The 57,671-nt window shown below is 74.1% G+C and carries 45 protein-coding genes and 3 tRNA genes (1 of these 48 running past the window's edge); 39 read left to right on the top strand and 9 right to left on the bottom strand.

What is annotated here, in order from left to right:
- Positions 1 to 1,185 carry the 3' portion of an ATP-dependent Clp protease ATP-binding subunit ClpX gene (gene clpX / locus ABT238_RS30925; RefSeq protein ID WP_350569305.1) on the top strand. 105 nt of this gene lie to the left of the window's left edge, so only the last 1,185 of its 1,290 coding nucleotides appear in the window; its start codon lies off the left edge, out of view; its stop codon occupies positions 1,183 to 1,185.
- Between the two features lie 79 nt (positions 1,186 to 1,264).
- On the opposite strand, the gene ABT238_RS30920 is transcribed toward clpX, so the two are convergent.
- The gene (locus tag ABT238_RS30920; protein WP_350569303.1) at positions 1,265 to 2,104 is read right to left on the bottom strand and encodes a hypothetical protein; all 840 of its coding nucleotides are present in this window, start codon (positions 2,102 to 2,104) and stop codon (positions 1,265 to 1,267) included.
- 196 nt (positions 2,105 to 2,300) lie between these two features.
- On the opposite strand from ABT238_RS30920, the gene ABT238_RS30915 reads away from it, so the two are divergent.
- Together ABT238_RS30915 and ABT238_RS30910 are read left to right on the top strand one after the other, a co-directional pair.
- Positions 2,301 to 4,940, top strand: a complete 2,640-nt coding sequence (locus ABT238_RS30915) for a valine--tRNA ligase (RefSeq protein ID WP_350801954.1) — start codon at positions 2,301 to 2,303, stop codon at positions 4,938 to 4,940.
- Positions 4,941 to 5,194: 254 nt separating this feature from the next.
- On the top strand, positions 5,195 to 5,728 hold the full coding sequence (locus tag ABT238_RS30910) for a hypothetical protein (protein ID WP_350569299.1): 534 nt from the start codon (positions 5,195 to 5,197) through the stop codon (positions 5,726 to 5,728).
- Between the two features lie 31 nt (positions 5,729 to 5,759).
- Here ABT238_RS30910 and ABT238_RS30905 read toward each other — a convergent pair whose 3' ends face one another.
- From ABT238_RS30905 to ABT238_RS30895, 3 genes are all read right to left on the bottom strand, one after another.
- Entirely contained in the window at positions 5,760 to 7,283 is a 1,524-nt protein-coding gene (locus ABT238_RS30905; RefSeq protein ID WP_350569298.1) for a chitinase, read from the bottom strand.
- Positions 7,284 to 7,474: 191 nt separating this feature from the next.
- On the bottom strand, positions 7,475 to 8,653 hold the full coding sequence (wecB, locus tag ABT238_RS30900) for a non-hydrolyzing UDP-N-acetylglucosamine 2-epimerase (RefSeq protein ID WP_350801946.1): 1,179 nt from the start codon (positions 8,651 to 8,653) through the stop codon (positions 7,475 to 7,477).
- A gap of 64 nt (positions 8,654 to 8,717) precedes the next feature.
- On the bottom strand, positions 8,718 to 10,151 hold the full coding sequence (locus ABT238_RS30895) for an XrtP-associated glycosyltransferase (protein WP_350801943.1): 1,434 nt from the start codon (positions 10,149 to 10,151) through the stop codon (positions 8,718 to 8,720).
- Positions 10,152 to 10,324: 173 nt separating this feature from the next.
- Between ABT238_RS30895 and folC the strand changes: the two genes are divergently transcribed.
- From folC to rodA, 8 genes are all read left to right on the top strand, one after another.
- Complete coding sequence (gene folC / locus ABT238_RS30890) at positions 10,325 to 11,716, top strand: bifunctional tetrahydrofolate synthase/dihydrofolate synthase (protein WP_350569293.1); 1,392 nt, start codon at positions 10,325 to 10,327, stop codon at positions 11,714 to 11,716.
- A 2-nt stretch (positions 11,717 to 11,718) separates the two neighbouring features.
- Positions 11,719 to 12,057 carry a DUF4233 domain-containing protein gene (locus tag ABT238_RS30885; protein WP_350569291.1) on the top strand — a complete coding sequence of 113 codons (339 nt, stop codon included), beginning with the start codon at positions 11,719 to 11,721 and terminating at the stop codon, positions 12,055 to 12,057.
- Between the two features lie 130 nt (positions 12,058 to 12,187).
- A complete protein-coding gene (ndk, locus tag ABT238_RS30880; protein WP_350569289.1) occupies positions 12,188 to 12,601 on the top strand; it encodes a nucleoside-diphosphate kinase in 414 nt (137 codons plus the stop codon).
- Between the two features lie 319 nt (positions 12,602 to 12,920).
- The gene (locus ABT238_RS30875; RefSeq protein WP_350569342.1) at positions 12,921 to 13,946 is read left to right on the top strand and encodes a rod shape-determining protein; all 1,026 of its coding nucleotides are present in this window, start codon (positions 12,921 to 12,923) and stop codon (positions 13,944 to 13,946) included.
- 92 nt (positions 13,947 to 14,038) lie between these two features.
- Positions 14,039 to 14,995: a rod shape-determining protein MreC gene (gene mreC / locus ABT238_RS30870; protein WP_350801938.1), complete on the top strand. Its 957-nt coding sequence runs from the start codon at positions 14,039 to 14,041 to the stop codon at positions 14,993 to 14,995.
- Positions 14,996 to 14,998: 3 nt separating this feature from the next.
- Complete coding sequence (gene mreD, locus ABT238_RS30865) at positions 14,999 to 15,637, top strand: rod shape-determining protein MreD (RefSeq protein ID WP_350569286.1); 639 nt, start codon at positions 14,999 to 15,001, stop codon at positions 15,635 to 15,637.
- A 64-nt stretch (positions 15,638 to 15,701) separates the two neighbouring features.
- Positions 15,702 to 17,966, top strand: a complete 2,265-nt coding sequence (mrdA, locus tag ABT238_RS30860) for a penicillin-binding protein 2 (protein ID WP_350569284.1) — start codon at positions 15,702 to 15,704, stop codon at positions 17,964 to 17,966.
- The gene (rodA, locus tag ABT238_RS30855) at positions 17,963 to 19,162 is read left to right on the top strand and encodes a rod shape-determining protein RodA (protein ID WP_350569282.1); all 1,200 of its coding nucleotides are present in this window, start codon (positions 17,963 to 17,965) and stop codon (positions 19,160 to 19,162) included. The genes mrdA and rodA overlap by 4 nt, the downstream gene beginning before the upstream one ends.
- Positions 19,163 to 19,228: 66 nt before the next feature.
- Here rodA and ABT238_RS30850 read toward each other — a convergent pair whose 3' ends face one another.
- Together ABT238_RS30850 and ABT238_RS30845 are read right to left on the bottom strand one after the other, a co-directional pair.
- Entirely contained in the window at positions 19,229 to 19,882 is a 654-nt protein-coding gene (locus ABT238_RS30850; protein WP_350569281.1) for a nitroreductase family protein, read from the bottom strand.
- A gap of 47 nt (positions 19,883 to 19,929) precedes the next feature.
- A complete protein-coding gene (locus ABT238_RS30845; RefSeq protein ID WP_350569280.1) occupies positions 19,930 to 20,436 on the bottom strand; it encodes a MarR family winged helix-turn-helix transcriptional regulator in 507 nt (168 codons plus the stop codon).
- Between the two features lie 141 nt (positions 20,437 to 20,577).
- Between ABT238_RS30845 and ABT238_RS30840 the strand changes: the two genes are divergently transcribed.
- Positions 20,578 to 21,597 carry an SGNH/GDSL hydrolase family protein gene (locus ABT238_RS30840; protein ID WP_350569278.1) on the top strand — a complete coding sequence of 340 codons (1,020 nt, stop codon included), beginning with the start codon at positions 20,578 to 20,580 and terminating at the stop codon, positions 21,595 to 21,597.
- A 17-nt stretch (positions 21,598 to 21,614) separates the two neighbouring features.
- Here the strand turns inward: ABT238_RS30840 and ABT238_RS30835 are convergent, their stop codons facing one another.
- Positions 21,615 to 22,922 carry a M14 family zinc carboxypeptidase gene (locus ABT238_RS30835; protein ID WP_350569276.1) on the bottom strand — a complete coding sequence of 436 codons (1,308 nt, stop codon included), beginning with the start codon at positions 22,920 to 22,922 and terminating at the stop codon, positions 21,615 to 21,617.
- Positions 22,923 to 23,329: 407 nt separating this feature from the next.
- On the opposite strand from ABT238_RS30835, the gene ABT238_RS30830 reads away from it, so the two are divergent.
- The 11 genes from ABT238_RS30830 to ABT238_RS30780 all read left to right on the top strand — a co-directional run bounded on the left by ABT238_RS30830 (position 23,330) and on the right by ABT238_RS30780 (position 38,096).
- Positions 23,330 to 25,258, top strand: coding sequence for a TIGR03960 family B12-binding radical SAM protein (locus ABT238_RS30830; protein WP_350569274.1), 1,929 nt, complete (start codon positions 23,330 to 23,332; stop codon positions 25,256 to 25,258).
- A 323-nt stretch (positions 25,259 to 25,581) separates the two neighbouring features.
- Positions 25,582 to 26,382, top strand: a complete 801-nt coding sequence (locus ABT238_RS30825) for a TIGR03936 family radical SAM-associated protein (RefSeq protein ID WP_350569340.1) — start codon at positions 25,582 to 25,584, stop codon at positions 26,380 to 26,382.
- A 396-nt stretch (positions 26,383 to 26,778) separates the two neighbouring features.
- Positions 26,779 to 30,405 carry an Rne/Rng family ribonuclease gene (locus ABT238_RS30820; RefSeq protein ID WP_350801917.1) on the top strand — a complete coding sequence of 1,209 codons (3,627 nt, stop codon included), beginning with the start codon at positions 26,779 to 26,781 and terminating at the stop codon, positions 30,403 to 30,405.
- A gap of 219 nt (positions 30,406 to 30,624) precedes the next feature.
- Complete coding sequence (gene rplU / locus ABT238_RS30815; protein ID WP_030309710.1) at positions 30,625 to 30,939, top strand: 50S ribosomal protein L21; 315 nt, start codon at positions 30,625 to 30,627, stop codon at positions 30,937 to 30,939.
- Positions 30,940 to 30,951: 12 nt separating this feature from the next.
- Positions 30,952 to 31,209: a 50S ribosomal protein L27 gene (gene rpmA / locus ABT238_RS30810; protein WP_030309712.1), complete on the top strand. Its 258-nt coding sequence runs from the start codon at positions 30,952 to 30,954 to the stop codon at positions 31,207 to 31,209.
- A gap of 101 nt (positions 31,210 to 31,310) precedes the next feature.
- Positions 31,311 to 32,786 (top strand): GTPase ObgE, encoded by a 1,476-nt coding sequence (gene obgE, locus ABT238_RS30805; RefSeq protein WP_350801911.1) that lies wholly within the window; start codon positions 31,311 to 31,313, stop codon positions 32,784 to 32,786.
- A gap of 222 nt (positions 32,787 to 33,008) precedes the next feature.
- A complete protein-coding gene (gene proB, locus ABT238_RS30800; protein WP_350801909.1) occupies positions 33,009 to 34,145 on the top strand; it encodes a glutamate 5-kinase in 1,137 nt (378 codons plus the stop codon).
- A gap of 141 nt (positions 34,146 to 34,286) precedes the next feature.
- Entirely contained in the window at positions 34,287 to 34,811 is a 525-nt protein-coding gene (locus tag ABT238_RS30795; RefSeq protein WP_350569267.1) for a DUF8830 family protein, read from the top strand.
- An 88-nt stretch (positions 34,812 to 34,899) separates the two neighbouring features.
- Positions 34,900 to 36,222 (top strand): glutamate-5-semialdehyde dehydrogenase, encoded by a 1,323-nt coding sequence (locus ABT238_RS30790; protein WP_350801900.1) that lies wholly within the window; start codon positions 34,900 to 34,902, stop codon positions 36,220 to 36,222.
- Positions 36,223 to 36,322: 100 nt separating this feature from the next.
- Positions 36,323 to 36,898 carry an SCO2584 family spore wall biosynthesis protein gene (locus ABT238_RS30785; protein WP_350569263.1) on the top strand — a complete coding sequence of 192 codons (576 nt, stop codon included), beginning with the start codon at positions 36,323 to 36,325 and terminating at the stop codon, positions 36,896 to 36,898.
- Positions 36,899 to 37,031: 133 nt separating this feature from the next.
- Positions 37,032 to 38,096 (top strand): SCO2583 family membrane protein, encoded by a 1,065-nt coding sequence (locus ABT238_RS30780; RefSeq protein WP_350569261.1) that lies wholly within the window; start codon positions 37,032 to 37,034, stop codon positions 38,094 to 38,096.
- Between the two features lie 97 nt (positions 38,097 to 38,193).
- On the opposite strand, the gene ABT238_RS30775 is transcribed toward ABT238_RS30780, so the two are convergent.
- Positions 38,194 to 39,279, bottom strand: coding sequence for a M48 family metallopeptidase (locus ABT238_RS30775; RefSeq protein ID WP_350801891.1), 1,086 nt, complete (start codon positions 39,277 to 39,279; stop codon positions 38,194 to 38,196).
- A gap of 266 nt (positions 39,280 to 39,545) precedes the next feature.
- Here ABT238_RS30775 and ABT238_RS30770 point away from each other — a divergent pair, with 266 nt between their 5' ends.
- From ABT238_RS30770 to ABT238_RS30735, 8 genes are all read left to right on the top strand, one after another.
- Positions 39,546 to 39,692 carry a hypothetical protein gene (locus ABT238_RS30770; protein WP_350569257.1) on the top strand — a complete coding sequence of 49 codons (147 nt, stop codon included), beginning with the start codon at positions 39,546 to 39,548 and terminating at the stop codon, positions 39,690 to 39,692.
- 163 nt (positions 39,693 to 39,855) lie between these two features.
- Positions 39,856 to 40,014, top strand: a complete 159-nt coding sequence (locus ABT238_RS30765; RefSeq protein WP_350569256.1) for a hypothetical protein — start codon at positions 39,856 to 39,858, stop codon at positions 40,012 to 40,014.
- A 97-nt stretch (positions 40,015 to 40,111) separates the two neighbouring features.
- Positions 40,112 to 40,741, top strand: a complete 630-nt coding sequence (nadD, locus tag ABT238_RS30760) for a nicotinate-nucleotide adenylyltransferase (RefSeq protein ID WP_350569255.1) — start codon at positions 40,112 to 40,114, stop codon at positions 40,739 to 40,741.
- Between the two features lie 22 nt (positions 40,742 to 40,763).
- Positions 40,764 to 42,608: a LytR C-terminal domain-containing protein gene (locus ABT238_RS30755; protein ID WP_350801883.1), complete on the top strand. Its 1,845-nt coding sequence runs from the start codon at positions 40,764 to 40,766 to the stop codon at positions 42,606 to 42,608.
- Positions 42,609 to 42,749: 141 nt separating this feature from the next.
- Positions 42,750 to 43,220, top strand: a complete 471-nt coding sequence (gene rsfS / locus ABT238_RS30750) for a ribosome silencing factor (RefSeq protein WP_350569252.1) — start codon at positions 42,750 to 42,752, stop codon at positions 43,218 to 43,220.
- Positions 43,217 to 43,864 (top strand): histidine phosphatase family protein, encoded by a 648-nt coding sequence (locus ABT238_RS30745; RefSeq protein ID WP_350801981.1) that lies wholly within the window; start codon positions 43,217 to 43,219, stop codon positions 43,862 to 43,864. The genes rsfS and ABT238_RS30745 overlap by 4 nt, the downstream gene beginning before the upstream one ends.
- A gap of 133 nt (positions 43,865 to 43,997) precedes the next feature.
- Positions 43,998 to 44,070, top strand: a tRNA-Ala gene (locus tag ABT238_RS30740).
- A gap of 37 nt (positions 44,071 to 44,107) precedes the next feature.
- Positions 44,108 to 44,180: transfer RNA gene (locus ABT238_RS30735), tRNA-Ala, on the top strand.
- Between the two features lie 71 nt (positions 44,181 to 44,251).
- Here ABT238_RS30735 and ABT238_RS30730 read toward each other — a convergent pair.
- On the bottom strand, positions 44,252 to 45,202 hold the full coding sequence (locus ABT238_RS30730; protein ID WP_350801876.1) for a helix-turn-helix transcriptional regulator: 951 nt from the start codon (positions 45,200 to 45,202) through the stop codon (positions 44,252 to 44,254).
- A 102-nt stretch (positions 45,203 to 45,304) separates the two neighbouring features.
- Between ABT238_RS30730 and ABT238_RS30725 the strand changes: the two genes are divergently transcribed.
- The 8 genes from ABT238_RS30725 to ABT238_RS30690 all read left to right on the top strand — a co-directional run bounded on the left by ABT238_RS30725 (position 45,305) and on the right by ABT238_RS30690 (position 57,671).
- Positions 45,305 to 46,858 carry an MFS transporter gene (locus tag ABT238_RS30725; protein WP_350801871.1) on the top strand — a complete coding sequence of 518 codons (1,554 nt, stop codon included), beginning with the start codon at positions 45,305 to 45,307 and terminating at the stop codon, positions 46,856 to 46,858.
- A 105-nt stretch (positions 46,859 to 46,963) separates the two neighbouring features.
- Positions 46,964 to 47,036: transfer RNA gene (locus ABT238_RS30720), tRNA-Ala, on the top strand.
- A gap of 105 nt (positions 47,037 to 47,141) precedes the next feature.
- A complete protein-coding gene (locus ABT238_RS30715; RefSeq protein WP_350569246.1) occupies positions 47,142 to 48,545 on the top strand; it encodes an NsdA family TPR-like regulatory protein in 1,404 nt (467 codons plus the stop codon).
- Between the two features lie 245 nt (positions 48,546 to 48,790).
- A complete protein-coding gene (gene leuS, locus ABT238_RS30710) occupies positions 48,791 to 51,691 on the top strand; it encodes a leucine--tRNA ligase (RefSeq protein WP_350801866.1) in 2,901 nt (966 codons plus the stop codon).
- A 332-nt stretch (positions 51,692 to 52,023) separates the two neighbouring features.
- Positions 52,024 to 52,821 (top strand): hypothetical protein, encoded by a 798-nt coding sequence (locus tag ABT238_RS30705; RefSeq protein ID WP_350569242.1) that lies wholly within the window; start codon positions 52,024 to 52,026, stop codon positions 52,819 to 52,821.
- A 52-nt stretch (positions 52,822 to 52,873) separates the two neighbouring features.
- On the top strand, positions 52,874 to 53,719 hold the full coding sequence (locus ABT238_RS30700; RefSeq protein WP_350569240.1) for a DegV family protein: 846 nt from the start codon (positions 52,874 to 52,876) through the stop codon (positions 53,717 to 53,719).
- Positions 53,720 to 53,908: 189 nt separating this feature from the next.
- A complete protein-coding gene (locus ABT238_RS30695) occupies positions 53,909 to 54,841 on the top strand; it encodes a ComEA family DNA-binding protein (RefSeq protein ID WP_350801862.1) in 933 nt (310 codons plus the stop codon).
- Between the two features lie 187 nt (positions 54,842 to 55,028).
- Positions 55,029 to 57,671, top strand: coding sequence for a ComEC/Rec2 family competence protein (locus ABT238_RS30690; RefSeq protein WP_350801857.1), 2,643 nt, complete (start codon positions 55,029 to 55,031; stop codon positions 57,669 to 57,671).

Below are 57,671 nucleotides of genomic sequence, written 5' to 3'. Positions count from 1 at the left end.
GACGAGTGCATCGACCTGTGCAACGAGATCATCGAGGAGGAGCTCGCCGAGACCTCCGAGGTGCGCTTCGAGGAGCTCCCGAAGCCCCGCGAGATCTACGAGTTCCTGGATCAGTACGTGGTCGGCCAGGACCTCGCCAAGAAGGCCCTGTCGGTGGCCGTCTACAACCACTACAAGCGGGTGCAGGCTGGTGAGGCCGGCCGCAGCGGCGGCAACGGCCGCGAGGACGCCATCGAGCTGGCGAAGTCCAACATCCTGCTGCTGGGCCCGACCGGCTCCGGCAAGACGCTGCTGGCGCAGACCCTGGCCCGGATGCTGAACGTGCCGTTCGCGATCGCCGACGCCACCGCGCTCACCGAGGCCGGCTACGTCGGCGAGGACGTCGAGAACATCCTGCTCAAGCTGATCCAGGCGGCGGACTACGACGTCAAGAAGGCCGAGACCGGGATCATCTACATCGACGAGATCGACAAGGTCGCGCGCAAGAGCGAGAACCCGTCGATCACCAGGGACGTCTCCGGCGAGGGCGTGCAGCAGGCGCTGCTGAAGATCCTGGAGGGCACCACCGCCTCGGTGCCGCCGCAGGGCGGGCGCAAGCACCCGCACCAGGAGTTCATCCAGATCGACACCACCAATGTGCTGTTCATCGTGGGCGGCGCGTTCGCGGGCCTGGAGCGGATCATCGAGGGCCGGGCGGGCGCCAAGGGCATCGGCTTCGGGGCGAACATCCGCTCCAAGCGGGAGCTGGACGCCAGCGACCACTTCCGTCAGGTGATGCCGGAGGACCTGGTCAAGTTCGGCATGATCCCGGAGTTCATCGGCCGCCTCCCGGTGATCACCAGCGTGCACAACCTGGACCGCGAGGCGCTCCTGCAGATCCTCACCGAGCCGAAGAACGCGCTGGTCAAGCAGTACCGCAAGCTCTTCGAACTGGACGGCGTGGAGCTGGAGTTCTCCCGGGACGCGCTGGAGGCGATCGCCGACCAGGCGATCCTGCGCGGCACCGGCGCGCGGGGCCTGCGGGCCATCATGGAGGAGGTGCTGATGTCCGTGATGTACGAGGTGCCCTCGCGCCAGGACGTCGCCCGCGTGGTGGTGACCGGGGACGTCGTCTCCAAGCACGCCATCCCGACCCTGGTGCCGCGCGACATGATCAAGCGGGAGCGGCGCGACAAGAGCGCCTGACGGCCGCGCCCGGCGACGGGACGACGAGGGCCCCGGTACCGCCTCCACGGGCGGCGCCGGGGCCCTCGGCCGTCGCCGCCTACTTCGGGATCTCGGCGACGGCGCGCAGCGCGCGGGTGTCCGAGGCCAGCTTGTCGAGGTCGGGGCGTCCGCCCGCCTCGGCCGGCGGGCTCATCACCATGACCAGGCTGCTGGAGTCGCTCCAGGCGCAGACGCCCAGGTCGGTGCCTTCCTGGGAGGCCGTGCCGCACTCCATGCTGCCGCCCTTGGGACCCGGGTCGACGGGGTGCCGGTCGCTGACCGTGGTGCCGTCGGACTGCAGACCCTTGAACATGGCGTTGAGCTCGGTCTTGGGGGCGAGCACCTTGCCGTAGGCGCCGAGCACCACGAGCTTGGGCTCCTCGGTGGCGTCCTGGTAGACGGCGCTGACGCCGGTCGGGTTCCAGCCGCCGTCGCCCTTGCCCAGCTGGGCGGTGATGGCGTCCTCCATCTGCCGGGCGACCTCGTTGTTCTCGTCCCTGCTGAGGCCGTTGAAGGTGGTGGGCAGGACGACCTTCTGGGTGCCGGCGTTGGAGGTGACGTCGAAGACGAAGTACGCGACCGCGCCACCGATCAGGGCCAGCACGAGCACGAACACGCCGATGAGGATGCCGAGGGTGCGCCGGGAGCGGCGCGGCGGCGGGGCGGCGGGGAAGGCGCCGTACGCGGGGTAGCCGGGCGCTCCCGGCGGGCCGGGCACGCCGGGCTGCGGCGGGACGGCGCCGTAGGGCTGGGGTGCCGGGGCACCGTAGGGCTGCGGCGCGGGGGCGCCGTAGGGCGGCGGGGCCTGCGGCGGCACGGGCGGGCCGCCGTAGGGCTGCCCGGGCTGGGGCTGTCCGGCGGGCGGTGGCGGCGCGCCGTAGGGGTTCTGCTCGGTCACGGAGGCCCTTCCTGGGACGGTGGTGCCGGGCTCGCTCGAAGGCTCGGACGAATGTCCGGCACGTTATCGCACCGGTCCGTCACCCGGACGGGGAACACCGTCGCGGCTCCCGCGCGGGCCCGTCGCGGCCGGTCGCGGTGTCCGGGGGGTGAAAGCGGTTCGTGAGCCGGTTCCCGGGTTACGTAAACTGTCCGTCGTGACCGACACCACGAACCAGCGCCCCGCGAGCACGCCCGCCGGGGACGAAGCAGCCACCCTCCCGACGACCTACGCTCCGGCGGACGTAGAGGGCGAGCTGTACGAGCGCTGGGTAGAGCGCGGTTACTTCACCGCCGACGCCGAGAGTGACAAGCCGCCGTACACCATCGTCATCCCGCCGCCGAACGTCACCGGCTCGCTCCACCTGGGCCACGCCTTCGAGCACACGCTGATCGACGCCCTCGTCCGCCGCAAGCGGATGCAGGGCTACGAGGCGCTCTGGCAGCCCGGCATGGACCACGCCGGCATCGCCACCCAGAACGTGGTCGAGCGCGAGCTGGCCAAGGAGGGCAAGTCCCGGCACGACCTGGGCCGCGAGGCGTTCGTCGAGCGGGTCTGGCAGTGGAAGGCGGAGTCCGGCGGCCAGATCTCCGGCCAGATGCGCCGGCTCGGCGACGGCGTCGACTGGTCGCGCGAGCGCTTCACGATGGACGAGGGGCTGTCACAGGCCGTCCAGACCATCTTCAAGAAGCTCTTCGACGACGAGCTGATCTACCGCGCCGAGCGCATCATCAACTGGTGCCCGCGCTGCCTGACCGCCATCTCGGACATCGAGGTGGAGTACCAGGACGACGACGGTGAGCTGGTCTCGATCCGCTACGGCGAGGGCGAGAACGCGATCGTCGTCGCCACCACCCGGGCCGAGACGATGCTCGGCGACACCGCCGTCGCCGTCCACCCCGAGGACGAGCGCTACAAGCACCTGGTCGGCACCGAGATCGAGCTGCCGCTGACCGGCCGCCGGATCCCGATCGTCGCCGACGAGCACGTCGACCCGGAGTTCGGCACCGGCGCCGTCAAGGTGACCCCGGCGCACGACCCCAACGACTTCGAGATCGGCCAGCGCCACGGCCTGCCGAACATCGCGGTGATGGACGAGCACGCGGTCATCACCGCGCACGGCCCGTTCCTCGGCCTGGACCGGCTGGAGGCCCGCTCGGCGATCGTCGCCGCGCTGCGCGCCGAGGGCCGGATCGTCGCCGAGAAGCGCCCCTACGTCCACTCAGTGGGCCACTGCTCGCGTTGCAAGACCACCATCGAGCCGCGGCTGTCCATGCAGTGGTGGGTCAAGGTCGGCCCGCTCGCCCAGGCGGCCGGTGACGCCGTCCGCGACGGCAAGGTCAAGATCCACCCGCAGGAGATGGAGAAGCGCTACTTCGACTGGGTGGACAACCTGCACGACTGGTGCATCTCGCGCCAGCTGTGGTGGGGCCACCGGATCCCGGTCTGGTACGGCCCGAACGGCGAGATCGTCTGCGTCGGCCCGGACGAGCAGCCGCCGAGCGGCGAGGGCTGGCACCAGGACACCGACGTCCTCGACACCTGGTTCTCCTCCGGACTGTGGCCCTTCTCGACCCTGGGCTGGCCGGAGCAGACTGAGAGTCTGGCGAAGTTCTACCCGAACTCCGTCCTGGTCACCGGCTACGACATCCTCTTCTTCTGGGTCGCCCGGATGATGATGTTCGGCCTCTACGCGATGGACGGCACCCCGCCGTTCCACACCATCGCGCTGCACGGCATGGTCCGGGACCAGAACGGCAAGAAGATGTCGAAGTCCTTCGGCAACGTCGTCAACCCGCTGGACTGGATGGACAAGTACGGCTCGGACGCGCTGCGCTTCACGCTCGCGCGCGGTGCCAACCCGGGCGTCGACGTCCCGATCGGCGAGGACTGGGTCCAGGCGGCGCGCAACTTCGCCAACAAGATCTGGAACGCGACCCGGTTCGCGCTGATGAACGGTGCCACCGTCGAGGGCCCGCTGCCCGCGCCGGAGGAGCTGACCTCGGCCGACCGCTGGATCCTCTCCCGGCTCAACAGCACGGTCGCCGAGGTGGACGCGCTGTACGACGACTACCAGTTCTCCAAGCTCTCCGAGGCGCTGTACCACTTCGCCTGGGACGAGGTCTTCGACTGGTACGTCGAGCTCTCCAAGACCACCCTGGCCAAGGGCGGCCCGCAGGCCGACGCCGCGCGCCGGGTGCTCGGCGAGGTCCTGGACGTCACGCTGCGGCTGCTGCACCCGATCGTCCCGTTCGTCACCGAGACGCTGTGGACCACGCTGACCGGCGCCGAGTCGGTCGTCATCGCCGACTGGCCGAAGGACAGCGGCTTCCGCGACGCCGCCGCCGAGGCGGAGATCGCCACGCTGCAGCAGGTGGTCACCGAGGTCCGCCGGTTCCGCACCGACCAGGGCCTCAAGCCGGGCCAGAAGGTCCCGGCGAAGCTGGAGCTCGACGGCACCGTGCTGGCCGTCCACGAGGACGCGATCCGCTCGCTGGTTCGCCTCACCGTGCCGGAGGAGGGCTTCGCGGCCACCGCCTCGCTGCCGGTCGCCGGCGCCACCGTGGCGCTGGACCTGTCCGGCACGATCGACGTCGCGGCGGAGCGCAAGCGCCTCGCCAAGGACCTCGTGGCGGCCGAGAAGGAGAAGGCCCAGTGCGGCGCCAAGCTCGGCAACGAGGCCTTCCTGGCCAAGGCGCCGGACAACGTGGTCGCCAAGATCCGGGGCCGCGAGGAGGCCGCCGAGGCCGACATCGCCCGGATCACCGCCCAGCTCGCGGCGCTGCCGCAGGGCTGACACGCCGACGGTTCCCCGGAGCCGCACCCCGCCGACGCGGGGTGCGGCTCCGCCGTTTTTCCGGAGGTCGGAAAATCGTGCGGCCCAATAGCCCAATCCGTTGCTCCCTTCCGGCGAATATTCATCCCGGACCGGGTGGGGCCGTATTCCGCCCGAATTCATTCGGGTCTTGCCCGCGCGCGCTCGCGGAAGTTTCCAGGTCGACTGTGTACGGTGTGCTTCGAGTTCCGGACAGCGAGGAGCGACGGGAGGGCATGGACGTGATGGTGACCGAGGAGCTGGCCGACGAACTGCCTGCCGAGGCGGTCGAGGAGGCCAAGGGACGGGCGGCGACGCTGCTGCTCGCCTTCCGGCACGGAAACCAGCTCGCGTTCGACCACGCGTTGGACCGGCTGTTCGAGGAGCACGTCGAGCGCGAGGTGACCACCCTGCTCACCTGGATCGCGGCCGAGGCGGTCCGCAAGGCCTACGCCCCCGAGGTCGGCGACCGGGTGCTGCGGGCGATGGCCCGGCGCGCCCCGGACGACACCGGCGCCGTCCACGTCGACGAGGAGAGCGTGGACGCCGCCCGGCTGATCGAGGCGGTCGCCGAGGGCTCGGTGGCCGAGGTCCGCGGCCTGGTCGCCACCACTCCCGACACCACCTTCCTGCTCGGCGGCCTGCTCCAGGGCGTGGCGATGATGCTGCCGCTGCTGCCGGAGGGCGAGCTCGCCGAGATCACCGCCGAGCTGCGCCGCCGGCACGGCGTCGCGCCCGCGGGTGTGCCGGAGGCCCGGGCCGGGGTCTGATCCCGGCCCGGGCCCCGCGGCCGCGTGCCGGTTACGGCATCGCGTGCAGGTGCGAGCCGACGGTGGAGGCGATGCCGCCGCCCGCCTTGGCGTCCCAGTTGGTCGACCAGGTCATCGCCCCGCCGATGCCGGGCCACTTGGTGTCGGGCTTGAAGCTGCCGCAGTTGGTGCCGGAGGCCAGGCAGTCCAGCGCGTTGTTGACCACGCTCGGGCTGACGTAGCCGCCGCCGGCGGCGCTGGTGGAGGCCGGGACGCCGAGGCCCACCTGGTCGGGCCGCAGCCCGCCCTTGAGCTGGATGCAGGCCAGCCCGGTGAGGAAGTTGACGGTGCCCTGGGAGTACACCTGGCCGTCGCAGCCGAGCATGGCGCCGGAGTTGTAGTACTGCGTGTTGACGATGGTGAGGATGTCCTTCACGTTCAGCGCCAGCTTGAAGTACTCCATGCCGGTGGACTGCATGTCGATGGTCTGCGGCGCCATGGTGAGCGTGAAGCCGGAGCCGGCCCTGGCGGCCAGCGAGTGCAGCGCCTGGCCCATGTAGGTGGAGTTGATGCCGTTCTCCAGGTCGATGTCCACGCCGTCGAAGCCGTAGGTCTGCATCAGGGACCAGGCGCTGTTGGCGAAGTTGGTGGCCGAGGTGGCGCTGCTGACGGAGACGGTGCCCTTCTCGCCGCCGACCGAGAGGATCACCTTCTTGCCGGCCGCCTTCTTGGCCGCGATGTCGGCCTTGAACTGGGCCTCGGTGTAGCCGCCGAGCCGGGAGGAGAGCGTCGGGTCCAGGGTGAAGCCCAGGCCGCCGGGCGTGCCGGTGGCCTCGGCGAAGGAGACCGCGATGATGTCGTAGGCGGCCGGGACGTCGCTGATCCGCTGCAGGGTGGCGCCGTTGTCGAAGTTCTGCCAGTAGCCGGTCAGCAGGTGCTTGGACGGCGGCCGCGGCGTGGTGGCGGTGGGGGAGGGCGTGGTGGTGTCGGTGGGCGACGGGCTGCCGGGGCCGGTCGGGCTGGTCGCGGTGGGGGAGGGCTTGGGGTCGCCCGGGCCGAGCAGTGACACGTCGTCGGCCAGGAAGGCCGGCTGCCCGTACCAGCCGTGCAGGTAGACGGTGACGCTGGTGGTGCTCGCCCCGGTGGTGAAGGTGGTGCTGAGCTTCGACCAGGCGCTGCCGCCGGGCGTCCAGGTGCTCGGGTCGGTGCCGCCGGTGCCGCGGGCGCCGAGGTAGACGTACGAGCCCTGGACCCAGCTGCTCAGGGTGTAGGTCGAGGACGGCTTGACCGCGACGGTCTGGGTGCACTCGCCGGTGCCACCGCCGCCCGGGGTGGAGCGCAGTGCGCCGGTGCCGGAGTGGACCGTGGTGGTCTCCGGGGCTCCGGCCGTACAGGTCCAGCCGTTGAGGCGGCTGGCGTCCTCGAAGCCGCCGTTGGTGATCAGTTCGACGTCGGCCGCGGCGTGCGCGCCGGTGCCGCCGGCGAGGACGAGGCCGCTCAGGCCGATGGCGACGGCACTGGCGCCGGCGAGCATCGAGTGGACGGCGCGCGGGCGCCGCTGTCGGGCAGGTGGCATGACTCCAGCTCCTGTGGGGGAGGCCGGCGGCTCCCGTGGGGGAGAGCCGTCCGGGTGTCGACGGGTATGCGTGCGGGAGCTACCGACAACTCAAGTCCCTGCCGGAGTAGGAGACTTGCCCTCACAAGGTGGAGTAGACCAATTCCGCTGTCAAGAGGGCCCCGGCGAGGGGCCCTCGGCGAAGGCCCGGCTCAGGCGGCCAGCGGCGGTGCGGCGGGCGCCCGGTCGGGCCGCCCGGCCAGCCGGGCGGTCAGGGCGGCGATCCGGGCGGAGGCCAGGCCGTCGCCGTACGGGCTGGGGGCGGACGCGAGCCGGGCGAGCCGCTCGGGGGTGTCGGCCAGCCAGGCCCGGGCGCGCTCGCCGAGCTCGGCGCCGGGCGCCACCAGCGCGGCGAAGCCGGCCTCGACGGCCTCGGGCCGCTCGGTGGAGCGGCGCACCACCAGCAGCGGGCGGCCGAGCACGGTGCACTCCTCCTGCACCCCGCCGGAGTCGGAGACCAGCAGCGCGGCGTGCCGGGCCAGGCCGAGGAAGTCCGCGTAGCCGACCGGCCCGGTCACCGCGAGCCGCTCCAGCAGGCCGTCCAGGGCGAACCGCTCGACGGCGGCCCGGGTGCGCGGGTGCATCGGGAACAGCACCGGGGTGCCGGCCCGGGCGATCCGGTCGAGTTCGGCGAGGACGGCGCCGAGCGCCTCGGCGGTGTCGGTGTTCTCCGGCCGGTGGACGGTGGCCAGCACGTAGCCGTCCGCGGCGAGACCGTGCCGGGCGAGCAGGGCCGCCCGGTCGCGGGGGTCGGGCAGCGAGCCGCGGACCACCTCGACGACGGTGTTGCCGGTGAGCGCGATCCGCTCCCCGGGCAGCGACTCGGCGCGCAGGTTGGCGGCGTTGCCGGGGGTGGCGGCGCACAGCAGGTCGGCGACGTGGTCGACCATCACCCGGTTGTGCTCCTCGGGCATCGCCCGGTCGAAGCTGCGCAGCCCGGCCTCGACGTGCACCAGCGGGATGTCCCGGGCGTTGGCGGCGAGCGCGCCGGCCAGGGTGGCGTTGGTGTCGCCCTGGACGACGACGGCGGCCGGGCGGTCCCCGGCGAAGGCGGCGTCGAGCTGGCCGAGCGACTGGGCGATCTGGCCGGCCCGCGGGCGGCCGCCGACGCCGGTGAGCAGCTCGGGGCGGGGCAGGCCGAGGTCGCGCAGGAAGCGGCCGGACATCGCCTCGTCCCAGTGCTGGCCGGTGTGGACCAGGCGGGTGGCGGGGCCGAGCTCGTGGATCAGCGGGGCGAGCTTGACCAGCTCGGGGCGGGTGCCGAGGACGACGGCGACGCTGCCGGGGGCGAGCGGGCGGTCGGCGGGCCTCGGGGACGGGTACGGGGTCATGGCGCGGCGGCTCCGTTCGGGTCCGGGGAGAGGGGAGGAGGGGGCGGGGAGAGGGAGGGGCGGCTCAGGATTCGAGCGCGGTGGGGGCGCCGAGGGTGACCTTCTCGGCGTTGCGCCGGGTCTTGGCCCAGCCGTTGCGGCCGAGCAGCAGGCGCACGGCGGCCCGGGTGGCGACCACGAACAGGTGGTAGGCGTAGAGCCAGAGCAGGACGCCCCAGAGCAGACCGGTGAGCCGGCGCCGGCCGGGGTGGACGAGCCGGCGGTAGGCGAGGCCCCAGAAGACCATCGGCAGGGTGGCGAGGCCGAAGACCAGGGCCATCCACGGGCCGTAGCGCAGCTGGAAGTCGGCGGTCTCCTCGGGGAAGAGGACGAGGCCGGCCCCGGTGATCGCGAGCGACAGCGGGGTGAGCGCCACCAGCAGCACGCAGACCACCGGCTGGAGGAAGGTGTAGAGCACCTCGGCCTTGCCGGCGGGCCGGTAGTGCGGCGAGCGCAGCACCCGGCCGGTGTAGCGCAGGCACTGCATGTTGCCCTGGGCCCAGCGGGTGCGCTGGGTGAGGAAGCGCCGCCAGGAGACCAGCGCCTCCTGGGAGACGCCGGCGTCGGTGACATGGGTGAGCCGCCAGCCGGCCAGCCGCAGGTCCAGGCCGGACTCGTAGTCCTCCAGCAGGGCGCGCTCGGGCCAGGGGCGGCCCTCGCGGCCCTCCTCGGCGGTCAGCGTGTCCAGGGCGGTGAGCCGGACGAACTGGCCGTTGCCGCCGAGGCCGACGCTGCCGGTGCGCCGGCGCAGCAGCTGCATGCCGGCGTTGTTCGCCCGGAACTCGATGTCCTGCATCCGGACCAGGGCGCGGGCCAGCGCGTTGGCGGCGCGGCCCCGGCCGGGCAGCGGGCGTTCGTCGTCGGCGTTGCGCATCCGTACGCCGATCTGCACGGCGCCGGTGTCGGAGCGGCCCATCGCGTGCTCGTTGCAGACCTGTTCGAGGGTGCCGGGGTCGAGCCGCCCGTCGGCGTCGACGACGCCGAGGACCACCCGGGAGCGGTCGGTGCCGGGCGGCAGCCAGGCGGAGATCTCCCGGTAGGCGGCGTTGAGGGCGGCGCCCTTGCCGATCCGGGCGTGCGGGCGGCGGCGCTGCACGAGGTGGACGCGCCCGTCGTGCTCGGCGGCGGCGAGCACCAGCGCGCGGGTGGCGTCCTCGCTGTCGTCGTCGATCACCCACAGGTGGGCGGCGGGGGCGACGGCCCGCAGGCCGGCGAGGGTCTGGGTGATCACCGTCTCCTCGTCCCGGCAGGGGATCATCAGGTGCCAGGCGAAGGCGGCGGGGTCACCGGGTTCGGCCGGGCGGCTGTGCCGGAAGGCGTGCCGGGAGCCGGCCCAGTAGAGCAGGAAACGGCCGAAGACCAGGAGCATGTAGGCCAGCAGGGCCAGCGAGACGACCCCGCCGATCCAGACGAAGGTGTCCCGACGCAGGTCGAAGAACTCGCGCAGGGCGTCGGGCATGGCGTGGCGCTCCTAAAGATCAAAGGTGATTTGTTCTCTTGGCATGCGAATCAATGCTTCGTTGCGGTCTGATGTCGCTAAATCGATAGTAAACGCGGGAAACGGTCAACCCGGGCAAAGTGGTGGTTCTCACCCCGTGGGGAGTGCCGCGCCCGGCTCCGTAGACTGTGGTCGTGAGCGACAAGGCCGACCCGAACCCGTACACCCTCCGCCCCGCCGACGGCGGCACCGGCGACGCCCTGCGCGACGTCGAGGTGGAACTCTCCGAGCGCTGGCCGGAGAACAAGCTGGAGCCCTCGCTCGACCGGATCGAGGCCCTGATGGACATCCTGGGCCAGCCCCAGCGGTCCTTCCCGTCCATCCACATCACCGGCACCAACGGCAAGACCTCCACCGCCCGGATGATCGAGCAGCTGCTGGGCGCCTTCGAGCTGCGCACCGGCCGCTACACCAGCCCGCACGTGGAGAGCGTCACCGAGCGGATCACCCTGGACGGCGCCCCGATCACCCCCGAGCGCTTCGTCGAGGTCTACCGCGACATCGAGCCCTACGTGCGGATGGTCGACGAGCGCGAGCCGGTCGCGATGTCGTTCTTCGAGGTGCTCACCGGCATGGCCTACGCGGCCTTCGCCGACGCCCCGGTGGACGTCGCCGTGGTCGAGGTCGGCATGGGCGGCTCCTGGGACGCCACCAACGTCATCGACGCCGCCGTCGCCGTGATCACCCCGATCGGCCTGGACCACACCGACAAGCTGGGGGAGACCACCGGCGAGATCGCCGTCGAGAAGTCCGGGATCATCAAGTCCGGCGCGGTCGCCGTCGTCGCCCAGCAGCAGCTCGACGCCGCCGAGACCATCCTGCGGCGGGCCGTCGAGGTCGACGCCACGGTCGCCCGCGAGGGCATGGAGTTCGGCGTCATCCACCGCGAACTCGCGGTCGGCGGCCAGCTGGTGACCCTGCGCGGGATCGGCGGCGAGGAGTACGAGGACGTCTTCCTGCCGCTGCACGGCGAGCACCAGGCGCACAACGCGGCCCTCGCGCTCGCCGCCGTCGAGGCGTTCTTCGGCGTCGGCGGCGCCCGCGGCGGGCAGCTCGACGCCGACAAGGTCCGCCAGGCGTTCTCCGGCGTCACCTCCCCGGGCCGCCTGGAGGTCGTCCGGCGCAGCCCCACCATCGTCCTGGACGCCGCCCACAACCCGCACGGCGCCCGGGCCACCGTCACCGCGCTCACCGAGTCCTTCGGCTTCACCCGGCTGGTCGGCGTCATCGGCACCAGCGGGGACAAGGACGTGGCCGGCCTCCTGGAGGCCTTCGAGCCGGTCCTCGCCGAGGTCGTCGTCACCCGCAACTCCACCCACCGCGCGATGGACGTGGACGAGCTGGCCGCGCTCGCGGTCGAGATCTACGGCGAGGAGCGCGTCCAGGTCGAGCCCCGGCTCGACGACGCCATCGCCGCCGCCGTCACCCTGGCCGAGGAGGAGGGCGACCTCGGCGGCGCCGGGGTGCTGGTCACCGGTTCGGTCATCACGGTGGGCGAGGCCCGCCTGCTGCTCGGGAGGAAGTGACGATGAGGACGCTCTGCTCCTCGACGCTGATCGGCGAGGCCTTCGTGGTGCTCTTCGCGGCGCTGGTCGCGATGCAGCTCTCCGACGTGTCCACCGGAGCGCTGTGGATCGTCAGCGGTGTGGCCATGGCGCTGTGCCTGCTGCTCTGCGGCATGATCACCCGCCCCGGCGCGGTGGCCGTCGGCTGGGCCCTGCAGCTCGCGCTGATCGCCAGCGGCTTCGTCGTGCCGACCATGTTCGGGCTCGGCGCGGTCTTCGCCGGCCTGTGGTGGTGCTCGGTGCACTACGGCCGCAAGATCGACGAGATCAAGGCCGCCAGGGCCGCCGCCGCACCCGCCTGAGGCCCCCGCGGACCGGGTCCGGCGCGTTCGCTCACGCAAGGTAGCCTCTGCGTAGTCGCACGGCGCACGCGGATCCGCGCGTGCGCGCAGAACCGCGTGCGCGCCGAACCCGATCCCCAGGAGACGCCCCGTGTCCCAGCGCACTCTCGTCCTGCTCAAGCCCGACGCCGTCAAGCGCGGCCTGGCCGGCGAGATCATCAGCCGCATCGAGCGCAAGGCCGGCTGGCGGCTGACCGCCGTCGAGCTGCGCACCTTCGACCGGGCGACGCTGGAGCAGCACTACGCGGAGCACGTCGGCCGCCCGTTCTACGAGCCGCTGCTGGAGTTCATGACCTCCGGCCCGTCCATCGCCCTGATCGTCGAGGGCGAGGAGGTCATCGCCGGCATCCGCATGCTGGCCGGCGCCACCAACCCGCTGGAGGCCGGGGCCGGCACCATCCGCGGCGACTACGCGACGATCACCCGCGAGAACCTGATCCACGCCTCCGACTCGGTCGAGTCGGCCGAGCGCGAGATCAAGATCTTCTTCCCCGCCCACGCCTGATCCGACCGGGCGCGGGAGCATCAGGGACCTTCGGAAGGCCCCGGTCGGGACCATTGGCCCGGCCGGGGCATTCTTATCGGGAAATAGGGAACCAGGCCCTCCGACACGGCGTCCCAATGCCCGGAGAAGCGATCACGCCCCGGACAATGGACGGTATGCCCCACGTCGACGTCCGTGCCGACCGGCGTGACTACGATGGACGCGACTCAAGGGCCCGGTAAGGCAGCTCAGCTGGTCGCCGCCCACACGTGGGCGCGCACACCGTCCACCCCACAAGACTCCGAGCCCGGGAAAGGCACCCCACCCCATGGCGAGCAACCTGTCGTTCATCGGCCGCGACTTGGCGATCGACCTCGGAACTGCCAACACGCTGGTGTACGTCAGGGGCAAGGGCATCGTCCTCAACGAGCCGTCCGTGGTCGCGGTGAACACCAACACCGGGGGCATCCTCGCCGTCGGCGCCGAGGCCAAGAAGATGATCGGCCGCACTCCCGGCAACATCGTCGCCATCCGCCCGCTCAAGGACGGCGTGATCGCCGACTTCGAGATCACCGAGCGGATGCTGCGCTACTTCATCCTCAAGGTGCACCGCCGCCGCTTCCTCGCCCGCCCCCGGGTCGTCGTCTGCGTCCCCTCCGGCATCACCGGCGTCGAGCGCCGCGCCGTCATCGAGGCCTCCCTGCAGGCCGGCTGCCGCCAGGTGCACATCATCGAGGAGCCGATGGCCGCCGCCATCGGCGCCGGGCTGCCCGTCCACGAGCCCACCGGCAACATGGTCGTCGACATCGGCGGCGGCACCACCGAGGTCGCCGTCATCTCGCTCGGCGGCATCGTCACCGCGCAGTCCATCCGGGTCGCCGGCGACGAGCTGGACAACGCCATCGTCCAGCACATCAAGAAGGAGTACTCGCTGCTCCTCGGCGAGCGCAGCGCCGAACAGATCAAGATGAGCATCGGCTCCGCCTTCGGCCTGGAGGGCGAGAAGGACGAGCACGCCGAGATCCGCGGCCGCGACCTGGTCAGCGGCCTGCCCAAGACCGTCGTCATCTCCGCCGCCGAGGTCCGCGAGGCCATCGACGAACCGGTCAACTCGATCATCGACGCGGTGAAGACCACCCTCGACCAGTGCCCGCCCGAGCTGGCCGGCGACGTCATGGACCGGGGCATCGTGCTCACCGGCGGCGGCGCCCTGCTGCGCGGCCTGGACGAGCGGCTGCGCCGGGAGACCGGCATGCCGATCCACATCGCGGAGAACCCGCTGGACTCCGTCGCCCTCGGCTCCGGCAAGTGCGTCGAGGAGTTCGAGGCTCTCCAGCAGGTACTCGACGCCGCACCGCGCCGTTAGCACAACCGACACACCAGCCGAACTGACGGGCCCCCGCCCGGGTCCACAGCCCGGGACGGCGGCCAGGGGTACGAAGGGGCAGTACCAGCACCGTGAGGGACACACGAGAGAGCCGGCTGCTGCTCATCCTGCTGGTGGCGGTCGCCTTCGCACTGATCACCGTGGACATCAAGGGCGGTGAGAGCTCCCCGCTCGGCGGCGCCCGGCGCGCGGCCGCCGCCGTCCTCGGCCCGGTCGAACGCGGCGCCGCCACCGCCGTCGACCCGGTCGCCGACACCGTCCGCGCCTTCCGCGACGCCGCCTCGCACAGCGGGCGCACCGACCAGCTCGCCCGCGAGAACACCGAACTGCGGCAGAAGCTCGCCTCCTCCGACATGGCCGGCGGGCGCACCAAGCAGCTCGACGACCTGCTGCGCACCGCAGGCGCCGGCGGCTACACCGTCAAGGCCGCCCAGACCATCGCGATCGGCCCGGCCCAGGGCTTCTCCTGGACCATCACCATCGACGCCGGCAGCGACGACGGCCTCACCCGCGACATGACCGTCATCAACGGCCAGGGCCTGGTCGGCCGGATCACCACCGTCGCCCCGACCACCTCCACCGTGCTGCTCGCCTCCGACCCCGGCTTCACCGCCGGCACCCGGCTGGAGGGCAGCGGCGAGATCGGCTTCGCGGCCGGCGGCGGCACCAGCGCCATGAAGGTCTCGCTGCTCAACGGCAAGGCCCAGGTGAAGGAGGGCGACCGGCTGGTCACCTTCGGCTCGCAGAGCGGCCGCCCGTTCGTCCCCGGTGTGCCGGTCGGCAAGGTCGTCCAGGTCGAGGCCACTCCCGGGCAGCTCACCAAGACCGTCCTGGTCGAGCCCTTCGTCCAGTTCACCCGGCTCGACCTGGTCGGCGTGGTCGTCGTCCCGCCGCGCACCGACCCGCGCGACGCCGTGCTGCCGCCCGCCCCCGCACCGGCCGCCCAGGGCCAGGCCGCCCCGGCCGCGCCCGCCGCGCCGGCGGCCCCCCCCGCCGCCCCGCCCGCCAAGCCCACTGGGGGGAACTGAGCCATGCGCCTCGCCCGCGTCCCCGTCTCCGCCGTGCTGATCCTGCTCGGCCTGCTGCTCCAGGTCAGCGTCTTCGGCCGGCTGCAACTGCCCGGGGCCACCCCCGACATACTGCTGCTCGTGGTCGTCGGCCTCGCCCTGGTCTACGGACCGACCGGCGGCTGCCTGGTCGGCTTCGCGGCCGGCCTGCTGGCCGACCTCGCCCCGCCCTCCGACCACGCCATCGGCCGCTACGCGCTGGTGCTCTGCCTGATGGGCTACGCCGCCGGACTGCTGCGCCCCGAGCACGGCCGGCAGCGCTCGGTCTCCAGCGCGCTGCTGGTGGTGGCCGGCGCCGCGATCGCCTCCACCCTGCTGTACGCCATGGTCGGCGCGCTGGTCGGCGACACCGCCGCCCGGCACGTCGGGCTCGGCCAGCTGGTCCTCACCGCCCTGCTCTACGACCTGCTGCTCGCCCCCTTCGTGGTGCCCGCCGTGATGCTGGTCGCCCGCCGCTTCGGCAAGGACCCGCTGGCCGTCGCCGAGGACGACGAGGGCGGCCCGGGCCTGGGCACCCTGGCCCGCTACCGCACCACCCGGGACGCCGCGACCGGCCCGTCCTACAAGAGAAAGCGCCTGCTCGGCGCGGGGAAGCGCCCGTAGCCACCGGCCCGCCCCGGACCGACCAGCCCGCCCGCCCCTTGTTCTGTTTTGGAGCGCACGAGACGTGAGCAACATCCCCGAGACCGGCCGTACCCGGCGGGTGACGATCCGTCTGGTGGTGCTGCAGATCCTGGTGCTCTCGCTGCTCGCCACCCTCGGCGGACGGCTGTGGTACCTGCAGATCCGCAACGCCAGCGTCTACACCGCCAAGGCGACCGGCAACCACATCCGCGAGGTCGTCGAACCGGCCGTGCGCGGCGAGATCCTGGACGCCTCCGGGCGCATCCTGGCCGGCAACGAGACCAAGCTGGTCGTCTCGGTCAGCCGCACCTCGCTGCTCCAGCAGAAGGACGGCGGCAAGGCGGTGCTGAGCCGGCTCGCCGAGGTGCTCGGGATGCCCGCCAAGGACGTCCAGGAGAAGGTCCGGCTCTGCGACGCCAAGACCCCGCAGCCCTGCTGGAACGGCTCGCCCTACCAGCCGATCCCGGTCACCAAGGAGGCGACCACCCAGCAGGCGATGCAGATAATGGAGCGCCGCGAGGACTTCCCCGGGGTCACCGCCCAGCCCACCGCGGTGCGCCACTACACCGGCGCCGAGGGCGCCAACCTCGCCCAGGTGCTCGGCTACCTCTCGCCGGTCACCGACGAGGAGGTCTCCAAGACCGCGGACAAGGCCGGCCTGGAGCGCTACCTTCCGGCCGACCAGATCGGCCGCGCCGGGCTGGAGTCCGTCTACGACCGCGACCTGCGCGGCACCGCCGGCATCACCAAGCTGGAGGTGGACAACCTCGGGCGGGTCATCGGCACCGCCGACCAGGCCGCCCCGCAGACCGGCAACAACCTGGTCACCAGCATCGACGCCCGGGTGCAGAAGGTCGTCGAGGACAACCTGGCGCAGGCGATGGCCGACGCCCGCAAGACCTTCGACAAGAACACCAACCGCAACTACGAGGCGGACTCCGGCGCCGCCGTCGTGATGGACGTGCACACCGGGCGGATCGTGGCGATGGCCAGCGCCCCGACCTACGATCCCAACCTGTGGCAGGGCGGCATCTCCGGCAAGGACTACCAGGCACTGACCAGCAAGGACTCCAACTTCCCACTGCTGAACCGGGCCATACAGGGCCAGTCCGCCCCCGGTTCCACCTTCAAGGTGGTCTCCACCGCCGCCGCCGCGCAGGCCGGCTACGCGCTCAACGGCAACTACCCCTGCCCGAGCAGCCTGACCATCGGCGGCCGCGAGTTCAAGAACTTCGAGAGCCAGGGCCACGGCTCGATCACCCTGGCCCGGGCCCTGGAGGTATCCTGCGACACCGTCTTCTACGGCCTCGCCTACGACCAGTGGATGGCCGACGGCGGCATCAAGCCGAAGAAGGAGACCGGCGACTGGTTCTACAAGACCGCCCACCAGTTCGGCCTCGGCGCCAAGACCGGCATCGACCTGCCGTCCGAGGCCACCGGCCGGGTGCCGGACCGCCAGTGGAAGCAGTCCTTCTACGACGCCAACAAGGACGCCTGGTGCAAGCAGGCCGAGAAGGGCGGCAAGGAGTACGCCGACCTGATCGCCAAGGAGAACTGCGTCGACGGCTACGTGCTGCGCGCCGGTGACGCCGTCAACTACGCGATCGGCCAGGGCGACACCCTGGTCACCCCGCTGCAGATGGCGCGGATCTACGCGGCGCTCGCCAACGGGGGAACGCTCTGGCGGCCGACCGTCGCCAAGGCGGTGATAAGCCCGAGCGGCGAGCTGGTCCGCGAGATCGCCCCGCACGAGGACGGCAAGCTGCCGACCGACGCCAGGACCCTGCAGTACATCGACGAGGCGACCAAGGGCGTCGTCTCCACCGGTACCGCCGCGTGGAAGTTCACCGGCGCGGGCTGGCCGCAGGACAAGATCGAGCTGCACGCCAAGACCGGCACCGCCGAGGTCGAGGGCAAGCAGACCACCTCGTACCTGACCACCTACAGCCGCGACTACGCGGTCGTGATGACGATAAGCCAGGGCGGCACCGGCTCCGGCGGCTCCGGCGACGCGATCCGGCGGATCTACCAGTCGCTGTACGGCGTCGACGACAAGGGCAACATCGACCAGGGCAAGGCGCTGCTGCCCAAGCCGCAGGCCGAGCTGCCGACGTTCAACCCGGACGGCACCGCGGTCGTCAAGCCGGCCTCGTTCGCCGGCGGCGACCCGGCCGGCGACCCCGGGGTGAGCGGCGACTCGCCGCGGGTCTTCCTGGACCCGGCGCAGCCCGGCGGCACCGCACCGGTGCTCGTCGCGGCCGTGGCCGCCGTCGAACCCACCCGTTCCACCGGAAGGGGCCGGGCATGACCTCCTACGGCTCGTACCGCCAGCTGCGGCTCGCGCCGCAGCGCGGCGGGGTGCCCAAGGCCCTGGCCAAGGACTCCCCGCTGTGGCGGATCGACTGGATACTGCTGCTGGCCGCGGCGGTCCTCTCGCTGGGCAGCTCGCTGCTGGTCTGGTCGGCGACCCGGGGGCGCGACACGCTCACCCACGGCGACCCGCAGTACTTCCTGTTCCGGCACCTGACCAACGTCCTGATCGGGGCGGTGCTGTGCGCGGTGGTGATAGCGATAGGGAGCCGGCGCTTCCGCACCGTCGTGCCGTTCCTGTACGCCGGGGTGATCCTGCTGCTGCTGGCCACGCTGAGCCCGCTCGGCTCGACCATCAACGGCCAGCACTCCTGGATCCAGCTGGGCGGCGGCTTCTCGGTGCAGCCGGCCGAGTTCGCCAAGGTGGCGATCGTGCTGTCGATGGCGGTCGTGCTGTCCGACCAGGTGGACGCGGGGGAGCGGGAGTACCCGGCGAACAAGGCGGTGTTCCGCGCGCTGGTCTGGGCGACCCTGCCGATGGCCATAGTGATGCTGATGCCGGACGCCGGCTCGGTGATGGTGATGGCCGTCATCGTGCTGGGCATCCTGCTGGCCTCCGGCGCGGCCAACCGCTGGGTGTTCGGGCTCATCCTGGCCGGTGTCGGCGGCTGCGTGGCGATCTGGAAGCTCGGGGTGCTGAGCAAGTACCAGATCGACCGCTTCGCGGCCTTCGCCAACCCGGCGCTCGACCCCTCGGGCGTCGGCTACAACACCGCGCAGGCCCGGATCGCGATCGGCTCCGGCGGGCTGACCGGCAAGGGACTGTTCCACGGGACGCAGACCACCGGGCAGTTCGTGCCGGAGCAGCAGACCGACTTCGTGTTCACGGTGGCCGGCGAGGAGCTGGGCTTCCTCGGGGCGATGGCGATCATCGTGCTGCTCGGCGTGGTGCTGTGGCGGGCCTGCCGGATCGCCCGCCAGGCCACCGACCTGTACGGCACCATCGTGGCGGCCGGGGTGGTCGCCTGGTTCGCCTTCCAGGGCTTCGAGAACATAGGGATGTGCCTGGGCATCATGCCGGTGGCCGGCATCCCGCTGCCGTTCGTCTCCTACGGAGGCTCGTCGATGTTCTCGACCTGGGTGGCGATCGGGCTGCTGCAGGCGGTGCAGAGCCAGCGGCCGATAGCGGCCTGAGCGGGTCCGCCGGCGCCGGGCCGGTCCGGGGTGGTGCCCCGGGCCGGCCCTTCGCGCGTCCGGCGCCTACCAGCTGTCCCAGTGGGTGATCCGCGCCGTGTCCACGCGCGGGCCGGGGCGGAAGTCGGTGCCCAGGGTGTGGGCGAGCGGGACGAGCGCGGCCTGGGCGACCGTCTCGTAGGGGATGCCGAGCAGCTCGGCGGCCTCGCGCTCGTAGTGCAGGTGCGGGGTGGTCCAGGCGGTGCCGAGGCCGCGGGAGCGGGCGGCGAGCATGAACTGCCAGACGGCCGGGAGGATCGAGCCCCAGGTGTTGGCCTGGCCGACGTGGCCGGCCAGTTCGTGCCGGCCCTCGATCCGCACGCAGGGCACCACCAGGACGGGGACCTCGTGCAGGTGGTCGAAGAGGTGCTGGGCGCTCACGGCCAGCCGCAGCCGGCGGGCGGTGTCCTCGGCGGTGCGGTCCAGGCCGGTGCGGGCGACGGGGTCGCGGGGGCGGGTCAGGCCGAGCCGGTAGAGGCCGGCGAGGGCCGCGCGCCGCCCGGGGTCGGTGACCACCACGAAGTCCCAGCGCTGGCGGTTGCGGCCGGTGGGGGCCTGGGTGGCGAGGGCCAGGCACTCCTCGACCAGCGCCCGGTCGACCGGGCGGGTGAGGTCGAGGCGCCGGCGTACGGCCCGGGTGGTGGTGAGGAGCTGGTCGGCGGTCAGATCGAGCTGCGGCACGGCCGGTGGCCTCCGGGGTCGGTGGGCCGGCCGCGGGGCGGGGCGCCTCAGTCGGCCGGCGGGACGTCGAGGAGCTTGCGGGTGAGACGGGCCAGCGTCGCGCGCTCCTGCGGGGTGAGGGCGGCGAAGGCGTGGTCCAGGACCGGGGCCATGGCGCGTTCGGCCTCGGCGAGGGCGGCGGTGCCCTCCGCGGTGAGGGTGACGGCGTAGGCACGGCGGTCGCGGGGGTGGCGTTCGCGGCGGACCAGACCGGCGCCCTCCAGGGTGTCGACGCAGCCGACCATGACGCTGCGGTCGATCCGCAGCTGTTCGCTGAGCTCCTGCTGGGAGCAGCTGCCGACGGCGGCGAGCATCTTGAGCACCAGGTGCTGGGGCACCGTGAGGGGGCCGCCGGAGAGCCGCTCCTCGATGGAGCGGGCGACCGCGGTGGTGGCCCGGCACAGGGCGACGTCCGGGCGCTCCAGGGTGAGCGCGGCGAAGTAGCGCCGCCGCTCGCCGCTGTCGTCCGCCCGGCTGGGGGAGGCGAGGCGGGCGGGCCTGGGGGCGGTGGCCATCGGGGCTCCTTCGGTGGTGGACGGCCAGCATAACGCTCCCCAGAGATTGTTTGACGGTAGATGATTTTGTCTTCTACGTTTTGGTGAGCATACGTGATGGAGGATCAGATTGTTGACCGACAGACGGATTCGGGGTGGGCGATGACCGGGACCGGGCAGGCGGGGGAGCAGTGGTTCGACCCGGCGGACGAACGCCTCGGCTGGGACGGTGTCTGCGGTTTCGAACGGACCGGCGGGACCGTGCTGCCGCTGCGGATGCCACGGGAACGGATCGCCACCGCGCTCAGCGACGACCTCGACCGGCTCGCCGCGATGCCGGCCGGCGCCCGCTTCGCGGTGCGCACCGACGCGGACCGGCTGCTGCTGGACCTCGATGCGCAGGCGGGCGGCGCGCCCCTGGACGTCCTCGCCGACGGCGTGCTCGTCGACCGGCGGCGCCCGGAACCCGGCCGCGCGCGGCTCACCGTCGCCCTGCCCGGCGTCCCGGCCGACATCGAGGTCTGGCTTCCGCACCTGTCCCCCACCCGCCTCGCGGCCGTCGGGCTGCGCGGTCACCGGCTGCTGGAGCCGGTCGCGCGCACCGGCCCGCGCTGGAGCGCCTACGGCAGCTCACTGACGCACGCGATGTTCCCGCACGGGCCCTCGGAGAGCTGGACCGCGCTGCTCGCGCGCCGGCACGGCTGGCGGCTGCGCAACCTCGGCTTCGCCGGGCAGGCCTATCTGGACCCGGTGGTCGCCCGGGTCGTCCGGGACACCCCCGCCGAGCTGATCACCCTGGAGATCGGCACCAACGCCTACATCAGGTCGGCCTTCACCGCCCGCACCTGGGGCTCGGCGGTGTGCGGCTTCGTCGAGACCGTCCGCGACGGGCACCCGGACACGCCGATCGCGGTGATCGCCGCCCTGCCGTCGGTGGAGCGGGAACACGCGGTCAACGCCGCCGGGCTGACCCTGGCCGGGGTCCGCGAGCTGACCGGCGCGGCCGTGCGGGTGCTCCAGCGGCTCGGCGACCGGCGGCTGCACCTGGTCGACGGACGTGACGTCCTGCCGCTCGCCGAGGCGGACGGGGTGTACGCCGACGGCCTGCACCCGACGGCGGCCGGCGAGCACCGGCTGGCCTGCCTGGTCGAGCCGTTCCTGCTGCCGCTGCCCGCCGCCTGAACGGCGACCGGACGGCGCTACCCCGGGGGCAGCAGGAGGTCGGCGGCGGCGAACACCGCCCGGGTCTGGTGGGCGACCTGGGTCTCCACCGGCACCCAGCGGGCGCCCAGCCGGTGCAGGCCCTCCAGGCTCGCCGCGACGACGCCCCGGGCGCGCGCCCGGGCCGCGTCCGCCGCGGGGCCCCCGCAGTCCGCGAGCAGCCGCAGCAGCATCGAGGCGATCCGCAGCGGCGCCCGCTCGGCGGCGATCCGCGCCGCCGTCACCCGGGACACCGTCAGCGGCGCCGAGGACCAGGTGGCGAGCCAGTCCTCCACCACCGGCAGACAGACCGCCAGGTTGAACTCGACGGCGCGCAGCAGCGGCCCGTACGCCACCCCGGCGTGCGGCGGCACCTGCGGCAGCAGGGCGGCCAGCTCCGCGACCCGGCCGCCCAGCCGGTCGGCGCAGGCCCCGACGGCGGCGCGCACGTCCGGCGCCGGGCGGGCGTCGCCGACCGCGTCGACCGCCCACATCGGCACCTCCAGCACCGCCGTGGTGCCGCCGTAGCGCCCCGCGTACGACCAGGTGGACAGCTCCGGTCGGTCCGGCAGCGGCTGCCGGCGCCGGCCCGGTGCCGGCATCACGTACGTCCCCGGGGCCGGGCTGTCCCAGCCGACCGCGTCGTAGGAGTCGACGTCCAGCGGGATGCCGCCGCGCGCCACCGAGCGGGCGAAGCGGTCGGCCAGGGCCGGCAGCGGCCGGGTGAGCTGCACGAACGCGCCGCCGAAGTCCACGCCGTGCAGCGAGCACTGGAGGACCGGGCGCAGCTCGTCGATCAGCCCGGTGAGCACCCGGCTCTCCGGCATCGGGGCCAGCGGGCCGTCCGGGTGCGGCAGCAGTTCCGGCTGTTCGTGGAAGGCCGGGCGGAAGAAGTGCTCGTAGTGCCGGGCCGCGGTGAGCGGGCCGTGCAGCCAGCCCTCGTTGAGCGCGGCGCCGTCCGGGTCCAGGCAGAGCAGCACGTGCCAGCCGACCCCCGGACGGGGCGGCAGCTCCAGCACCCGCTCGGCCAGCCCGACGGCGGCGGCCAGGCCGACCGGCTCGTTGGGGTGCGGCCCGCCGACGGCCAGCACCGTGTGCTCGCCCTCGTCCACCGAGAGCAGCACCAGCGGGCGCCCCGCCCGGGAACGGCCCACCTCGCGGACCCGGCAGCGCCCGGGGTGGCGGCGGGCCAGCCGGCGGGCCGCGGCGACCGCGCGCGCCACCGTCGGATAGCTCGCGGTGCCTGAGGTCCCGGTGGCGTGGCGGGGGGCTTCGACCCGGCGCGTCCGCCGGCCCGTGTCGGTCATGGCTCTCCTGTCCTCGGGGGCGGGCGGGGCGACGCGGTCGGGGGCCTCGGCCGGGAGCACGGGCGCGGGCTCGCGCCGGGCCCTCCCGGCACGGCCGGTGCGCGCGCGGCCAACTCCCTCGTTCCGGGGGCGCACAGGACCTTCCGGTGGAGCCTTGCCAGTACCGCACGCGCGCTCCGAGCGTGTCAACAGTCGTCGGGCACCCGCGGTGGGGCCGCGGTGGGCTCGCGGTGGAGCGCCGGTGGGGCCGCGTTCACGTGCCGGGATCCCCGCCCCGGGCCGCGGATCCCGCCCTCGGCCGCGCCGGGGGCCGCGACGGTTCGGCTACCCTTGAGGGTCACCCCTCCCAGCCGTCGCCCCCGCCAAGCGCGCGGCGGTCCCGAACGTCGTAAGGGTTCCTAGTACTCATGACTGTCGAATCGGTCTTCCCACGCCTGGAGGCCCTCCTCCCGCACGTCCAGAAGCCGATCCAGTACGTCGGCGGCGAGCTCAACTCGACCGTCAAGGACTGGGACGCCTGCGACGTCCGCTGGGCGCTGATGTACCCCGACGCCTACGAGGTGGGCCTGCCCAACCAGGGCGTCATGATCCTCTACGAGGTGCTCAACGAGCAGGAGGGCGTCCTGGCCGAGCGCACCTACAGCGTCTGGCCGGACCTCGAGGCGCTGATGCGCGAGCACGGCGTCCCCCAGTTCACCGTGGACGCCCACCGGCCGGTGCGCGCCTTCGACGTGTTCGGGCTCTCCTTCTCCACCGAGCTGGGCTACACCAACATGCTGGCCGCGCTCGAACTGGCCGGCATCCCGTTGGAGGCCCGCGACCGGACCGACGAGGACCCGGTCGTGCTGGCCGGCGGCCACGCCGCGTTCAACCCCGAGCCGATCGCGGACTTCATCGACTGCGCGGTGATCGGCGACGGCGAGCAGGCCGTGCTGGACATCACGCGGATCGTCCGGGAGTGGAAGGCCGAGGGACGCCCCGGCGGGCGCGACGAACTGCTGCTGCGCCTGGCGCGCACCGGCGGCGTGTACGTCCCGAAGTTCTACGACGTCGAGTACCTGGCCGACGGCCGGATCGGGCGCGTCGTCCCCAACGCCCCCGGTGTGCCGTGGCGGGTCTCCAAGCACACCGTGATGGACCTCGACGAGTGGCCCTACCCGAAGCAGCCGCTCGTCCCGCTCGCGGAGACCGTGCACGAGCGGATGTCCGTGGAGATCTTCCGCGGCTGCACCCGCGGCTGCCGTTTCTGCCAGGCCGGCATGATCACGCGCCCCGTGCGGGAGCGAAGCATCACCGGCATCGGCGAGATGGTCGAGCGCGGGCTCAAGGCCACCGGCTTCGAGGAGGTCGGCCTGCTGTCGCTGTCCTCCGCGGACCACACGGAGATCGGCGACGTCGCCAAGGGTCTGGCCGACCGCTACGCGGACGACAAGATCGGCCTGTCGCTGCCGTCCACCCGCGTGGACGCCTTCAACATCGACCTCGCCAACGAGCTCAGCCGCAACGGCCGCCGCTCCGGCCTCACCTTCGCCCCCGAGGGCGGCAGCGAGCGCATGCGCAAGGTGATCAACAAGATGGTGTCGGAGGAGGACCTCATCCGCACCGTCGCCACCGCCTACGGCAACGGCTGGCGCCAGGTGAAGCTGTACTTCATGTGCGGCCTGCCCACCGAGACCGACGAGGACGTGCTCCAGATCGGCGAGATGGCGAAGAACGTCATCCAGAAGGGCCGCGAGGTCACCGGCCAGAACGACATCCGCTGCACCGTCTCCATCGGCGGGTTCGTGCCCAAGCCGCACACCCCGTTCCAGTGGGCCCCGCAGCTGTCCGCCGAGGCCACCGACGCCCGCCTGGCCAAGCTGCGCGACTCGATCCGCGGCGACCGCAAGTACGGCAAGAACATCGGCTACCGCTACCACGACGGCAAGCCCGGCATCGTCGAGGGCCTGCTCTCCCGCGGTGACCGCCGGGTCGGCGCGATCATCCGCGCGGTCTACGAGGACGGCGGCCGCTTCGACGGCTGGCGCGAGCACTTCTCCTACGACCGCTGGATGGCGTCCGCCGGGAAGGGCCTGGCCGGCACCGGCGTCGACGTCGACTGGTACACCACCCGCGAGCGCGGCTACGAGGAGGTCCTGCCCTGGGACCACCTGGACAGCGGCCTCGACAAGGACTGGCTCTGGGAGGACTGGCAGGACGCCCTGGAGGAGGTCGAGGTCGACGACTGCCGCTGGACCCCGTGCTTCGACTGCGGCGTGTGTCCCCAGATGGACACCCACATCCAGATCGGCCCCACCGGCAAGAAGCTCCTGCCGCTCACCGTGGTGAACAAGTAGTTCGTACATCCGGAGCGCCCCGTCGGACCTGTCCGAGGGGGCGCTCCGTCGACCGAGGCGGAACGCTCTGCCCGGCCCGATCGAAAGCGCACGACTGGCGTCCCGGGCTCAGGACCCGGTGGCTCGCGGAGCCCGGGGCGCCGGCCTGAGAGCCGGGCGTCGGCCGGGGGCGGGGCGAGGGGTGGGTCGGGGCGCGTACCCTTTGAGGTGACAGCGTCCGGACGGTGGCGGGAGAACCCCGCCGCTGCGGACGGGGAAAAACTGACGAAGGACTGAGCGACCTGGCACGCCGCACGCCCGACGGTCCGCCGCCCGCGCCGACGGTGCAGCGGATCCGTCTCCGCTACACCAAGCGCGGCCGGCTCCGCTTCACCAGCCACCGCGACTTCCAGCGCGCCTTCGAGCGCGCCCTGCGCCGGTCGGCGGTGCCGATGGCCTACTCGGCCGGCTTCACCCCGCACCCCAAGGTGTCCTACGCCAACGCCGCGCCGACCGGTGTGGCCAGCGAGGCGGAGTACCTGGAGATCGGGCTCGCCGCCCCCCGCGACCCCGAGGAGCTGCGCGTCCAACTGGACGAGTCGCTGCCCGGGGGCCTCGACGTGATCGACGCGGTCGAGGTGCGCACGCCCAACTTCGTGGAGCGCCTGGAGGCCTCCGAGTGGCGGGTGCGGCTCGACGGGGTCGAGCCGCAGGAGGCGGGCCGCGCGGTCGCGGCGTTCCTCGCCGAGGAGCGGGTCGAGGTCGAACGCCTCACCAAGAACGGCGTCCGGGTCTTCGACGCGCGCGGCGCGGTGGCGGCTCTCGAAGTCCTCCCCGCGCAGGTCGACGGCGGTGCGGACACGGCGGGCGAAGAGGCCCGCGATGTTCGGACCGGGCGTCCCTGTGCGATACTGCGCCTGGTAGTACGACACGCCACACCCGCCGTACGACCCGACGACGTGTTGTCCGGTCTCCGTGCGACGGCCGACCTGGCGCCGCCGGTCCCCGCAGAGGTGACCAGGCTGGCGCAGGGGCCGCTCGACGAGGGGACCGGCACGGTGACCGACCCGCTGGCGCTCGACCGCGCCGCGGCCCCGGCCGGCCCTGTGGCGGCCGGCGAGCCGCGCGCAACCGCGTCCGCCTAGCGGGCGGAGGCCGGGTCCAGTTCCCCACTGGGCCCGCTGGTCCTCCAGGCCCCCGCGGCTCCCCAGGGGAGCGAGCGTCGTCGAAGCACAGGCCGGCCTCTTGCGGCCCGCCGACCCCGAGGGTCGGTGGGCCCGAGGACCCCGTCCGGGAGCCACCCGGGGTTGGGGAACGGCGCAGCTTGGGAAAACCTCAGAAGACTGGTCAGACCAGAAGACTTTCGACACCCCGCCGAGCGCGGGGCGCCGAGCGAGACTACGAGCCCCTGTGCGGCCTCGCGTCCGCACGGCGGCACCGTGAGAGGGTCCGGCCCGAGCATCGTCGTGATGCCGGCCGGCCACCGGTGCCGTGCCGTGCCCGGATGCGGAGCCCGGGGGCCTGACGGGAGATCCACCCGCATGCTCGAGAACACCGATCCGCAGCAGTCTGCGGCAACGGAACCGAACGACACCGCCGCGACCGGTGGCGAGGGCGCGTCCGCCGCGCCGCCGCGCCGGCGCCGCCGCGCGGTGTCCCGCCCGGCCGGAGCGCCCCAGGGCGCGGCCGCCGAGGGCGCCGAGACGGTCATCGCGGCCGAGACCGAGGTGAAGCCGGCCGAGACGCCGGCCGCCGCCGAGACGCCCGCCGCCGAGCCGGCCGCGGAGAAGCCGGTGCGGGCCCGCCGCACCCGCAAGCGTGCCGAGGCGCCCGCCGGTGCGCCCGAGGCCACCGCCATCGTGGTCACCGCGCCGGACGCCGGCGAGACGGTGGTCGCGGCCGGCGCCGGCAAGGCGAGGAAGACGGCGAAGGCCAAGGCGGCCGAGAAGGTCGAGACGGCCGAGGCGCCCGAGACGGCGGAGAAGGCGGAGAAGCCCGTGCGGGCCCGCCGGACCCGCAAGAAGGCCGAGGCCGCGCCGGTCGAGGAGCCGGTGCAGGCCGTCGCCGAGCCCGGGCCGGCCGCCGCGCCGGTCGTCGAGCCGGCGGCCGTCGAGGCGCCCGCCGAGGAGGCCCCGGCCGCCCCGGCGCGCCGGGCCCGCCGCCGCCGCGTGGTCGAGGCCGCCCCGGTGGTCGAGGCCGCCCCCGCCGTCGAGGAGCCGGTGGCCGAGGAGCCCGCCGTCGAGGAGCCCGAGGCCGAGGAGACCCCGGCCGAGGCCCCCGCCGCCGAGCAGCCCGCCCCGGCGCCCGCCGCCGAGGCCGAGCCGCCGCACCGGGTGCGCCGCCGCGCGGTCCGCCCGTCCACCGCGATCTTCCAGGCGCCGGTCTTCCAGGAGCCCGCCCCCTACGTCGCCCCGTCCGCGTCGGCCGCCCCGCAGTCGGCGGCCCCGCAGCCGGCCGCCGCCGAGGCGCCCGCCGCGCCGGCGGAGCGCGAGCCGGAGGACGAGTTCGAGTACAGCGGCGTCGGCCGCCGCCGCCGCGTCCGCACCTCGGTGCGGGTGCAGACCCCGGCCCGCCAGAAGCCCGCCGCGGAGAAGCCCGCCGCCGAGAAGCCGGCGGCGGCCAAGCCCGTCGCCGAGAAGCCCGTCGCGGCCAGGCCCGTCGCCGAGGAGCCGCCCGCCGAGGCGCCCGCCGCCGTCGAGGCCCCCGCCACCGGCCCCGAGGCCGAGGACGAGTGGGAGGACGGCCGCCCGTCGCGCCGCCGCCGCCGGGGTGGCCGCCGCCGCCGTCGCGGTGAGGCGGAGGAGGGCGAGGCCGAGGCGCCCGAGACCGAGCAGTCCGCCGTCGAGGAGCCGGCCGACGAGGAGGACGAGGACGACGACCTCGCCGCCGGCCTGTCCTCGTCGCGCCGCCGTCGCCGCCGTCGCCGCCGCAGTGGTGAGGCCGGCGCCGTCGAAACCGCCGAGACCACCGAGGACGGCGTCCGCACGGTGGTGAAGGTGCGCGAGCCGCGCCGCCGCTCCACCGAGCCCTCCTTCGACCCGGACGAGGTGCAGTCCATCAAGGGCTCCACCCGCCTGGAGGCCAAGAAGCAGCGCCGCCGCGAGGGCCGCGAGCTGGGCCGCCGCCGGGTGCCGATCATCACCGAGGCCGAGTTCCTGGCCCGCCGCGAGTCGGTCGAGCGCGTCATGGTGGTGCGCCAGAACGGCCAGCGGACCCAGATCGGCGTCCTCGAGGACGGCGTGCTCGTCGAGCACTACGTCAACAAGGAGCAGGCCACCTCGTACGTCGGCAACGTCTACCTGGGCAAGGTCCAGAACGTGCTGCCGTCCATGGAGGCCGCCTTCGTCGACATCGGCAAGGGCCGCAACGCGGTGCTGTACGCCGGCGAGGTCAACTTCGGCGCGCTCGGCGGTCACGGCGGCCCGCGCCGGATCGAGTCGGTGCTGAAGTCCGGCCAGTCCGTGCTGGTGCAGGTCTCCAAGGACCCGATCGGCCACAAGGGCGCCCGGCTGACCAGCCAGATCTCGCTGCCCGGCCGCTACCTGGTCTACGTGCCCGAGGGCTCGATGACCGGCATCTCCCGCAAGCTGCCGGAGAACGAGCGCGCCCGCCTGAAGCAGATCCTCAAGAAGATCGTCCCGGACGACGCGGGCGTGATCGTGCGCACCGCCGCCGAGGGCGCCTCCGAGGAGGAGCTGACCCGCGACGTCCAGCGACTGCAGCAGCAGTGGGAGGACATCCAGAAGAAGGCCGCGACCGGCAACGCCCCCGCGCTGCTGTACGGCGAGCCGGACATGACCGTCCGGGTCGTCCGCGACATCTTCAACGAGGACTTCACCAAGGTCATCGTCTCCGGCGACGAGGCGTGGAGCACCATCCACGACTACGTCTCCAACGTGGCGCCGGACCTCGCCGGGCGGCTCCAGCGGTGGACCTCCGAGGTGGACGTGTTCGCCACCTACCGGATCGACGAGCAGCTGATGAAGGCGCTGGACCGCAAGGTCTGGCTGCCCAGCGGCGGCTCGCTGGTGATCGACCGCACCGAGGCGATGGTCGTCATCGACGTCAACACCGGGAAGTTCGTCGGCCAGGGCGGCAACCTGGAGGAGACGGTCACCCGGAACAACATCGAGGCGGCCGAGGAGATCGTGCGCCAGCTGCGGCTGCGCGACCTCGGCGGCATCATCGTGATCGACTTCATCGACATGGTCCTGGAGTCCAACCGCGACCTGGTGCTGCGCCGCCTGCTGGAGTGCCTGGGCCGGGACCGGACCAAGCACCAGGTGGCCGAGGTCACCTCGCTGGGCCTGGTGCAGATGACCCGCAAGCGGGTCGGCCAGGGGCTGCTGGAGTCCTTCTCCGAGCCCTGCGTGCACTGCAACGGCCGCGGTGTGATTGTCCACATGGAGCAGCCGAGCACCCACGTGCACGGCGGTGGCGGCACGGCCGCCGCCGAGGCGGGCCCGGGCGGCGGCAAGCGCCGGCGCCGTGGCAAGGGCGGCGCGGCGCACGAGGAGCCGCAGGCCGTCGTCGAGGCCGTCGAGCCGGTGGAGGCCGTCGAGGCCGCCGTCGAGGCGCCGGTCCGCGAGGAGATCGAGGGCCAGCTGGCGATCGAGGTGCCGGGTGCCGAGGAGGCGCCGGCCGAGGCCGTCGCCGAGCCGGTCGTGGCCGAGGCCGAGGTCGTCGAGGCCCCGGTCGAGCCGGCCCCCGTCACCACGCCCACCGGGCGGCCCCGCCGCCGGGCGGTGCGCAAGGCCACGGCTCCGGCCGGCGCGCCGGGCGAGGCGGAGATCGTGGTGCTCCAGGCCAAGGCCGAGGCGGCGCTGGAGTCGGCCCTCGCGGCCGTCAGCCCGGCCGCGCAGGCTCCGGCCGACGAGCAGCCGGTCGAGCCGGCCGAGGCGGTCGTGGCGGAGGCCCCGGTCGAGCCGGTCGCCGAGACCGCCGCCGAGGCCGTCGCCGCCGAGCCGGCCGCGGCCGAGGAGCCCGCCGAGGAGGCGCCGGCGCCGAAGAAGCGGGCGGCCCGCAAGACCGCCGCCAAGAAGACCACCGCCGCCAAGAAGACGACGACGGCGGCGAAGAAGACCACCGCCCGCAAGACCGCCACCAAGCGGACGAGCGCGGCGGCCAAGAAGGCGGCGGCCGCCGAGGGTGATACGGCGGCCGAGTAGTGCCCGGCCCGGGGCGGACCCCGTCCGCCCCGGGCCCGTACGGGCCGGTTTGCCCCCGCGGCGGCCGGTCCGTATTCTTGACCACTGGCGTGTCTACGCCTTGCTCCCGAGCACATCACCTCCCGGGTCTCGCAAGAGTCCAGCGGGAGAGGTCCCCTGTGTCCGTACCCAGGTGGCTGGCATCAGGAGTTCCGACCGAGTTGGGAAAGTAGGTACCGCATGTACGCGATCGTTCGCGCAGGCGGCCGCCAGCACAAGGTCGCCGTCGGCGACGTGCTGGAGATCGACCGTATCGAGGCCAAGCCGGGTGACTCGGTGGAGCTCTCCACCATCCTGGTGGTCGACGGCGAGGCCGTCACCTCCGACCCGTGGGTGCTGGCCGGCGTGAAGGCCCACGCCGAGGTCGTCGACCAGACCAAGGGTGACAAGATCGTCATCCTGCGCTACAAGAACAAGACGGGCTACCGCCGTCGCCAGGGTCACCGCCAGCAGCACACCGCGGTGCGCATCACCAGCATCGACTCGGTCAAGTAAGGGGATAGCCAGATGGCACACAAGAAGGGCGCAAGCTCTACCCGCAACGGCCGTGACTCGAACGCCCAGCGCCTCGGCGTGAAGCGCTTCGGTGGCCAGGTCGTCTCCGCCGGCGAGATCCTCGTCCGCCAGCGCGGCACCCACTTCCACCCGGGTGCCGGTGTCGGCCGCGGTGGCGACGACACCCTGTTCGCGCTGACCGCCGGTGCCGTGCAGTTCGGCACCCGCCGCGGCCGCAAGGTCGTCAACATCGTGGCCGTCGAGGCCTGAGTCACACCTGACTCACACTGAAGGGTGGGCCGGAATGTTCCGGTCCACCCTTCGCGCTTTACCGCAGGCAGCATCATCTTCTTCGTATCGGAGGCACACCCATGACCACCTTCGTGGACCGCGTCGAGCTCCACGTCGCCGCGGGCAGCGGGGGCCACGGCTGCGCCTCCGTGCACCGCGAGAAGTTCAAGCCGCTCGGCGGCCCGGACGGCGGCAACGGCGGTGAGGGCGGCAGCGTCATCCTCGTCGTCGACGCGCAGGTCACCACCCTGCTCGAGTACCACCACTCGCCCAAGCGCAAGGCCACCAACGGCAAGCCCGGCGCGGGCGGCCACCGCACCGGCGCCGACGGCCAGGACCTCGTCCTCGCCGTGCCGGACGGCACCGTGGTCCTCGACAAGCAGGGCAACGTGCTCGCCGACCTCGTCGGCCACGGCACCAGCTTCGTCGCCGCCCAGGGCGGCCGCGGGGGCCTCGGCAACGCCGCCCTCGCCTCGGCCCGCCGCAAGGCCCCCGGCTTCGCGCTGCTCGGCGAGCCCGGCGAGGCCCGCGACATCGTCATGGAGCTCAAGTCCGTCGCCGACGTCGCCCTCGTCGGCTACCCGAGCGCCGGCAAGTCCTCGCTGATCTCGGTGCTCTCCGCCGCCAAGCCGAAGATCGCCGACTACCCGTTCACCACCCTGATCCCCAACCTCGGCGTGGTCACCGCGGGCGACACCGTCTACACCATCGCCGACGTCCCCGGTCTCATCCCCGGCGCCAGCCAGGGCAAGGGCCTGGGCCTGGAGTTCCTGCGGCACGTCGAGCGCTGCTCGGTGCTCGTGCACGTCCTGGACTGCGCGACCCTGGAGCCCGGCCGCGACCCGCTGAGCGACCTGGAGACCATCGAGGACGAGCTCGCCCAGTACGGCGGTCTCGACGACCGGCCGCGCCTGGTCGCCCTCAACAAGGTCGACGTGCCGGACGGCCAGGACATCGCCGACCTCACCCGCGCCTCCCTGGAGGAGCGCGGCTACCGCGTCTTCGAGGTCTCCGCCGCCTCCCGCAAGGGCCTGCGCGAACTCAGCTTCGCCCTGGCGCAGATCGTCGCCGAGGCCCGCGCCGCCAAGCCGGTCGAGGAGTCCACCCGGATCGTGCTGCGGCCCGTCGCCGTGGACGACGCCGGCTTCACCATCACCGAGGAGGACGGCACCTACCACATCCGCGGCAGCAAGCCCGAGCGCTGGGTGCGGCAGACCGACTTCTCGAACGACGAGGCCGTCGGCTACCTCGCCGACCGGCTCGCCCGCCTGGGCGTCGAGCAGGAGCTGTGGAAGGTCGGCGCCCAGGAGGGCGACACCGTCGTCATCGGCCCCGACGAGAACGCCGTCGTCTTCGACTGGGAGCCGACCATGGCCGCCGGCGCCGAGATGCTCGGCCGCCGCGGCGAGGACCACCGCTTCGAGACCCAGCGCCCGGCCGTCGACCGCCGCCGTGACAAGCAGAAGGGCCGGGACGCCGCCGAGGCCGAGTACCTCGCCTTCGAGGCGCTCTCCAGCGGCCGCCAGGCCGCCATCGAGGGCGACGACGAGGACTGAGTCCGGTCCGGTCCGTGAAACCGGTGAAGCCCCCGCCGCCCTTCCAACGGGCGCCGGGGGCTTCGCCGTTGACGCGGCGTCGGGCGTCCGGCGGCCCTCGCGGGCGCTGTCCGGCCGCTGGAACGGGGTGCGGACCGGGCGTGCCGATCGCGTAGATTGCGGGGGATACGACCGGGCCAGGGCCCGCCGCCAGCGCACCACACCGGAAGGGCGAAACCCCAGATGAGCGAGGACGAACTGCGGGCGGAGGTGCTGACCGCGCGGCGCATCGTCGTCAAGGTCGGCTCCTCCTCACTCACCACGGCCGCCGGCGGCATCGACGCCGACCGGGTCGACGCCCTCGTCGACGCCCTCGCCAAGGTCCGCACCCGCCCCGGCGCCCCCGAGATCGTGCTCGTCTCCTCCGGCGCCATCGCCGCCGGCCTCTCCCCGCTCGGCCTGGAGCGCCGCCCCAAGGACCTCGCCCGCCAGCAGGCCGCCGCCAGCGTCGGCCAGGGCCTGCTGATCGCCCGCTACACCGCCTCCTTCGCCCGCTACGGCCTGCGCGTCGGCCAGGTCCTGCTCACCGCCGAGGACGCCAGCCGGCGCGCCCACTACCGCAACGCCTACCGCACCCTCGACCAGCTGCTCGCGATGGGCGCCATGCCGGTCGTCAACGAGAACGACACCGTCGCCACCGCCGAAATCAAGTTCGGCGACAACGACCGGCTGGCCGCCCTCGTCGCCCACCTGGTCCGCGCCGACCTGCTCGTGCTGCTCTCCGACGTCGACGGCCTCTACGACGGCGACCCGTCCCGCCCCGGCACCAGCCGGATCGCCGAGGTCTCCGGACCGCACGACCTCGACGGCATCGAGATCGGCAGCGCCGGCAAGGCCGGGGTCGGCACCGGCGGCATGGTCACCAAGGTCGAGGCCGCCCGGATCGCCACCGGCGCCGGCATCCCCGTCGTCCTCACCGCCGCCAGCCACGCCGCCGACGCGCTCGCCGGCCGCCCCACCGGCACCCTGTTCCTGCGCACCGGCAGCCGCTCCTCGGACCGGATGCTCTGGCTCGCCCACGCCAGCAGCCCCCGCGGCACCCTGCACCTGGACGACGGCGCCGTCGAGGCCGTCGTCTCCGGCGGTGCCTCGCTGCTGCCCGCCGGGGTCACCAAGGTCGACGGCGAGTTCGCCGCGGGTGATCCGGTGGACCTTCTTGCCGAAAACGGCCACATCGTGGCGCGCGGACTGGTCAACTTTGATGCGAGGGAGTTGCCCCGCCTGCTCGGCCGGTCCACCCGGGACCTGGCCCAGGAGTTCGGCGCCGCCTACGAGCGGGAGGTCGTCCACCGCGACGACCTGGTCGTCCTGCGCGGCTGACCCGCCGCCGGACCCGCCGGAACGCGGGCGGCTCCGCGCGGGGAGCACGCCCGGCCACGGGCGAGGTGGGGCGCGGTCGTACGCGCGCCGGCCGGGGCCGGCGGGTACGACGACACGACATCGCCGAACAGGAGGCCGCCGGTGGAACGCAGGCGCGAGGCAGCGCTGACCGGAGGGACCGCGGGCCGGCGGCTGACCAGCCTCGACGGCGGCGGGGACGCCGGCGCCGCCGGGCCGGCCGGTCCGCCGCCCCAGGGATCCGGCACGGTGCACCGGCTCCGCCCGGAGCGGCGCCCCGCCGCCGAACCGCCCGGCGGCCCGGAGCAGGCCCGGCTCTGGCACGTGGTGCTCAGCGTGGCCGGGCCGGTCACCCCGCTGTCGGAGCTGCGCGCCGGGCTGGAGCGGCTGGCGCACGACCACTCGTTCTTCCTGACCGCCCGCTACGCCGCCGACCACGCCGAGATCCGCTACTGGGAGCAGGCCCGCGACCTGCACGACGCGGCGGCGATCGCGCTGCGGCTGTGGGGTGAGCACAAGGCGACGGCCAAGCTGCCGCCGTGGGAGATCGTCGGCCTGGAGGTGGTGGACCGGGCGACCTACCACAAGCGGGTCGCCGAGGGCTTCGCCGGCCCGCCCCCGCAACTGGGCGGGGTCTACCCCTACTGACTCCCCCTGCTGACGTGCCGCGGGGCGGGCCGTCTCACCGGGCGGAAAGGGGCGGGGGAGGGCCCGGGCCCTCCACTACCCTGGGCGCATGACCAGCGACCTCGCCACCGCAGACAGCCCCGTCCTCGCCGTAGCGCGCCGAGCCCGGGAGGCCGCCGCCGCGCTCGCCCCGCTGCCGCGCGGCGTGAAGGACGCCGCGCTGCGGGCGGTCGCCGACGCCCTGGTCGCCCGGGCCGCCGAGATCACCGCCGCCAACGCCGAGGACGTCGAGCGCGCCCGCGCGGCCGGCACCGCCGAGTCGGTGATCGACCGGCTCACCCTCACCGAGGAGCGGATCGCCGCCATCGCCGCCGACGTCCGGGACGTGGCGGGCCTGCCCGACCCGGTCGGCGAGGTCGTGCGCGGCTACACCCTGCCCAACGGCCTGGACGTGCGGCAGGTCCGGGTCCCGCTCGGCGTCGTCGGCATCATCTACGAGGCCCGCCCCAACGTCACGGTCGACGCCGCCGCGCTCTGCCTGAAGTCCGGCAACGCCGTGCTGCTGCGCGGCTCCGCCTCGGCCTACCGCTCCAACACCGCGCTGGTCGCCGTGGTGCGCGACGCGGTCGCCGCCGCCGGGCTGCCGGCCGACGCGGTCCAGCTCGTCCCGGGCGAGAGCCGGGACTCCGTGCAGGAGCTGATGCGCGCCCGCGGCCTGGTCGACGTGCTCATCCCGCGCGGCGGCGCCTCGCTGATCCGCGCCGTCGTCGAGGGCTCCACCGTCCCGGTCATCGAGACCGGCACCGGCAACTGCCACGTCTACGTCGACGCCGGGGCGGACCTCGCGATGGCCGTCGGCATCCTGCTCAACTCCAAGGCCCAGCGGGTCAGCGTCTGCAACGCGGCCGAGACCCTGCTCGTCCACCAGGACATCGCCGAGGCCTTCCTGCCGCTCGCGCTCGCCGCGCTCGCCGAGGCCGGGGTCACCGTGCACGGCGACGACGCGGTGCTGAAGGCCGCCGAGGGCTCCGCCGCCACCGTGCTGCCCGCCACCGACGAGGACTGGGAGGCCGAGTACCTGTCGTACGACATCGCGGCCGCCGTCGTCCCCTCGCTGGATGCCGCCGTCGCGCACATCCGCCGCTGGACCTCCGGCCACACCGAGGCCATCGTCACCACCTCGCAGGCCGCCGCCCGCCGCTTCACGCAGCTCGTCGACTCGACCACGGTGGCCGTCAACGCCTCGACCCGGTTCACCGACGGCGGTGAGTTCGGCTTCGGCGCCGAGATCGGCATCTCCACCCAGAAGCTGCACGCCCGCGGCCCGATGGGCCTGCCCGAGCTGACCAGCACCAAGTACATCGTCACTGGTGACGGCCACGTCCGGGGCGCGGCGACGCCGACCGTGGGCGGCGCCGCCGACGCCGGCTGAGCCCGCCCGGCCCGGCCGCCGCCGGCCCGCCTTCACACGAGTGACGGACCAACTGTCCCGAGCCCCAGACAAATCGCCCGCCCGGTAATACGCTGAATCCGTGGCTGACGATGTGGGGGGCTTGCCGTACCCCGACGGTGCCGACCACGGTGGTGCGGACGACGAGTTCGCCACCGTGGTCTTCGACGAGGCCTTCGTGCGGTCCGCCGCCGTGCACGAGCCGACGGCCAAGGAGCGGCAGCTCGCCGCCGCCGAGGCCCGCTTCGAGCCGGACGCGACCGGGCCGGGCTGGGGCTACGACGCCCCGGCCGGGGACGGGTTGCCGCTGGAGCTGCGCCCGTACCCGAGCCGGCTCGACGACGACCACCGCTTCCCCGATCCGTGGACCGGCCCCGGCCGGCGCTCGCGGCGCTGGCGACCGGGCGGCTTCGACCCGATCGGTGCCGGCCGCGGCCGGTACGTCGCCCAGCAGCGCTGGCACCGCCCGGTGGCCTGGGTGCTCGCCGTGATCATGGGCGTGAGCCTGGTCGCGGTGGCGGTCGCGGCGATCTACCAGGGCGTGGGCGGGGCCGGCGGTGCGCCGCGGCGTCCCGAGTCCGGCAGCAGCAGCCCCGGGGCCGACCCGGCGCCGTCGCCGGCCGAGCCGTCGCTCGTGGTCACCGCGCCGACGGGCTGAACGACGGGGCGGCGCGGGCGGTCGAAGGGGCGCCCCGGTGTGCCCCGGGCGGCCGCGAGCGGTCACGGAGGGTACCCGGTGAACTGCGGCAGGACCCTCGTGGAGGGGCGATCCCGCGCCTTACCCTGGTGTCATGGGTGACCCGCGCGAACCCCCGGAGGGTGCGCCCGAGGGTGGTTCCGGAAACGATGACGAGTACCGGTCCGTCGTCTTCGACGAATCGTTCGTCCGGGCTGCCCGGATCCAGGAACTGTCGGCCCGCGAGCGGCTGTCCGGCGCGTTCGGCCGGCCCACCCGGCCGAAGGTCAGGCTGGGGCCGCTGGGCACCGTGCCCCGGCAGGCGCTGGCGCTGCTGCTGGTGATCCTGCTGGCGTTCGGTGCCGCGGTGTACTTCGGCGTCAGCTCGCCGGTGCGGCCCACCGCCCGCCCGCAGGGCAGCCAGCTGACCGTCAGCCTGGTGGCGCTGAGCCCGGCCTCGGCGGTCCATCCGGCCGCCGATCCGGCCAGCCCGTTCGCCGGTCTGCCGCCGGGCTACAGCGACGGCGCGGTCGGGCTGGGGACGCCGACCGGGGCGGCCACCGGGCACTTCTCCCGGGTGGAGGTGACCAAGGCGCTCGACACCGTGCAGCGCTACCTGGTGGCGTCCTCGCTGTCGCCCGCCGTGCTGGTGCAGGGGTCGACCGCGGAGGTGCGGGCCTTCGTCACCCCCGGTGAGCAGGCCCAGTTCGACGCGAGCGTGGCCCAGCCGGTCGACGACCGGCACCACGCGCTGACCGGCTGGCTGGTCCGCTTCGACCCGACGCAGGTCGCGCTGGCCGCGGACACCGTGAAGGTGGCGGGCGCGATGCGGATCGACGAGACGGACAGCAGCACGCTGCGGATCACCACCGACCACACCTTCGTCTACGCGCTGAAGGCGGCCGGGGCGCCGAGCGGGGCGCCGGTGACCCTGGAGACCGTACGGCGCCAGCTGACCTTCGAGTTCGACCGGGTCGACCTGGCGGCGGCGCAGCTGCGGCTGGTGGACTCGGTGCTGCAGGCCGGGCCCGCGCCGTGCGACGGCTCGCTGGCCGGGGTGGTGCAGCCGGTGCTCGCGGGCACGGACACCACCGCGCCGCCGGCCGGGCCGCAGGCGGTGGATCCGGGCAACCACGCGCGGCCGGCCTGGCAGGTGTGCGGGGTGCTGGCGGGCAGCTGAGACGGGCGGCCGACGCGGGCGGCGGTGCGTCGGCGGCGGTGCGTCGGCGGCCCCCGGCCGGGTGGTGGGGGCCGCCGAAACGTTCCTGCGGGCTGCCTCAGCCGTTGTCGCCGGAGCCGCCGTCCTTGCCGCCGCCGTTGCTGCTGCCGTTTCCGTTGCCGCGCGCGGCGCCGGTGAAGGTGTCCCGGAGCTTGCCGCCGACCGAGGCCGCACCGCCCGCGACGTCGCGGATCAGGCCCATCAGCGGGTCCTTGCTCTCCTTCACCGAGGTCGTGTAGTGCTCGGCGGCGGCCCGCCACTGCTCGCCGACCGAGGCGTCCGGGTCGTCGGTGCGGCGCGGGTAGGCGCCGGCCAGGATGGAGCGGTACTCCTCGCTCTCGGCCCACTTCTTCAGCTGGGCGACCCGGACCACCGCGAACGGGTGGCTCTGCGGCAGTACCTGCAGCAGCTTGAGCACGCCGTCGCGCAGGTCGCCGGCCTTCTCGTACTCGGCGGCCTGCTCCAGGAAGGCGTCCACGTTCATCTCGGCCACGTCGTGGCCGCCGGCCAGCTTCATCAGCGCCCGCATCGAGGCCTGGAGGTCCTGCCCGGCCAGCAGGCCGGCCCGGTCGCTGGAGATCTCCGCCTTGCGGAACCACTCCTTGAGCGCGGTGACGATCGCCATGATCGCCAGGTTGCCGAGCGGCACCCAGGCGATCCGGGTGGCGATGTTGGTGAGGATCATCAGCATCGTCCGGTACACGGCGTGCCCGGACATCGCGTGGCCGACCTCGTGGCCGATCACCGAGCGGAGCTCCTCCTCGTCCAGCAGCTCCACCAGGCCGCTGGTCACCACGATCACCGGCGAGTCGATACCGATGCAGTAGGCGTTGACCGCCGGATCCTGGGTGACGTAGAGGTCCGGCACCTTGTCGAGGTCGAGCACGTAGGCGGCGTCGCGGACCATGTTGTGCAGCTCGGGGAACTGCCGCTCGGAGGTCTTCACGGCGGTGGCCAGGAACATCAGCCGGATCGAGCGCTCGGACACGAGGCCGGCGAGCCGCTTCAGCACGTCGTCGAAGCCGGTCAGCTTGCGCAGCGCGACGAGCGCCGAGCGGTCCGCCGGGTGCTCCCAGGCCCGGGTGGAGATCTCCGGGAAGCGCTGGCGGCGCCGGCTCGGGGTCTTCGTGGTCGTGTCGGTCATGGTGTGATGCCTCCCTGTCGACGGCGGCCCCGGCCCCCGGCCGGCCCCCGCGGTTCTTCGCCTGCAACGACTGTCCGGACAACGTCCGTGGTTGCGCACTCGTCCCCGCCGGCGCGCCCGGGGTGGCGGGGACGCCGTCCGGGGCGGCGCGGACGGCGCCCGCGGGGGCGGTGGGCGGCCGCGGTGTGAGGGCGGTTTACCCTGATTGCCCGGGAGAGCCGGGCCACCTCAGGCCACGGCACCGAGCAGTCCGAGGAGCCCCGCAGATGTCCACCGCCGCCCTTGCCAGCCTGGCCGCTCCGATCTCCGCGGAGGACGGCCCCGGGCTCTTCCTGCGGATCATCGTGATCGCCTCGTTCGTCGGCGTGGGCCTGCTGGCCTGGATCCTGCTGCGGGCCGGCCGCAACAACTGACCGGCCCCGGCGCCCACCGGCCGCGGGCCCCGGCTCACGGCGGTTCAGACGCGGTGGGCCGCCGAGCGGTTGCCGTGTAACCCCCCGTACGATGACGGGTGGGCCCTCACCGGCCCGTACGACACCCCTGCCCGCCATCCGAGCCGAGAAGGTCCCGCCGACCATGAGCACTGCCGCCGCACTCCCCGTCCTGAACCTCCTCGCGAACGAGGGCGAGGGGGGCAACCACGACAGCCTCAACCCGTACCTGACGGGTGGCGCCGCGCTGTTCGTCCTTCTGCTGCTGCTCTTCGTGACGACCCGCTTCAACCGGGACCGCTGACCCGGCCGACGGTGGCCCGGGGAGCGGTACCGCCCCCGGGACGCCCGTCACCCGGCCGTTCCCGCACGGCAACGGGCGTCGCGTAAGGTGTGGCGCCATGGGAGAGCAGACCGGGAATCCCGGCGTACCGGTGCCGAAGCGCCGTCTGGGCGTGATGGGTGGCACCTTCGACCCGATCCACCACGGGCACCTGGTCGCCGCCAGTGAGGTCGCCAGCGCGTTCCACCTGGACGAAGTGATCTTCGTCCCGACCGGACAGCCGTGGCAGAAGAGCGACCGCCAGGTCAGCCCGGCCGAGGACCGCTACCTGATGACGGTCATCGCCACCGCGGAGAACCCGCAGTTCTCGGTCAGCCGCATCGACATCGACCGCGAGGGCCCGACGTACACCGTCGACACCCTGCGCGACCTGCACGCGCTGCACCCGGACGCGGACCTCTTCTTCATCACCGGCGCCGACGCGCTCGCCCAGATCCTGTCCTGGCGGGACTCCGACGAGCTCTTCTCGCTCGCCCATTTCATCGGGTGCACCCGGCCGGGGCACACTCTGTCGGACGCCGGGCTTCCGGTGGGCGGGGTCTCCCTGGTGGAGGTCCCGGCGCTGGCCATCTCCTCCACGGACTGCCGCAACCGGGTCGCCAAGGGCGAGCCGGTCTGGTACCTCGTCCCGGACGGCGTGGTCCGCTACATCGACAAGCGGGCGCTCTACGCGCCGCACCGGACCTGATCCCGGAGGGGCCGACCGACGGATGAGCGAGCGCAGGGGATCCCAGGAGCAGCAGCCCGGACAGCCGGACGACTGGTCCACCGGGCAGTACCAGCAGTACCCGCCGTACCAGCAGGGCGGCTACGAGCAGCAGCAGCCCGGCCAGTACGAGCAGTCGGGCGGGTACGAGCAGTACGAGCAGTACGACCAGTACGGGCAGCCGGTGCAGCCCGCGCCGTACGGCCAGGGGCAGTACGGCTACCAGGACCAGTACCAGCAGCAGGGGTACCAGACCTCCTACGAGCCGCAGCCCGGCCCGTACGAGCAGTCCGGCCCGTACGGGCAGCAGGTGCCGCAGGGGTACCAGCAGCAGGGCGGCTACGGCTACCAGGACCAGTACCAGCAGGGGCAGCAGGGCTACCAGCAGCCGCCGTCGTACGCGACCGCGCCGATGCCGGTGGTCGCCGACCCGCCGCAGCCGCAGCTGGCGGAGGAGCCCGCCGCGCCCACGCCGCCGCGCCCCCGGGTGCCGCGCCCGGCCGCCGACGGGCCGGCGGCCCCCGCCCGGCCCGGAGCGCCGTCCGAGCAGGTCGGCGGCTCCCGCCCGGCCCGGGCCAGGAGCGGCGCCGCGGCCCCCGAGGACGACTACACCACGGGCGAGTTCACCTTCGTCGACGACGAGGCGGAGAAGTCCGAGGACGTCATCGACTGGCTCAAGTTCGCCGAGTCCCGCAGCGAGGTGCGCGCCGAGCGCCGCCGCAAGCTGCGCACCCGGCTGATCGGCGCCGGCGTGGTCCTCGCGCTCGCGGCGGCCGGCGCCGGCGGCTACCTCTGGTTCACCGGCGGCAAGAAGGACGCGGCCACCGCCGCCGGACCGCGCCAGGTCAACGTCGTCCACCTGCGCGACCTGGAGGGCAAGGTCTCCAGCGCGCTGCTGGTCAACGACGCCTCCGGCAAGAAGGGCACCGTCCTGCTGCTGCCGGACGCGCTGCGGCTGCCCGGCCCCGGCGACCCGCCGATCACCACGGTCGGCCAGGCCATGGACACCCTCGGCGCCTCCGGCACCCGCGAGGGCCTGACCACCGTGCTCGGGGCCCCGGTCGCCGGTACCTGGCGGCTCGACACCCCGTACCTGGAACTGCTGGTCGCCCAGCTCGGCGGCGTCCGGGTGGACACCAACGCCGAGGTCCACGAGGGGGGCAAGCCGGACGGCAAGGTGCTCGCCGCCGCTGGCAAGAACACCCTGCTCGGCGGGAAGGCCGCCGTCGCCTACGCCACCCTGCAGGCCCCCGGGGAGAACCGCGACGCCCAGCTCGCCCGGTTCGGCCAGGTGATGGACGCCGTGGTGCGCACCATGCCGGTCGAGTTCAAGGACGCCAAGGACGACGTGCACCGGATGAACGCGGTGCTCGACCCCTCGCTGCCCGAGGACGCGCTCGCCGGGGTCCTCGCGCAGCTGGCCAAGCTCTCCAAGGACGGGCAGTTCGGCACCGCCGCGCTGACCGTCAAGCCGGACGGCTCGCTGGACGAGGCCACCGCCGGCAAGCAGGTCAAGGAGGTGCTCGGCGGCACCGTCAAGGCCGCGACCAGCGGCGACGCGCCCGCCAGGGTCTCCCTCCAGGACGCCACCGGCAACGACCTGGCGGCCGCCGCGGCCCAGGTCCAGGTGGTCAACGCGGGCCTCACCTTCGTCCCCGGCGGCGCCAAGAGCGCCCCGCAGGCCACCAGTGAGATCCGCTACACCGACGACGCCCGGCAGGCGGCCGCGAAGTCGCTGGCGACCAGCCTCAACCTGCCGGAGACGGCGGTCAAGAAGGTCACCGACGCGCAGAACGCCGACCTGGTCGTCGTCCTCGGCAAGGACTACGCGCCGCCGAAGCCGCAGTAGGCGGGCCACGGCCCGGCCGCGGTACGCCCGGCGGCCCCGGAAAACGGTTCCGGGGCCGCCGGGGCGGCGTGAGATCCTGGAAGGCGATCCCCGGCGCGCCGCGCACGGGGCGCCCCCAAGCCGCCGAGCCGGAAGAACACCGTGACCGCCACTGAGCACAGCCAGGAACTCATCAACGTCGCCGCCCAGGCCGCGGCCGACAAGCTGGCCCACAACATCGTCGCGTTCGACGTCAGCGAGGTGCTGTCGATCACCGACGCCTTCCTGATCGCCTCCGCGAGCAACGACCGCCAGGTCCGCTCGATCGCCGAGGAGATCGAGGACCAGCTGCGCGAGAAGCTGGACATCAAGCCGGTGCGCCGGGAGGGCGAGCGCGAGGGCCGCTGGATCCTGCTCGACTACCTCGACATCGTCGTGCACGTCCAGCACTCCGAGGAGCGCTCCTTCTACTCGCTGGACCGCCTCTGGAAGGACTGCCCCGAGCTGCCGCTGCCGCAGGACGCCCTCGCCTCCCGCAACCGTCCCGACGCCCACACCGACGCGGCCGGCAACGCCGTCGCCCCGGCCGAGCAGGCCCCGGCGGACGACTTCGGCGCCGAGGACTACAGCTGAGCCGGGACGCGCGGGGCCCGCGCATCGTCTTCTGGCGGCACGGCCAGACCTCCTGGAACCTCGAGTCCCGCTTCCAGGGCACCACGGACATCGAGCTGACCGGGCAGGGCGTGCTGCAGGCGCAGCGGGCCGCCCGGCTGCTCGCCGGCCTGCGCCCTGACCTGCTGATCTCCTCGGACCTCCAGCGGGCCCGGCGCACCGCCGAGGAGCTGGCCAAGGTCACCGGCCTGGACGTCGAGCACCACGAGGGCCTGCGGGAGACGTACGCGGGCTCCTGGCAGGGGCTGACCAACGCGGAGATCCGCGAGCGCTACCCCGAGGAGTTCGCGGCCTGGACCCAGGGCGAGCCGGTCCGGCGCGGCGGCGGCGAACTCGCCACCGAGGTCGCCGACCGCGCGGTGCCGGTGGTGCTGGACGCGGCCGGCAAGCTGCCCGACGGCGGCACGCTGGTCGTGGTCAGCCACGGCGGCACCATCCGCACCATGCTCGGGCGGATGCTCGGCCTGGAGCCGGTGCTGTGGGAGTGCTTCGGCGGGCTGTCGAACTGCTGCTGGTCCGTCCTGGGCCGGGGCGCGCGGGGCTGGCGGCTGCTGGAGCACAACGCGGGCACCCTGCCGCAGCCGGTCATCGGCGACGACACCTGAGCCGCTCCCGCCAGGGGTGCGCCGAGGGCCCCGGAGGGCGGATTTCGCAGTTCCGGGCCTTTGCGGTTAGAGTCTTCCTCGTTCGCACGGAGGGAACGCGGCCCGGAAGGGAAGCGGGAGATCCGGTGAGCGAGGGGCTGTAGCTCAGTTGGTAGAGCGCTTGCATGGCATGCAAGAGGTCCGGGGTTCAATTCCCCGTAGCTCCACTCCGCACCCGGGGTCCGTGAGGGCCGCGTGTGTCGCGGGGCTGTAGCTCAGTTGGTAGAGCGCTTGCATGGCATGCAAGAGGTCCGGGGTTCAATTCCCCGTAGCTCCACAGACTGCGAAGGCCGTCACCCGGTGGGTGGCGGCCTTCGGTCGTTCCCGGAGGGTGTCCCGGGCGCGGCCTCAGCCGGTGGACCCGGTGGGGGCGTGGCCGCACGGGGCGGTCCAGCCGCCCGGCGGCAGCGCCGCCAGCTCCTCGATCCGCGCCCGGTCCTGCGGCCCGTCCGGGGTGTAGACGGCGACGTACGCCTCCGGCACCCCGGGGATCGTCAGGTAGGCCGCGTTCATCCGCATCACGCCCACCAGCGGGTGCCGGAACACCTTCGGCGCCGTCCGCCGCGAGGCCACCTCCTGCCGGGCCCACAGCTCCCGGAACTCCGCGCTCGCCGCCAGCAGCGACCGCAGGTACTCCTCCCACGCCGGCTCGCCGACGTGCCGCCCGTAGGCGCCGCGCAGCACCGCGACCATCTGCGGCAGCTGCTCGGTCCGGTTCAGGAACGGATTGCAGCAGTCCGGGCCGGTCACCGTGCACCAGAGGCTGTTGAACCGGCCGTCGGTGGTCCGGGTCCGGCTCGTGGCGAACAGCGCCGCGTAGGGGGAGTTCCAGGCCAGCACGTCGTACCGGCTGTTCGAGACGGCGGCCGGCAGCGGCGCCAGGGCGTCCAGGATCAGCTGGGTCGACGGGTCCAGCACCGGATCCGGCCCGGCCGGCGGGCGCACCGCCACCCCGGCCAGCCGGAACAGGTGCTCGCGCTCGGTGGCGTCCAGCAGCAGCACCCGGGCGACCGCCGTCAGCACCTGCGCGCTCGCGTTGATCCGGCGCCCCTGTTCCAGCCACGTGTACCAGGTGACCCCGACCCCGGCGAGCTGGGCCACCTCCTCGCGGCGCAGGCCCGGCGTACGGCGGCGCAGGCCGGGCGGCAGGCCGACGTCCTCGGGGGAGACCCGGGCGCGGCGGGCGCGCAGGTACTCGGCCAGCTCGGTGCGGCGGCGGTCGCGCCCCTCGGCGGGGGCCTGGCGGGCGTGGGGCCGGGGGGCGGGCTCGACGGTGCCGGGGGTGTCCACGACGGTCATACCCGCCATGGTGCCGCAGCCCGGCGGGGCGAAACAGGTGCTGCCGGTACCAGGATCCGCAGGCTCTAACCACTGGTACCAGGGCGCCGCGACGCTCGACGCATGACCGACACCCAGACCCGGCGCCGGCCGGCCGGGACCGCCTCGCCGGCCGCCACCCGGCCCGGGGCGGCGTCCGCCGCCCGGCCCGGGGCGCTCCTCGCGCTCGTCCTCAGCGGCCAGTTCATGGCCGTGCTGGACACCGCCATCGTCAACGTCGCGGTGCCCACCATCCGCACCGACCTGCACGCCTCCGGGGCCGCCCTCCAGTTCGTGGTGGCCGGCTACACCATCGCCTACGCCGTCCTGCTCATCACCGGCGCCCGGCTCGGCGCCCGCTACGGCTACAGCCGGCTCTACCAGGGCGGCCTGGCCGCCTTCACCGCCGCCTCGCTGGCCTGCGGGCTCGCTCCCGCCACCGGCTGGCTGATCGCCTTCCGGCTGCTCCAGGGCGCCGGGGCGGCCCTGATGGTCCCCCAGGTGATGAGCCTGGTCCAGCGCACCTTCACCGGCCAGGCCCGGGTCCGCGCCCTGGGCCTGTACTCGGCCGTCCTCGCCGGCGGCATCGCGGCCGGGCAGGTGCTCGGCGGGGTGCTCGTCGACGCCGACCTGTTCGGCTCCGGCTGGCGCCCGGTCTTCCTGGTCAACGTGCCGATCGGCGCCGTGCTGCTGGCGGCCGGCGCCCGGCTGCTGCCGCGGCTGCCCGGGGACCGCGACCGCGGTTTCGACCTGCCCGGCCTGCTGGTGCTCGCCGCCGCCCTCGGGCTGCTCGTCGTCCCGCTGGTGCTCGGCCACGAACTCGGCCGGCCCGGCTGGGGCTGGGCGATGCTCGGCGCGAGCGCGCTGCTCTTCGGCCTGTTCGCGGTCGTCGAACGGCGGATCGCCCGGCGCGGCGGGGAGCCGCTGATCAGCGGGCGCGTCCTCGGCGCCGCCGGGCTGCTGCCCGCCGTCGGCGCGGTGTTCATGATCCTGCTGGCCTTCGCCGGCTTCATGTTCTCCTTCGCCCTGCACCAGCAGTCCGGGCTCGGCCACAGCGCGCTGCGCGCCGGCCTCTGCTCCGCCCCGATCGCCGTCGGCTTCGGCGTCGCCAGCCTGCACTGGCAGCGGCTGCCCGGGCGCCTGCACGGCCTCCTGCCGCCCCTGTGCGCCGGCCTGCTCGCCGTCGGCTACCTGCTGCTCGGCCTGCTGCTGCGCGACGGGTCCGGGCTCGGCGCGGTACCGCTGCTGCTCTCCGCCGTCCTCGGCCTGCTCGCCGGCTGCGCCTACGCGCCGCTCTTCGCCCGGGCGCTCGCCCGGGTCGCCCCCGCCGACGCGGCGGACGCCAGCGGGGTCGTGGCCACCGGGGTGCAGCTCGGCCAGGTCGTCGGCGTCGCGCTGCTCGGCTCGGTGTACCTCGGCGCGGCCGGCCTGCCGGCCTCCGCCCGCGGCTCCGGGCACGCGCTGCTGCTCACCACGGCCGCCATCGGCGGGGCCGCCGCGCTCGCCGCGGGCTTCGCCGCCCGGGCGGTGGCGGCCGGCCGCGGGCAGCGGCGGGCGAGGGCCGGCGCGCGGGCCCTCGCACCGGCCCCGGAGGCGGTCCGGGAGACGGCCCCGCGGGGGCGGCCGGCGGACGGGTAGCCGACCGCCCGGGAAACGGATTCGTGGAGCACCCCCCGGACCGTGTAAAGTAGGCGATGTCGCCGAGGGAAACGGAACGAAATCCCCGGTGACATCGCAGGTCAAGGGGCTGTAGCTCAGTTGGTAGAGCGCTTGCATGGCATGCAAGAGGTCCGGGGTTCAATTCCCCGTAGCTCCACAGGAAACGAAGGCCGCCTCCCGAACGGGAGGCGGCCTTCGGCGTTCCCGGGTTTTCCCCGGACCTCCCGGCGGCCGCCCCCGGCGGACCGCTACCGTCGGATCCATGGCCGATCTGGAGCGCAGACGCAACGAGGAACTCGCCCGGATACTCCACCAGCTCGGCTGGAGCCCGGAGCGGCTCGCCCGCGAGGTCAACCTCACCGTCCCGGCCCGGATGGCGATCAGCTCCACCGCCCCCTACAAGTGGCGCGACCGCGGCATGGTCCCGCGCAGCCCGCACGACCAAGCCGTCTGCGAGGTGCTCAGCCGCACCCTCGGCATCGCCGTCACCTACGAACAGCTCTGGGGCCCGATGGGCGGCCACCGCGGCGCCAAGATCCTCTCCCCGCGCCTGCTGACCGACCCGTGGACGGCCGACACCGCGCAGACCGCGCTGCGCGAGACCGCCGCCGACGCCGGCCCGGTGCGCCTCACCGACCTCTTCCGCGGCGCCGACCTCGCCGAGGCCGCCCGCCGGCTGGCCACCCCGCCACCCGCCCTCGGCGGCGACGGCGCGCTGCGCGTCGACCCCGCGGTGATCGGCGAACTCGCCGCCGCGCACCGCAGCAAGCAGCGGCTGGAACGATCCTGCGGCGGCGGGCTCGTCCTCGGCCCCGCCCGCGCCGAACTGGCCATGGTCGCCAAGCTGCTGGAACTCGGCGGGTACGACGAACCGCTCGGCCGGGCGCTGTACGGCGCGGCGGGCCGCCTCGCCCGGCTCGCGGCCCAGGCCGCGTTCGACCTCGGCCACGACGCCACCGCGCAGCGGGCCTTCGCGGCCGCGCTGCGCGCCGCGCACCTGAGCGGCGAGCGCCGGGACGGGGTGGCGGTGCTCGGCGGCCTGGTGGTGCTGGCCACCTGGAGCGCGGGCGGGCGCGGGCTGGACGCGGTCACGGTGCTCGCGCAGGCGGTGGCGGCGGTGGGGGAGGAGCTCGGGCCGGCCGGGCGGGCCCTGCAGCTCGGGCGGATCGCCCGCGCCCACGGGCGGCGGGGCGACGCGGCCGCGCTCGCCGAGACGGCGGGGCGGGCGTTCGCGGAGCTGGACGCGGGCGCCGGCGGGAGCGGCGCCCTGGCGCAGGAGCGGGCGGACCTCGCGGGCATGGTGGGGGAGGGCCACCTGTTCCTGGGCGAGCACGGGCGGGCGCAGGCGCTGCTGGCCGAGGCGGTGGCGGGCCTGGGGCCGGGCCGGGCCCGGGCGCGGGTGCTGCTGATGGTCCGGCTGGCCGACTCGCAGCGCCTCGCGGGGGACCCCGCCGAGGCGGCGCGCACCGCCGACCGGGCGCGGGCGCTGGCCGCGGGGATGCAGTCGGAGCGGGTGGCGCGGGCGCTGCGCGGGATCGACGCGGCGTTCCGTTCGGCGGAGGGCGGGGCGGGCGCCGGGGCCGGGGCCGGGGCGGCGGGCATGGCGGAGGGCGCGTCGGCGGGTCTGCCGGAGGGCGCGTCGGCGGTATCCCCGGGAGGCGGCTGACCCCCTTGCGGTACCCTGAGCCCATGCGAACCGCGCGCCTGCTCCTTAGTCGGCCGCGCTGACCAGGACCGGCCACGCCCGAGGGCGGAAGCCGGAGTCGGCGTGGCACCCCCTCCTGCGAGGGGCTTTTTTGTTTTCCGCCCGGGCCCGCCGCCCGGCCGCCGTCCGGGCCCGCCCGGGCACCCGTCCCGTCGCCGGCCCGGAACGCCGGTTCGCCAACTGACATCGATGGAGCTTGAAGGACCATGAGCGAGACGACCCCTGCGTCCGGTGCGGCCGACACCGCGACCGCGCCGTTCCGGTACAGCGCTGCCCTGGCGGCGGAGATCGAGTCCCGCTGGCAGGACATCTGGGAGAAGGAGGGGACGTTCCACGCCCCCAACCCGGCCGGCGACCTGGCCGACCCGGCCGCCGCGGACGTCGCCGCGAAGCCGCACAGCTTCATCATGGACATGTTCCCGTACCCGTCGGGCGCCGGCCTGCACGTCGGCCACCCGCTGGGCTACATCGCCACCGACGTCTTCGCCCGCTACCAGCGGATGAACGGTTACAACGTCCTGCACACCCTGGGCTACGACTCCTTCGGCCTGCCCGCCGAGCAGTACGCCGTGCAGACCGGCACCCACCCGCGGGTCTCCACCGAGGCCAACATCGCCAACATGCGCCAGCAGCTGCGCCGACTGGGCCTGGGCCACGACCCGCGCCGCTCGATCGCCACGATCGACCCCGAGTACTACCGCTGGACGCAGTGGATCTTCCTGCAGATCTTCAACTCCTGGTACGACGAGCAGGCCGCCAAGGCCCGCCCGATCGCCGAGCTGGTCGCCGAGTTCGAGAACGGCACCCGTGAGGTCCCCGGCGGCCGCGCCTGGTCCGCGCTGAACGGCGCCGAGCGCGAGGAGGTGCTGGGCGAGTACCGGCTGGCCTACGCCAAGGAGGTGCCGGTCAACTGGTGCCCCGGTCTGGGCACCGTGCTGTCCAACGAGGAGGTCACCGCCGACGGCCGCTCCGAGCGCGGCAACTTCCCCGTCTTCAAGTCCAACCTGCGCCAGTGGATGATGCGGATCACCGCCTACTCCGACCGGCTGATCTCCGACCTGGACCTGCTGGACTGGCCCGAGGCCATCAAGCTGCAGCAGCGCAACTGGATCGGCCGCTCCGAGGGCGCCCGCGTCGACTTCGCCGTCGGCGCCGACGACCGGAAGATCACCGTCTTCACCACCCGCCCCGACACCCTGTTCGGCGCCACCTACATGGTGCTGGCCCCCGAGCACGACCTGGTCGACACGATCGTGCCCGCCGCCTGGCCCGAGGGCACCCGTGAGGCGTGGACCGGCGGCGCCGCCACCCCCGCCGAGGCCGTCACCGCCTACCGCGCCGCCGCGGCCGCCAAGTCCGACGTCGAGCGGCAGGTCGAGGCCAAGGTCAAGACCGGCGTCTTCACCGGCGCCTACGCGGTCAACCCGGTCAGCGGCGAGCCCGTCCCGGTCTTCATCGCCGACTACGTGCTGATGGGCTACGGAACCGGCGCCATCATGGCCGTCCCCGCCCACGACCACCGCGACTTCGCCTTCGCGCGCGCCTTCGACCTGCCGATGCGCTGCGTCGTCGAGCCCACCGACGGGCGCGGCGAGGACCCGGCCGCCTGGGACGACGCGTTCGACACCTACGACTCCGTCATCGTCAACTCGGCCCACGACGAGGGCACCGAGGACGGCATCGCGCTGAACGGCCTGAGCGTCGTCGACGCCAAGGCCGCCGTCACCGCCTGGCTGACCGCGCGCGGCATCGGCGAAGGCACCGTCAACTACCGCCTGCGCGACTGGCTGTTCAGCCGCCAGCGGTACTGGGGCGAGCCCTTCCCGATCGTCTACGACGAGGACGGCGTGATGCACGCGCTGCCCGAGTCGATGCTGCCCGTCGAGGTCCCGCAGGTCGACGACTACTCGCCGCACACCTACGACCCGTACGACTCCACCTCCACGCCGAAGACCCCGCTGTCCCGCAACGAGGCCTGGGTCCACGTCGAGCTGGACCTGGGCGACGGGCCGAAGACGTACCGCCGCGAGACCAACACCATGCCCAACTGGGCCGGCTCCTGCTGGTACGAGCTGCGCTACATCGACCCGTCCGACCGCGAGCGGGTCGTCGACCCGGCCAACGAGCGGTACTGGCTGGGCCCCACCGAGCAGAAGCCCGGCGGCGGCGCGGACCTGTACGTCGGCGGCGCCGAGCACGCCGTGCTGCACCTGCTGTACGCCCGCTTCTGGCACAAGGTGCTGCACGACCTGGGCCACGTCTCCTCCGTCGAGCCGTTCCACAAGCTGTTCAACCAGGGCATGATCACCGCCGACGTCTACCGCGACGAGCGCGGCTTCCCGGTGCCCGCCGCCGAGGTCGAGGAGCGCGACGGCCAGTACTTCTGGCAGGGCGAGCCGGTCAAGCGCGAGGCCGGCAAGATGGGCAAGTCCCTGAAGAACGCCGTCGCCCCCGACGAGATCGCCGACGAGTACGGCGCCGACACGCTGCGCCTGTACGAGATGTCGATGGGCCCGCTGGACGTCTCCCGCCCGTGGGACACCCGCGCCGTCGTCGGCTCCTACCGCTTCCTGCAGCGGCTGTGGCGCAACATCGTCGACGAGGCGACCGGCGAGCTGGTCGTGACGGACGAGGAGCCGGACGAGGCGACGCTGCGTGCCCTGCACAAGGCCGTCGACGGCGTCCGCGGCGACATGGCCGGGCTGCGCTTCAACACCGCCGTCGCCAAGGCGATCGAGCTGAACAACTACCTGGTCAAGCGCGGCTCCACGCCGCGGTCGGTGGCCGAGCAGGTGGTGCTGCTGGTCGCCCCGCTGGCCCCGCACATCGCGGAGGAGCTGTGGCGGCGGCTGGGCCACGGCGACTCGCTGGCGTACGCCGGCTACCCGGTGGCCGACCCGGCGTACGTCGTCGACGAGGCGGTGACCTGCGTGGTGCAGGTCAAGGGCAAGGTCAAGGCCCGGCTGGAGGTCGCGCCGTCGATCTCGGACGCCGAGCTGGAGGCGCTGGCGCTGGCCGACCCGGCGGTCGTGGCGGCGATCGGCGGGGCCGAGGTGCGCAAGGTGATCGCGCGGGCGCCGAAGCTGGTCAACATCGTCACCGGCTGAGGCCGGCGGCGGCCCGGTGGGTCGCCGGGCGGGGCGGGCGTTCCTTCGGGGGCGCCCGCCCCGCGGCGTTCTGGGGCGCGCCCCGTGGGGTTCTGGGGCGCGTTCGGGGAGGCGTCCGAGGGCGCCCGCCGCGTGGCGCCGGGGCGTTTCCCGAGGCTGCGCGCCTCTCGGGGTTCACCCCGAGGCGTCCCTGAACCTGCCCCTGAAGTCGGGCCCCGGCACCCCCGGTCGGCGGCCCGCCGGGCGGGTAAGGAGCTACGGTGGAACCCTCGGTGGGCCGGCCCGCGTTGGGCCCGGTGGGGGCCGGTTCGGCTGGCGGAAGGTGGCGCGTGATGGAGATCCTCGGGGTGTTGCTCGTACTCGCCCTGCTGTTCGGGCTCGGCGTGGCGGTGCTCGTCGTCGTCGGCCTGGTGAAGGCCGCCCGGGCCGTCGGCGAGAAGATGGAACGCCAGGAGGCCAAGGCCCGCCGGGCGGTCGAGAACGTCACCCTCAAGGCCAAGACCTACACCCAGACCGGCCCGCAGGGCCAGATCTCCGCCGTCCGGCTGCGCCTGCGGACCTCGCTGGACGGCACCCGGCAGGTCCTGGAGGGCGGGGTCGCCCAGGACGGCCAGCTCGGCGAGTCGCTCGCGCTGCTGACCCGCCTGGAGGCCCACGCGGCGGAGCTGGACGGCGAGCTGCGGACGCTGGAGCGCGAGCCGGACGCCGGGCGCGTCGCGGCGAAGCTGCCGGAGCTGCGCGAGCGGGCGGAGCGGATCACGCATTCGGCGGAGGCCATGCGCTGGGCCGCGCAGGACCGGATGCACCGGTTCGCGGCGGACGAGCTGAGCCGGCTGAGCCAGGAGTGCGAGGACGAGGCGGGGGCACTGCGGCACTGGGACACCGCCCCGGGGGCGGCGGGCGGTTCGGGTGCCCCGGGGACGGCGGGTGGCGCGGGTGCTTCCGGCGCGGCGCGCGAGACCGGCGGTGCGGGCGCCGGGACGGGTGGCGGGACGGGTGGCGGGGCCCGGCCGGGGCTCACCGACGGCCGCGGGCGGCCCAGCGCCGAGGAACTGCTCGGGCTCGCCGATCCGGTGGCCAAGCTGGCGCAGCGGCTGCGCAAGCCGTCGGCCGGGCCCTCGGCCGGCTGAGCGGAGACCCGGATGGTGCCGTCCGGCCCGGGCGGGGAGTAACCTCCGCCTCATGCCCGCCGACCTCGCACTCGTCACCGACTCCACGGCCTACCTGCCCCAGCACGCCGTCGACCGGCACGGCATCACCGTGGTCCCGCTGAGCGTCGTGGTCGGCGACGAGGTGCGCGCCGAGGGCGTCGAGATCTCCCCGAAGGACGTCGCCGAAGCCCTGCGCGGCAAGCACCGGGTCACCACCTCCCGGCCCAGCCCCGAGTCCTTCGCCGCCGCCTACCGGGCGGCCGCCGAGGGCGGCGCGCGGGGCGTCGTCTCGGTGCACATCTCCGGCGAGCTGTCCGGAACGGCGGAGGCCGCCCGGCTGGCGGCCGCCGAGGCGCCCGTCCCGGTGCGGGTCGTGGACAGCCGGCTGGTCGGCATGGCCCTCGGGTACGGGGTGCTGGCCGCGGCCGAGGCGATCGCGGCCGGGCGGGGACTCGACGAGGCGGCCGCGGCCGCCGAGCGGCGGACCGCCGCGACCAGCGGTTTCTTCTACGTGGACACCCTGGAGTACCTGCGCCGGGGCGGGCGGATCGGCGCCGCGCGGGCGCTACTCGGTTCGGCGCTCGCGGTCAAGCCGCTGCTGCACCTGGACGGGGGGCGGATCGAGCCCCTCGAAAAGGTGCGCACGGCGTCCCGGGCGATCGCCCGGCTGGAGGAGATCGCGGTCGAGCGGGCGGGGGAGCGGGAGGTCGACGTCGCCGTCCACCACCTGGCGGCGGAGGACCGGGCCGAGCCGCTCGCCGAACGCCTGCGGGGGCGCCTGCCGGGGCTGCGCGACCTGTACGTGGGCGAGGTGGGGGCGGTGATCGGCGCACACGTCGGGCCGGGGCTGCTGGCGGTGGTGGTCTCGCCCCGGTGACGGTGACGGTGACGGTGACGGGCTGACGGGGTGACGGGCTTTCGGGAGGTCCGTCGGGTCACCGGAACGTCAACGCCCGGTACCCTTCCTCCCCCTTGGGGGTGACCTTCTTCCTCCACAACCCCGGGGTTTTCCACAGGCGTTCGGTAATCTCCGCGCACCGCTCGGGCGGTTCCTACCGTGCTCCGCATGACGAGCATGCGCATCGGCGCCCGCAAGCGCCGCGAGATCCAGCGGATCAACGAGACCGCGAGTCTGCGGATGGCGGCCCTGCTGCCCGCGGCGGGTGAGCCGCCGGACACCGAACCCTCGGTGTACGCGGCGCCTGCCGGCGTCGGCGTCGGCGCTGGCGTCGGCGCTGGCGTCGGCGAACCGTCGCGCGGCGGGCCTGTGCCCGAGCGTGCCGACCGCCCCGAGTCCGGGCACGCCGCGCCCGGCCAGGTCACGCAGCCGTGGACGGGCCATGCGCTGACGCTCGACCGGCGGGCGGTGGTCGGCCTGCTCGTCCTGCTCCTGCTGACCGTCGGCTACGGCGTCCAGCACTTCTGGCTGGCGCGGCCCCAACCCGTCGAGGTTCCGGCCGTCGCCGTCGCCTCGGTGGCGTCGGCCGCCGGGCCCGGGCCGGGGCCGCCCGAGGACACGGCAGGCGGCGCGGCGGGGGACGGCCTCGCGGGCGCGGCGCCGGGCGCCGTCGTGGTGGTCGACATCGGTGGCCGGGTCGGCTCCCCGGGTGTGCACACCCTGCCCGGCGGCTCCCGGGTCACGGACGCCCTGCGGGCGGCCGGCGGACCGCTGCCCGGGACGGACACCGGGAACCTCAACCTGGCCCGCGTCCTCGCGGACGGCGAGCAGATCCTCGTCGGCGAGCCGAGCCCCCCGCCGGCCGCCGGGGCTGGCACGGGGCCGCCACCCGCCGCCGCGTCCAAACAGCCGGTCAGCCTCAACCGCGCCACGCTCGAACAGCTCGACACCCTGCCCGGCGTCGGTCCGACCCTCGCCCAGCGCATCCTCGCCTTCCGTTCCTCCCACGGCGGCGCGTTCCGCTCGCTCGAACAGCTCCGGCAGGTGAGCGGGATCGGCGAGCGCACCTACGCGGAACTCCGGCCCTTGCTCACTCTCTGACGGTTCGCCCACCGACCCGCCCATCACCCCTTCCCCCTCCTCCCATGTCCTTCCTTCGCCCCTGCCCGCCTCCCGCCCGAAAGGAGGTTCCGTCATCGCCGCCCCGGTTCCCGCCGTTCCCGCCGCCCCCACCGCGTCCCGTCCGATCGACCTCCGCCTGCTGCTGCCCGCCGTCGCCGCCTGGGCGGTGACGGCCGCGGTCCTCGGCCTGGGCCCCGGGCACACCGCCGCCCTCGCGGTGGCGGCGGGCACGGCCGCGGTCCTCGGACTGGTCCTCTTCGCGCTCCGGCCGGGCGTCGATGCCGGCCCGGCCCGCCGCCGGTCCGCCACCGTGGCCCTGGCCGCCGTGCTGCTCACAGCGGCCGCCGCCACGACCGCCACGCTCCTGCACACCGCCGACCTGCACCGCGGGCCGCTGCCCGAACTGGCCGGCGCCGCCACCGCCGCACCGGAGGTCGGCGTCGACCTCACCCTCACCGGGGATCCGCGCGTGCGCGTCTCCCGCAGCGGCGGCTCCGGTGCCGGGCAGGAACTGCTCACCGTGGACGCCGTCGTGGACCGTGTCACCGTCCCCGACGGCGTCCTTCCGGGCGCGCCGGGCCCGCGCACCGTCCGCACCCGCACGCCGGTCACCGTCCTGGTCCGTGGTGCGGACACCGGAGCGTGGGAGCGGCTGCTGCCGTCGACCAGGCTCGCCGCCGAGGTGACGGTCCGTCCAGCGGGCGAGCGCGCGGGCGAGTCGGCGGCGCTGCTGATCGCGCACGGCGAACCGCGGTGGCTCGCGCCACCGAGCCTGCCGCAGCGGATCGCCGGACGGCTCCGGGCGGGGCTGCGCGAGGCCACCGACAGCCTGCCGCCGGACGAGCGGGGGCTGCTGCCCGCCCTCGTCGTGGGCGACACCTCGCGTCTGCCGGACGACCTCTGGGAGGCCTTCCGGGACACCGACCTGGCCCACCTGGTCGCGGTCAGCGGGGCCAATCTCGCGATCGTGCTGGGGGTGCTGCTCGGCGCCCCGGGCCGGGCCGGCACCGCGGAACGGCGTGGACTCGCCGCCCTGCTCGGGATCCCGCTGCGCACCACGGCACTGCTCGGTGCCGTCGTCACACTGGCCTTTGTGACGATCTGCCGCCCAGAGCCCAGCGTGCTCAGGGCAGCGGGGACGGGGCTGATCGGGCTGCTGGCGCTGGCCACCGGCCGTCCGCGCCAGGCGGTGCCGGCGCTGGCGGGCACGGCCCTGCTGCTGGTCCTGCTCGACCCTTACCTGGCGCGCTCCTTCGGCTTCCTGCTGTCGGTGCTCGCCACGACCGGCCTGCTGGTCCTCGGCCCGCGCTGGGCGGACGCCCTGCGGGCACGGGGCTGGCCGCACCACCTCGCGGGCGCCGTCGGGGCGACGTCGGCGGCCCAGGCGCTCTGCGCGCCGGTGACGGTGGTGCTGTCCGGGCACGTCAGCCTGATCGGGATCCCCTGCAACCTGCTGGCCGAGCTGGCGGTGGCCCCGGCGACCCTGCTGGGCTTCGCGGTCCTGGTGCTCGACCCGCTCTCGTCCTCGGCGGCCGGGCTGCTCGCCGGGGCAGCCGCGGTCCCGGCCGGCTGGCTGGCCTCGGTCGCCCGGCACGGGGCGGAGCTTCCGGGCGGTCAGCTGTCCTGGCCGGGCGGCTGGTTCGGCACGGTGAGCCTGGCCGTCGGGACGGCGGCGCTCTGCTGCGCGGTGCCCGCACTGCTGCCCCGGCATGCCGGGGCCGGGGCGGGGCCACGTCGGGCACGCGGCCGGCTCCGACCGGTGGCGGTGGGTGTCCTGCTGCTGGTCCTGCTCGCGGTGCTGCTGCGGCCACCGTCGCTGGCCCGGATCGCGACCGGCTGGCCGCCGCCGGGCTGGCGGCTGGTCATGTGCGACGTGGGGCAGGGGGACATGCTGGTGCTGCCGGTGGCTCCGGAGGGCGGCTCCCCGCCCGACAGCGCGGTGGTGGTGGACGCCGGTCCGGACCCGCGCGAGGCCGACCGCTGTCTGCGCGACCTGGGGATCACCCGGGTGCCGCTCTTCCTGGCCACGCACTTCCACGCCGATCACGTCGAGGGGCTGCCGGGCGTGCTGCACGGCCGGCGGGTCGCGGCGGTGCAGGGGACGGCGGTGAACGATCCGCCGGGTGAGGCCGCCCGGGTGGCGGGTTGGGCGGCGCAGGCCGGGGTCCCGCTGACGCGGGCGGGCCGCGGTGAGCGCCGGTCGGCGGGGGCCGGGCTGTCGTGGGAGGTGCTCTGGCCGGACGGAGAGGAGCCGGACGTGGTGTCGGGTGCGAACAACGCGAGTGTCGCGCTGCTGGTGACGCTGGCGGGCGGCGTGCGGATGGCGCTGCTGGGTGATCTGGAGCCGCCGGCGCAGGAGGCGCTGTTGAGCAGGCTGAGGACGACCGGGACGGAGAGCAAGGTGGACGTGTTGAAGGTGGCGCACCATGGTTCGGCCCACCAGGGATGGGAGCTGACGGAGGCGTTGCGCCCGAGGCTGGCTCTGATCTCCTGCGGTGCGGACAACCCGTACGGTCACCCCTCGCCGCGCACGGTGGACCGGTTGCGGGCGCTGGGCGCCACGGTGCTGCGAACGGACCGCGCGGGCGACATCGCGGTGACGGGCGACAGCCCGGGCGACCTCGCTGCGGCCGTCCACCCGCACACCGGGCGCCCCGGCCGCGGCCCGCACAAGCCGCAGACCGCCCACGGGGCGAACCCGGGTGCTCCGCTCGCGGCGCGGTGGAGAACGTCACCGTGGCGTTCACCGGCAACGCCGCCAAGGTCGTCTCGCGCACCCCGCGGGTCTCCACCGGCCGCCCCGAGCTGA

Origin of the sequence: Kitasatospora sp. NPDC001527 (assembly GCF_040298605.1) — a bacterium.
Lineage (GTDB): Bacteria > Actinomycetota > Actinomycetes > Streptomycetales > Streptomycetaceae > Kitasatospora.
The sequence above is the reverse complement of the archived record's forward strand: the minus strand, read 5'-3'. Positions and strand labels throughout refer to the sequence as shown.

What these genes read in the sequence shown, in the direction of transcription:
- ABT238_RS30910 (WP_350569299.1), top strand. Translation starts at nt 5,195, where the DNA reads ATGGACGTGATGGTGACCGAGGAGCTGGCCGACGAACTGCCTGCCGAG.
- ABT238_RS30905 (WP_350569298.1), bottom strand. Translation starts at nt 7,283, where the DNA reads ATGCCACCTGCCCGACAGCGGCGCCCGCGCGCCGTCCACTCGATGCTC.
- wecB (WP_350801946.1), bottom strand. Translation starts at nt 8,653, where the DNA reads ATGACCCCGTACCCGTCCCCGAGGCCCGCCGACCGCCCGCTCGCCCCC.
- ABT238_RS30895 (WP_350801943.1), bottom strand. Translation starts at nt 10,151, where the DNA reads ATGCCCGACGCCCTGCGCGAGTTCTTCGACCTGCGTCGGGACACCTTC.
- ABT238_RS30885 (WP_350569291.1), top strand. Translation starts at nt 11,719, where the DNA reads ATGAGGACGCTCTGCTCCTCGACGCTGATCGGCGAGGCCTTCGTGGTG.
- mreD (WP_350569286.1), top strand. Translation starts at nt 14,999, where the DNA reads ATGCGCCTCGCCCGCGTCCCCGTCTCCGCCGTGCTGATCCTGCTCGGC.
- rodA (WP_350569282.1), top strand. Translation starts at nt 17,963, where the DNA reads ATGACCTCCTACGGCTCGTACCGCCAGCTGCGGCTCGCGCCGCAGCGC.
- ABT238_RS30845 (WP_350569280.1), bottom strand. Translation starts at nt 20,436, where the DNA reads ATGGCCACCGCCCCCAGGCCCGCCCGCCTCGCCTCCCCCAGCCGGGCG.
- ABT238_RS30840 (WP_350569278.1), top strand. Translation starts at nt 20,578, where the DNA reads ATGACCGGGACCGGGCAGGCGGGGGAGCAGTGGTTCGACCCGGCGGAC.
- ABT238_RS30835 (WP_350569276.1), bottom strand. Translation starts at nt 22,922, where the DNA reads ATGACCGACACGGGCCGGCGGACGCGCCGGGTCGAAGCCCCCCGCCAC.
- ABT238_RS30830 (WP_350569274.1), top strand. Translation starts at nt 23,330, where the DNA reads ATGACTGTCGAATCGGTCTTCCCACGCCTGGAGGCCCTCCTCCCGCAC.
- ABT238_RS30820 (WP_350801917.1), top strand. Translation starts at nt 26,779, where the DNA reads ATGCTCGAGAACACCGATCCGCAGCAGTCTGCGGCAACGGAACCGAAC.
- rplU (WP_030309710.1), top strand. Translation starts at nt 30,625, where the DNA reads ATGTACGCGATCGTTCGCGCAGGCGGCCGCCAGCACAAGGTCGCCGTC.
- rpmA (WP_030309712.1), top strand. Translation starts at nt 30,952, where the DNA reads ATGGCACACAAGAAGGGCGCAAGCTCTACCCGCAACGGCCGTGACTCG.
- obgE (WP_350801911.1), top strand. Translation starts at nt 31,311, where the DNA reads ATGACCACCTTCGTGGACCGCGTCGAGCTCCACGTCGCCGCGGGCAGC.
- proB (WP_350801909.1), top strand. Translation starts at nt 33,009, where the DNA reads ATGAGCGAGGACGAACTGCGGGCGGAGGTGCTGACCGCGCGGCGCATC.
- ABT238_RS30790 (WP_350801900.1), top strand. Translation starts at nt 34,900, where the DNA reads ATGACCAGCGACCTCGCCACCGCAGACAGCCCCGTCCTCGCCGTAGCG.
- ABT238_RS30780 (WP_350569261.1), top strand. Translation starts at nt 37,032, where the DNA reads ATGGGTGACCCGCGCGAACCCCCGGAGGGTGCGCCCGAGGGTGGTTCC.
- ABT238_RS30775 (WP_350801891.1), bottom strand. Translation starts at nt 39,279, where the DNA reads ATGACCGACACGACCACGAAGACCCCGAGCCGGCGCCGCCAGCGCTTC.
- ABT238_RS30770 (WP_350569257.1), top strand. Translation starts at nt 39,546, where the DNA reads ATGTCCACCGCCGCCCTTGCCAGCCTGGCCGCTCCGATCTCCGCGGAG.
- ABT238_RS30765 (WP_350569256.1), top strand. Translation starts at nt 39,856, where the DNA reads ATGAGCACTGCCGCCGCACTCCCCGTCCTGAACCTCCTCGCGAACGAG.
- nadD (WP_350569255.1), top strand. Translation starts at nt 40,112, where the DNA reads ATGGGAGAGCAGACCGGGAATCCCGGCGTACCGGTGCCGAAGCGCCGT.
- ABT238_RS30755 (WP_350801883.1), top strand. Translation starts at nt 40,764, where the DNA reads ATGAGCGAGCGCAGGGGATCCCAGGAGCAGCAGCCCGGACAGCCGGAC.
- ABT238_RS30730 (WP_350801876.1), bottom strand. Translation starts at nt 45,202, where the DNA reads ATGACCGTCGTGGACACCCCCGGCACCGTCGAGCCCGCCCCCCGGCCC.
- ABT238_RS30725 (WP_350801871.1), top strand. Translation starts at nt 45,305, where the DNA reads ATGACCGACACCCAGACCCGGCGCCGGCCGGCCGGGACCGCCTCGCCG.
- ABT238_RS30715 (WP_350569246.1), top strand. Translation starts at nt 47,142, where the DNA reads ATGGCCGATCTGGAGCGCAGACGCAACGAGGAACTCGCCCGGATACTC.
- leuS (WP_350801866.1), top strand. Translation starts at nt 48,791, where the DNA reads ATGAGCGAGACGACCCCTGCGTCCGGTGCGGCCGACACCGCGACCGCG.
- ABT238_RS30705 (WP_350569242.1), top strand. Translation starts at nt 52,024, where the DNA reads ATGGAGATCCTCGGGGTGTTGCTCGTACTCGCCCTGCTGTTCGGGCTC.
- ABT238_RS30700 (WP_350569240.1), top strand. Translation starts at nt 52,874, where the DNA reads ATGCCCGCCGACCTCGCACTCGTCACCGACTCCACGGCCTACCTGCCC.
- ABT238_RS30695 (WP_350801862.1), top strand. Translation starts at nt 53,909, where the DNA reads ATGACGAGCATGCGCATCGGCGCCCGCAAGCGCCGCGAGATCCAGCGG.